A 52,403-nucleotide genomic window follows, 5' to 3' on the forward strand; every position below is an offset into this window, starting at 1 on the left:
CTGACCGCGTGGACGTTCCTGCTGCTGGTGGCGGCCACGTTCTTCTTCGCCTCGGCGGGGGCGAGCTCGGCGTACCTGACGGTCAGTGAGATCTTCCCGATGGAGACCCGGGCACTGGCGATCGCGTTCTTCTACGCCGTGGGTACCGCGGTCGGCGGTATCACCGGCCCGCTGCTGTTCGGCCACCTCATCGACACCGGCCGCACCGGGCCGGTGATGGTCGGCTTCCTCGTCGGCGCGGCGGTGATGGCCGTCGGCGGTGTCGCCGAGCTGCTGTTCGGCGTGGACGCGGCCGGCCGTTCGCTGGAGGACATCGCCGCCCCCCTCACCGCTACTGAGGACGGCGACGAGCCGTATCCCGACGAGCCGACCCGCACGTCCGGCCCAGACCGGTCGGCCGCCGCCGTCGAAGGCGGCTGACGGTCAGGGGCAGCCGCGATCCGGCTGCCCCTGACCAGCTACCCGATGTTCACCCACGGGCTCGCAGGCGCGCCGCCGGCCGGACGGCGCGTGACGGCCCGGTGGCGGATCTAGCGGGCCCGCGGACCCGCGTCGCGCTGGACCGGTACCCGCACGCCGCCGGGCGGCGCCGCCCGGCGGAGCTCGGTGAGCTCCGCCAGCCACAACTGGGCGAGACGCTCGTGGTTCGGCACACTGTCGCTGGCTGCGAACGTGATCCCGATGCGGTCCCCGAGGCCGAACAGCGCGACGGACAGGTGCTGGCGTCCGACGAGCAGCGGCCCGGTGCCGATCAGGTCGGTGACGGCGCGTCCCGCGACGGCCAGCGGCCCGCGGATCGTGCGGGCGTTGGTCGCCACCATGGCCAGCTCCCGGGTGCGCCCCCCGAAGCTCGCCGCGTAGGACAGCATGCGGGGGGTGGCCCGCGCCGCCACGGCGGGAAAGTGGTGATGCTCCACCACGCCCATCCCGCCGTCCTTGAGCCGGCGGGTCACCTTGGCGATGCGGGCCAGCCGCCGGGCCGGGTCCGGTTCGCCACACGGCAGCGGGACCCGCACTCCCGAGGTGTAGTTCGACAGCACGTTCTGGTCGGCGGCGATGCGGATGCTGACGGGCATCAGCGCGTGGACGGGCCGGGAGTCGTCCCGCCACTCCGGAAACGACCACGCCCGCACCGCGCCGGCCAGGGCGGCCAGGTAGACGTCGTTGACCGAGGCGTCGTGGCGGCGGGCGACGTCCCGCATCGGCCCGAGCTCGGTGGTGATCCAGGTATGCCGCGCCGGGCCCACCGGCTGGCCGCCCCAGGCGTCGAGAACGCGCGTCGGCGACAGGCAGCTCAGCCCCCGGCTGACGAAGCGCAGGTAGTCGCCGGCCTGCGGGCGGGGGATCGACGCGGGCAGCCCCAGGTCGGGCTCGTCCTCGCCGCCGAACAGCAGGTGCAGCGACCGGTAGAGGGCCGCGCCGTCCTGGGCGATGTGGCTGGTCCGGTAGACGACCACGGCGCCCGCGCTCCCGCGCTCGCACAGCAGATAGAGCATCCACGGCTGGGCGCTGGTGTCGACGGGGCGCCTGGCGATCCCGTCGATCGCGGCGCGGATGCGCCGGTCACCGATCGCGTCGCCGCCGATCAGACCGGCGACCTCGGCCGCGCTCGGCAGCTCCACGGCGACGACGCGCTCGTCGACCCTCATCTCCGGGTCGCAGACCCAGTGGGTCTCGTGCACCGTGGAGCGGCGGTCGGCCGGGCGGACCGTGACCGTCTCCAGCCGGTCGGTGAGCATCCGCGCCCGCGGCGCACGCAGCCGTTCGGCGACGTGCGCCCGCAGGTCCGCCAGCTCCACCGGTCCGTCGAGGAACAGCACCGCGCCGACGTCCTGGTATTCACCGGGATTGAGCCGGTGGAAGGCGAGATAGGCGCGGTCCCCCGCGGTCAGCGGGCGGGCGAATGCCCGGTTGTAGCCGGTCTTCGAGACCGTGTCGAGGAGGGTCATCAGGCGCGCCCCCAGCCCGTCGCCGGGCATTGGGTGCAGGCCTTGACAACGCGATCAATAATGTTAGCAGATCGACGCACGGATGCGTCGTGGATACCTGTACCCATGTACCTGTTTATCCGCGGGCCGTTCAGCCCATCCAGCCTTGTGTCGTACGTCTCCACACGGATGGGCAGGACGGGCGAGAACGATCCCGCCGGAGGGCACGAGCAGCAAGGGAAATGCAGGTGAGGGCGGGTCCGGCACGCTACCGACGCCCGGCCGGGACATCAACACGAATGGGCTACGGTGCTACCGCGACCGGGGTTACACGAATTCCCTCGATATTCGCGTGATAATTGCCGGAGTGCCGATCGGGGGACACCCGGGGACAAGGGATTTGGCCTTCGTGGAGGTGTGCGGCTCCCCGGCGCGCCCATCGTCGGGGCACGGCCGGCCCGGTCGCTCGCCGTGCGGACCCGGCGTCGACGAGAGGTGCCGGTAACGCGGCGGGGCCGAGGTCTTCGCCCAGATCGGGACGGTCGATCTGGGCCAGGCGGCGCGGGTCCTGCTGCAGGTCCAGACCCACATGCTCCAGGGCATGATCGACGGTCTTGGCGGGTCGTCCCGGCTCTGACCTGCGCGTCACCGACGTTGCGGGGTCCGAGGCGACCGGCGTGGTTGCAGGGCGTCGCCGGGATATGCTTTTATTCACCAAAATTGTTGAGAAAGCCGCGGGCGCGGCTGGAGAGAGGACCCGATGAGGACGATTGTGATCACGGGCGGAACCGACGGCATCGGCCGGGCGCTCGCGGACGTCCACCTCCACCGTGGCGACGCGGTCCTCATCGTGGGCCAGAGCGCCGAGAAGGGGGAACGGTTCCTCGACTCCGCGCGCGAGCTCGGCGCCGGCGATCGGGCCCACTTCGTGCGGGCGGATCTGAGTCTGATCGGCGAGAACATCCGGCTGTTCGAGGAGGTCGCCAGGGTCCTTCCCACGGTCGACGTCCTGGTGCTGGGTGCGCGCTACCACCGGTCGGTGCGCACCGAGACACCCGAGGGTCTGGAGAGCAACTTCGCGCTGTTCTACCTGAGCCGTTTCCTGCTCAGCCACGGGCTGGCACCGTCGCTGGAACGCGCCGCGACACCGATCGTTCTCAACGTGGCGGGGCCGGGGGGAACGAGCCCGATCCAGTGGGACGACCTGCAACTGCGCCGGCACTACGTCGGGACCGGGGCGCTGGGCCACGGCGGTCGGCTCAACGACCTGCTCGGCGCCGGGTTCGCCGCCGTGCACCCGGACAGCCGGATCAGGTACATCCTGTTCCACCCCGGCGTCGTGTCGACCAGCTTCTCCGGGGAGTACGACCAGGCCACCGCCGCGCAGGTCGCCGGGCTGAAGGTGACCGGCAAGACGGTGGCACAGAGCATCGGCCAGATCCTGCCCTGCCTGGACCGGCCGCCGGCCGAGCGCCTGAGCGCCTTCACGGAGGGCAGGCGCATCGACGTGGACACCCCGTACTTCGACCGCGACGAGGCGGCCCGGCTCCACGAGATCACCGAGAAGCTGCTCAGGGTCTGATCCGCCCGGGTCCGCTGAGGGGTGTGACCGAACGCCGGGTGAGGCGGGAATGGGGTGTGTGCCCGGGGTCGTTACGCTGCCCTTGTGAGCGAACATTTCGACGTGGTGGTTCTGGGTGCGGGTCCGGGCGGGTACGTGGCCGCGATCCGTGCCGCCCAGCTCGGTCTGACCACGGCAGTGGTGGAGGAGCGGTACTGGGGCGGGGTCTGCCTGAACGTGGGCTGCATCCCGTCGAAGGCGCTGCTGCGCAACGCCGAGCTCGTGCACACCCTCACCCACGAGGCCAAGACGTTCGGCATCTCCGTCGACGGCTCGATCACGGTCAACTACGGGGCGGCGTTCCAACGCAGCCGGAAGGTCGCGGACGGCCGGGTCAAGGGCGTCCACTTCCTGATGAAGAAGAACAACATCACCGAGTACTCCGGGCGCGGCACGTTCGTCGACGACCACACCCTGTCCGTCGCCGGTGCGGACGGCTCGACCAGCACGGTGACGTTCGACCACTGCATCATCGCCGCCGGTGCCACGCCGCGGCTGCTGCCGGGCACCTCGCTGTCCGAGCGGGTGGTCACCTACGAGCAGCAGATCCTCAGCTCCGAACTGCCGCGCAGCATCGTCATCGCGGGCGCCGGGGCGATCGGCGTCGAGTTCGCCTACGTGCTGCGCAACTACGGCGTCGACGTCACGATCGTCGAGTTCCTCGACCGCATGGTGCCGCTGGAGGACGCCGAGGTCTCCGTCGAGCTCGCCCGCCACTACAAGAAGGCCGGCATCACGGTGCTGACCTCCACCCGCGTCGACACCATCGACGACTCCGGTGACACCGTCAAGGTCACCGTGACGGGCAAGGACGGCGTGTCGCAGGTGCTGGAGGCGGAGAAGGTGCTCCAGGCGATCGGCTTCGGGCCGAACATCACCGGCTACGGGCTGGAGAACACCGGCGTGGCGCTGACCGAGCGCGGCGCCATCGACGTCGACGGCTACTGCCGCACCAACGTCCCGCACATCTTCGCCATCGGCGACGTCACGGCCAAGCTCATGCTCGCCCACGCCGCCGAGGCCATGGGCATCATCGCCGCGGAGACGATCGGCGACGCCGAGACCTACCCGCTGGACTACGTGATGATCCCGCGGGCGACGTACTGCCAGCCGCAGGTCGCCAGCTTCGGCTACACCGAGGCGCAGGCCCGGGAGAAGGGCTTCGACGTGCAGGTCGCGAAGTTCCCGTTCTCGGCGAACGGCAAGGCGCACGGCCTCGGCGAGACCGCCGGCTTCGTGAAGATCCTCAGCGACGCCAAGTACGGCGAGCTGCTCGGCGCGCACCTGATCGGCCCCGACGTCACCGAACTGCTGCCGGAGCTGACCCTCGCGCAGCGCTGGGATCTCTCCGTCGCCGAGCTCGCCCGCAACGTGCACGCCCACCCGACGCTGGGCGAGTCCGTCAAGGAGGCGATCCACGGCCTCGCCGGCCACATGATCAACTTCTGAGCTGTGGTGGCTCGGCGGGTGCGCCGAGCCGCTGCGTTCCGATGACCTTGAGAAGTTGCAGCGCCCGGTGGGTGGGAGTCCCGGGTGCCGCGCTGTACAGGATGATCCACTGGTCTCGCTCGGGATCGTGCAGCGCGTCGCAGTCGAGATCGAGCCAGCCGACGTCGGGATGGTTCAGCCGCTTGCGCGTCGAGCGCCGGACCCGCACCTCGTGTTCGTTCCACAGCCGGCCGAAGTCATCGCTGGCGTCGAGGAGCCGACGCACAAGATCGCGAATGCCCGCGTCGTGGGGATAGCGTGCGGCGGCGGCGCGCAGATCCGCGACGGACTCGCGGGCGAACTGCTCCGCGCTGGTTGCGTCGTGACGTTGCCGGGCACCCGGACGGGTGCGGATGTAGTACTCGACGGACATCCCGGCGAGCTGGGCGACCTCCTGCCGGCGCAGCCCGGGCGTGCGGCGACGGTAGCCGGCTTCCAGGCCGACGTCGTCGGGCTGTAGCCGGGCTCGGCGATGGCGCAGGAACGCGGCCAGCTCGCCGCGGTCCACTTTTTCCATGGAATCAGCGTGTCCTACCGCCGGCATCGGCACCATGGGATGGCCGGTACCACCCTCGACGAGGCTCTCCCGCGGCCCCGCTCCCAGGCGGCACGGTACAGGCATGACCTCGACCACGACCAAGAAGGTCGTTCTGATCACTGGGGCGAACAAGGGCATCGGCTTCGCCTCGGCGACGTCGTTCGCCCGCGACGGGCACACCGTGTTGCTGGGCGCCCGCAACCCGCGCCTCGGTGGACCGGCCGCCGCGGCCCTCGCCCAGCGCGGACTGGACGTCACCTTCGTCCACCTCGACGTCACCGACGAGTCGACGATCGCGCAGGCCGCGGCGTTCATCGACGCTGAGTACGGTCACCTGGACGTCCTGGTCAACAACGCCGGTATCACCCGTGACCGGAGGCGTCCGCCGTCGGAACTTCCCGTCACTGCGTTGCGGGAGATCTACGACACGAACGTCTTCGGCGTCGTCGCCGTCACCAACGCCATGATCCCGCTGCTGCGCAGGTCCCGCAGCGGATTCGTCGGCAACGTCTCCAGCGGGCTCGGCACGGTCGCGTTCCTGGCCAGCCCCGACCCGGCGCTGGAAAGCTACGCCCAGCTGCTCGGCTACAACTCCTCCAAGGCCGCGCTGAACGCGATCACTCTTGTCTACGCGCGGCATCTGCGCGCCGACGGCATCACCGTCAACGCCCTGTCACCAGGCTTCTGCGCCACCGACCTCAACGGCCACACCGGCCACGACACCGCCGAGGAAGGCGGCGCTCGCATCGCGGCACAGGTACTCACCCGCCACGAGGACGGCTCAGGGGTGTTCCTGAGCGAGAACGGCGGCACCTATCCCTGGTGACCGCTATCCCTGGTGACCGCGCAGGACTGGTCGCCGTCAGGCGGGGGCACCCTGGTGCCGCCATGCCTGCGCGGTGTGCCGCGTCAACACGCCGGCCGCGAGGGCGCGCAACTGCTCGACCTCGGCGGCGGCCAACCCGGCGAACAGCTCGGGCTCCGCCTCGTCGAGCAGCGTCTCGGCCTGGTTCAGCAGGCGCTGGCCGGCCTGGGTGATGGTGAGGATCTGGCGGCGCCGGTCGCGCGGGTCGCGGTCGCGGCGGATGAGCTCGGCCGTCTGCAGCCGGTCGAGGAAGGACACCAGGTCGCCGCTGTCGAGGTCGAGACGGGCGGCGACGTCGCGCTGGATGGCCGGGCCGAACTCGTCCAGGCAGCACAGGATCGCGTGCTGGTGCTGGTTGAGGCCGAGGGTCGCCAACCGCTCGGCACAGTGCATCCGGGACAGGGCGGCGAGCCGGGCGAGCACGAAACTCGTGCGGTGACGCAGCGCGGCGGGCAGCAGAGCGTCGGACACCGTCATGATCCCCATCCTAGCCGTCGGCCGCTGGCACCCCTATTCATTGGCGATGCCAGCGATTGGTATAACCAGCAGTATGCCTTGCAAGAGAGATCCCGACGGCCGGCTGCTGCTACCGGTGGTGCTGGCCGCCTACGTCCTGTACGGCTTCGACGCCAACGTGGTGAACGTCGCCATCCCCGACCTGCAACGCCGGCTCGGCGCCGGACCCGCGGCGCTCGAGCTCGTCGTCGGCGGCTACGTGTTCACCTACGCGGCGGGAGTCGTCACCGGCGGGCGGCTCGGTGACCTGTTCGGCCACCGCCGCCTGTTCCTCGCCGGGGTGACCGGCTTCGCCGCGGCCTCACTGCTGTGCGGGCTCGCGCAGGGACCCGTCGAGCTGGTGGCGGCCCGCATGGCGCAGGGCCTGACCGCGGCGGCGATGGTCCCCCAGATCCTGGCCCTGGTGACCGCGTCGTTCACCGACGCCGAGCGCTCCCGCGCGTTGGCCTGGTACGGGGTGGCCGGCGCGGTCAGCGGGATCGGCGGGCAGGTGCTCGGCGGGCTGCTGCTCGACGCCGACGTGTTCGGCCTGGGTTGGCGGGCCGTCTTCCTCGCCACCGCGGCGGTCGGCGTCGCCGTCGCCGCGGTGGCGAGATGGGTGCTGCCCCGCGCCGAGCGGCGGACCGCCGCCGGGCTGGAGCTGGATGTTCCCGGGGCGGTAGGGATCTCCGGCGGGCTCGGGCTCGCGCTGCTGCCGCTGGTGATCGGGCACGAGACCGGCTGGCCGGTGTGGGGCTGGCTGCTGCTGGCCGCCGCCGTCCCCACGATGGCGGCCGCAGTGCGCTGGGAGCGGTCCGTGGCGCGCGGCGGCGGGCAGCCCCTCGTCGATCCCGCCCTGTTCCACACCGCGACGTTCGCCACCGGTCTCGCGGTGAACGCCGCGTTCATGGCGTCGTTCAGCAGCTGCCTGTTCGTGCTGAGCCTGCTGTTGCAGGCGGGACTCGGGCTCGGTCCGCTGGCGGCCGGGCTGGCGTTCGCGCCGATGGGCCTGCTGGCGATCGGCAGCTCGTTCCTGGGGCGCCGCCTGGTCGCCCGCCTCGGCCCGGCGGTGCTGCTGGCGGGCTGCGCCGTGACCGCCCTGAGCTTCCTGACCCTGGCGGTGGCCCTGCACACCCATCCCGGCGGCCTGTCCCCCGCCTGGCTCGTCGCCGGGATCGCCGGGATCGGGGCCGGCAACGGGCTGATCCTGCCCTCGCTCGTCGGCGCGCCGCTGGCCGGCGTCCCCCGCGAGCGGTCCGGGGTCGCCGCCGGGGTCCTGACCACCACCCAGCAGTTCGCCAGCGTCACCGGTGTCGCCGTCCTCGGCGCGGTGTTCTTCTCCCGGCTGGGCATCCATCCCGACCGCGGCGCGCACATCCGCGCCGCCGAGTCCGCGTTCTGGCTCGGCCTTGTCCTGGTCGTGGTGATGACCGCCCTGATGGCCCGCCTCGCCTGGCTCGATCCCGCCCGGCGCCACGGCCGGCCGACGGCTGCTCCCACAGCATGTGAGGAACGCGCACCAACCCCCGTGATCACGACTGCAGACGCGCCCTAGCGGGCCCCGGCGCCCGTCGGTCGGCGCGGGCGGAAGAGGACGCTGGGGGTGTCCGCGCCGGGGCGGACGTGGAACGCCGCCCGGACGGGTTGGCCGATCCTCGCCTCCCCCGGCGCGACCCCGTCGAGCCGGCCGGGCAGCCGGACCCCCTCGTCCAGGCTGACCAGCGCGAGGACGTACGGCGGGCGGCCGGCGAACGCGGGCACGCTGGGATGGCGGATGACGAGGTAGCTCTCGACGACGCCGGTGCCGGCCGACGGTGCGAAGTCCGTCGACCCCGCGCAGTGCCGGCAGCGTTCCGGGCGCGGTGGCAGCCAGCTTCGGCAGTCCAGGCACCGGGACAGCACGAACCGGTCCTCACGCAGCGCGGCCCACAACGGCCCGATGCCGTCGTCGTCCTCGGGTGGTGGCCCGGACGCTGCCGCGGAGTCCACCCCGCCCGCAGTGTCCCCGCCCGCAGTGTCCCCATCCGCCATGTTCTCCGCGCCCGCCGCGAGATCCGCCGCAGCCGGCGCCCGCTCGGTCGCCGCCTCCCCCGCACCGTCCGCCTCCCCCGCACCGTCCGCCTCCCCCGCACCGTCCGCCACCGCCGGTGCCACCGCCACCGCCACCGCGGCTGCCGGTGCCGTCCCGGTCGCCGCATCCCTGGAACTGTCTGCCGCCGCCGGCAGAATCACGGTCTGCGCGTCCTCGCCGAGGTCCGCCCCGGCCGCAGGATCGGCGGTCCCCGCAGCGGCGACGCCCTGCGCACCCGGGGGGTCTGCCGCCACCCGGCGTCCGGTCGGGTCCGCTGCGGGCGGTGATTCCGCGCTCGGTGATTCCGTTCCCGATTCCTCGCGGGTGTCGGAGGTCGTGGGGGACGGGGCGGTTGCAGGGGACGGGGCGGTCGTGGGGGACGGGGCGGTCGTGGGCGTGGCCGAGGGGATCACCCTGACCGACGGGATCCTGGTGGACGGGTGGATGGCGGGCGGGGAGCCGGCCGCCGACGGGTCCGGCGGGCGGGCGACCGGGCGAAGGACGCGCACGTGGGGTTGACCGCTGATCATCTGCTCCGCACCGCCGTTCTCACGATCCCCTCCGACTACCGCCGGCGCCGTCGGGGCCCGTCCCCGCCGGTGACGAGCGTCACCGCCCCTGCCGGCGGCCGGCGCCCGACGACGCCCACCACACCATGGTGGTTCATCCGATGGAGCTACGCCTCAGACACGGACTCCCCGTACGAATCGGTCGGGGAGGGATGCGGGCATACCGCGACGGACCCGCGCCGGTGACGGGCGGGCCGACCCGGTCGAACGCCTATCCTGGATCACAGTTCTTGGATCACGGTGGGTCACCGACGTCGCCGACGTCACCGGGCGCCAGGCACCGGGCGCCAGGCACCGGGCGCCAGGCACCGGGCGCCAGGCACCGACATCGGCCGGGATCGCGCCGGGAGCACGGTCCGGGTCGCGCCGCGAAGGGAGATGCCGGGTGGTGATGGTGGCGATCGTGAGCCCCGGCGCGATGGGCTCGGCGCTGGGGCGCGGCTACGTCGAGGGCGGCGCCCGGGTGGTGGCCTGTGTGGCGGGCCGCTCGGAGCGGACCCGCGCGCTCGCGGATGGCCTGGACCTCGTCGACTCCCTCGACGCGGCGGTCGGGGCGGCGGACATCGTCCTGTCGGTGGTGCCGCCGGGCGAGGCCGTTGCGGTGGCCGGCGCCATCCGTCAGTCGGCCGCCGCGTCGGGAGCGACCCCGCTGGTCGCCGACCTCAACGCGGTCTCCCCCGCCACGCTCGCGCGGGTGGGGCAGGCCCTGGGCGGCCTGGACCTCGTCGACGGGTCGATCTCCGGCCCGCCGCCCCAGGCGGCGTCCGGGCGAGCCCGCACCCGGCTGTACCTGAGCGGGCCGCGAGCCGGTGAGATCGCCGCGCTGGCCCATTCCCGGCTCGAATCGCGCGTCCTGGCGGGTCCGGTGGGCACCGCGAGCGCGCTGAAGATGAGCACGGCGAGTGTCTACAAGGGGCTCGCCGCCCTCTTCCTGCAGGCGACCGCGGCGGCGCAGCAGGCCGGGGTGCTCGACGTGATGCTCGACGACCTGGGGCCGACATTCCCCGCCCAGGTCGACGGGCTCGGATCGTGGCTCGCGTTGTCGGCGAGCAAGGCGGACCGCTACGTCGCCGAGATGCGCGAGATCGCCGCGACCCAGGCCGCCGCGGGCCTGCCGCCGGAGCTGTTCGAGGCGATGGCCGTGGTGTGGGAGCGGGTCGCCCGGTCCCCGCTCGGTGCACTCACCCCGGAACAGGCCGCCGGCGTGGCGGACGCGGCCGCGGTGATCCGCGCCTTCGGCCTGCCCGCCGCCGGGCATCCGCCCGGGGCCTGAGACCGAGACCGGCAGGCCACCCCACCCCCGCCCCGCGCCGCGTCCACGGGGCGGCGGTCAGCCGGTACCGACCACGCGGGCGAGCTCGGCGGCGATCTCGTGCGGGTCGCGGCCCTCGGTGTCCACGACCTGCCCGACGCGGCGGTAGGCGTCGTCGCGGGCGGCGAACATCTCGTTCAGGGTGGTCAGCAGGTCCTCGCCGAGCCAGGGCCGGCCCTGGCCGCGGCCGACCCGCCGGGCCAGGGTCGCCGGGGTCGCCCGCAGGTAGACGACGCGGCCGGCGTCGGCGATGCGGCCGAGGTCGTCGGGGTTGTCGGCGACGCTGGCCGCGATCCCGGCGACATACGGCGCCGGGGTATCGAGCAGAGCGTGAAGCTGCCGCGACTCCTGGTCGTGCAGGGCTGCGCGGCCCAGGTCGGCCAGGGCGGGCGCGTCGAGTCCGGTTCGCTGCTGGAGCAGGGCGTCGTTGTCGAGGTAGGGCCGGCCGAGCCGATCCGCGAGCGCCCGGCCCACCGTCGACTTGCCCGAGCCCATCAGCCCGACGAGGAAGATCCGCCCGGCGCCACCGGTGGCGGCCCGTCCGACAGCCGGCACAGGCCGGGATGTTGACGACATCTGACCCGTGTACCCGCCGCCTGGAGCAGGTGAACACGGCACGAGAGCATCGACCGTGCGTAGCAGCCGAGGCCGGGCGTTACCGGCGAGACGCGGCCAGGAAGACCGTAAAAGGGTGATCGGCGAGTCCTTGTTGTTCGTTCTTCCGCCTTTAAATTCCGTCACAGGCACCCGTCCGGGACGCTTCCGATTGTGGCGTCAGATGCCCGGAGCTGGGCGCAGACATTCTAATTCCACGTCGGTTTGGCGCTGGCCGGACGGGCTGGGGTAGCGTCCCTTCCGCGCCCTCAGCGCGTTCGGATAATGACCGGAAGGGATCATAAAATGGCCCAGCAGGACCAGCAGCAGCAGCGCCAGCAGGTGGAGCAGCAGCTGCGCCAGAACTGGCGGCAGATCCGCTACCGCATCCTTGACCAGTTCGGTCAGGTCAGCACGGCGGACCTCGATGCCGCGACCGACATCGAGGACCTCGTCGCGCGCATTGCGGACAAGACGCACCACAGCGAGCGCTACGTCGAGAACCGCCTGCGTGAGCTGGCGGGCGTCGGTGGCGGCCAGGGCGGGCTCGGCGGCTCCGGCGAGCGTTTCGGCGGCGGCCAGCAGGGCGGCCAGGGGAACCTGGGGAACCAGGGCCAGCAGGGCCAGCAGGGCCAGCCGTTCGGCGCCCAGCAGTAGCCTCGTAGCTCAGGCCGGCCAATCCCGGCGCGCCATTGGTTAGTCGGTGCGTCGCCCAGCTTTCCTTCGCTACTCGGCGCGCGTTCTCAGCGCGCGCCGAGTAGCGATCTGAGCTCCAGCAGGTCGTCGATCAGCTTGACCGTGTCGGCGTTGCGAGGAAGCTGGCGTAGTTCTTCGAGCATCGCGTCGGTTTGCTCCATGCTGGGAATATCGTTGATTGACGCGACTATCGTCACGATTTCGGCCTCGGGAACACCGCCTGTCTGCATACCTCAGAGTCACACACGAGGGTTCACTCAAAATTAACTCAGGCTTCCTCCGCGTTAATTCTGGCGCCGGTCTCGGCACGGAGAGTGAGAGTCCACCCCTCATGTCACCATCCGTGTCGAACGACTGACCCCGCCAGCCGCGCGTGATCGGCGTCGGGAAGCCAGTCGCGGCCGGGTGCGTACTCGAGCCAGCGACGGCGGGCGGCGGTCTCGGCGAAGGCGCGCTGCAGGTCGCGGCCCGCGGCGCACGGTTCGCCCCGCCACAGCAGCGACCACGCGTACAGCGGCGTCGGGTCCACCAGCGGCACCCCTCGCAGGCCGGCGTCGGCGGGCAGCACCATCTCGGCGGGCAGCACGCAGACGTAGCGCGGGTCCGTGCGCGGACGCTCCAGCAACGGTTCCAGGCCGAGGTTGGCCGCGGCCGCCTCGGCCGCAATCCCGAACCTGCCGGCGAAGCGGCGCAGGAAATCCAGCCGGTCGAGGGGCGCCGGGCACCACAGCACGCTGCCGCGCAGGTCCGCGGGACGCACCCGCCCGCCGCCGGCCAGCGGATGGGCGGGGTGGAGGACCACGTCGAGTGGCTCCAGGCGGACGAGCCGGTGCGCGAACGACGGTGCGAGGCCCCCGCCAGCACCCGCGTGCTCGCGGGGGGTGTGATCGGTGAGGGCGTGATCGGTGATCGCGTGCACGCGACCGAAGCCGAGGTCGATCGATCCGCGGGTCAGCGCGTCGACGGCCGTGGGCAGGTCGCGGCTGGCGCCGAGTTCCATGGCGAGCGTCGGGGCGTCGTCGAGGACGGCCCGCAGGGTGCGCATCGGGCCGTAGAGGTGGCCCCACACGTCGACGCGCAGCGGACGGAGTTCCGTTCTGGCCGCGGCGACAGCACGGTCCCCGGCCCGCAGCGCCGCCCGGGCCGGCTCCAGGAACCGCCGTCCCGCGTCGGTCAGCTCCACCGCGTGCCCGGACCGGTGGAACAGCGCGACGCCGAGAGCGTCCTCCAGCCGGGCGATCCGTTTGGACAGCGCCTGCTGGGTGAGGAACAGTCGCCGGGCGGCCCGGCCGAAGTGCAGCTCCTCGGCCGCTGCCACGAAAGCCCGCGCCTGGCCCAGGTCGAGATCCACGGTCACCACCATGGCCGACCACCCTCGGTTGTCAAGGCGGACGGACGGCTGTTGGCCGGCGACGGCGACCGGGCGGCAGGCTGGCTGGCACGTCCGCGACAACGCCGTTCTCACCCGGGAGGAACGTTGACCACGAATCCCGCCAGCCCCGCGACCGGAGGCCCCGCATCCGCCGGACCGGCGAGCGACGACGCGCGGGCGGTGGTGGTCCGCTACGTGGAGGCCGTCCGCGACGGCGACGCCGCGGTGATCCGCGACAGCTTCGCCGCCGACGCCGTCTGGCACTATCCGGGCAGTCTGCCGATCTCGGGTGAGTGGCGGGGACGCGCCCGCATCGTCGACGACTTCCTCGGCGGGATGGGCAGGCGGCTGCAGAGCGGCGCGCCGCTGCTCGTCGAGCTGACCGGCATCCTCGCCGAGGGCCCGCGGGTCGTCGCCACCTGGACCTCCCGGGGCACCGCCGCCAGCGGCGCACCGTACGACAACCAGTGCCTCGGCATCTTCGAGGTCCGCGACGGTCGCATCGTCTCCGTCCGGGAGTACACCGACACCGACCACGTGGCCCGCGTCCTGTTCGCCTGACCGCCGGACGCCGCGACCGTCCCACCCGAGCACGGCCACCCACCCGAGCACGGCCACCCACCCGAGGACGGCCACCCACCCGAGGACGGCCACTCGGCCGGGTCGCGAGGCTCAGCCGAAGGCGCCCTGGGCGCGGTAGTCGTCGACGGTGGCGGCGTCGAGGCCGAGGCCGCGCAGCACCTCGGCGGTGTCGGCGCCGAGTTCGGGAGCGCGGGTGCGGGCGCGGGCGGGTTCGCCGTCGAACTGGTAGGGCGGGACGACCACCCGGAACGGCGTGCCGTTCTCGGCGGTCAGCTCGGAGAGGTACCCGTTCTCCCGGACCTGGACATGATCGTGGACCTCGGCGGGGGTCAGTGCGGGCGCCCACACCCCGGAGAACCCGGCCAGGGTTTCGCGCCACTCGTCGAGGGTGCGCTCGGCGAAGATGCCGTCGAGCACCTCGACGCAGGCACGGTTGTGGGTGAAGCGGGCGGCGGCGTCGAGGAACCGCGGGTCGGCGACGAGCTCGGGACGGTCGAGGACCAGGCACAGTTCGTCCCAGAACCGGTCGGCCTGCAGGCAGACCAGGTTGATCCAGCGGCCGTCCTTGGTCCGGTAGTAGTTGACGATCGGGTTTCCCGGGGCGCGGCGGTCGGCCCGCGGCACCTCGCCGGTGAACGGCGCGGCGGCGATGTCCGCACCCAGCGCCCACATGCCGGTGTTGAGCAGCGAGACGTCGACGACGGCGGTCTCGCCCGTCCGCTCCCGGCGGTAGAGGGCCATCGCGACGGCGCCGGCGATGGTGTTGCTGCCCTGCAGGTCGTAGAAGGCCGCCGGCTGGGCGACCGGCTCGTCGTCGGCGGCGCCGGTGAGCTTGTGCAGGGTCCCCGAGCTCGACCAGGCCGCCGCCGAGTCGTACCCGCCGGTGTTGACCATCGGGCCGCGGCTACCCCAGCCACTGCCGCGCACGTAGACCAGGCGGGGGTTCACCGCCCGCAGGTCGTCGACGTCGATGCCGAGGCGGGNGCGTAACGCCGGCAGGTAGCTGGTGAGGAACACGTCGGCGTCGGCGACGAGGCGCAGCAGCAGCTCACGGCCGGCCGAGGTGGTCAGGTCGAGGGTGACGCTGCGCTTGCCGTGGTTGGGGATCTCCAGGAACGGGTTGGGACCGCTGTCGTCCTGGTTGAGCAGGTTGCGCAGCAGGCGCTGCGGGTCGCCGGTGGGCGGCTCGACCTTGACGACGTCGGCGCCGAGGTCGGCGAGGATCGCGCCCGCGGCGGGCACGAACGTCCAACCGGCGATCTCGACGACGCTCACGCCCTCGAACGGTCTGCTCATCGTCCGCTCCTCCTCGCTGCACACCCGCTGCCTGAACCCCCAGGCCGTGAACCTAGTATGAACAGTAATCCATGTCAGCCAGATCACTCTTCTGACGGCGCGCAAACACCCGGCCACGAGTGCTGCTGGTGGTGGTGTCGCGAGGTGTTCGACTTCAAGATCAAGATCTTGGCGTACTGCACCGTCAACAGTGTTGATTATCTTGTACCAGCACCAGCCCCGAGTCCGACGCCTGGTGTTCCGCGGAACCGCACCATGCCGCCCGGGCACGGCGCCCTACTCGGCGACGAGGCGTTCGATGTCCGCCGGCTGCCACGCCCCGACGGCACCGGGCCGGGTGGCGAGATACCCGGCGATCCGGCCGGGCGGCCAGCCGTGCGCCTCGCGCAGGCCGGCGGCGAGCATGGCCAGGTAGCCGGCCGACGGCACGGTGGGACGCACGTCGGCCAGCGACCACGGCGCGGTGAACGTCAGAACGGGGACGCCGGCGCGGTGGCCGACGAGCACCAGCGTCTCGTAGCGGCCTGGACCCACCCGGGCCCGGCCGGTGCGCAGCACGGCGGCCAGGTCGAGGTCGACGTCGGGGGCGCGGTGCATCTCCTGGGCGGCGACGTCGGCGAACTGGCCGGCGGTGAGCAGGTAGGCCCGGCCGGCGACCTCCCCGGGGGCCGCCGGGTCGTAGAAGGCGATGCCGCCCGTCCAGATCCGCGACTCCAGCGCGAAGTACAGGGTGCCGGGCAGCATGACCGGAACCGCCAACCGCGGCGGGCGGGGATCACGGCAGCCGGGATGGCGGTGGTCGCTGCCCGGCGGGCGACCGCCGGCGAGGTAGTACGTCAGCCGGGCCCTGCGCATGTTCGAGCCGTAGCTTGCATACCAGACCAGCTCGGGCCCGGCCGATCGAGCCTGATCCGCTCGCCCGGCGGGCGCCGGTCCGCTCACCGGGCCGTCTTGCGCCCCGCCCGGGCACCGACCGCGGCGCCGTCGCCAGCGGTCCACCTCCCGCGGGCGTCCCCCCGCCGGGGCCGGCCGCGCGCACCCGGTACGCGACAACGCTTTCGCACCGTCACAGTATGCGGATCCTGTAGGTAGAAATCAGCCGGTTATGACAATTGTCAGGCACGGACGGCGACCGCACCCACGGTGGTAGGTCGGCCGGCGGAACGGACTGGCGGCCGGCCCCCCGCTCGCCCGACGCGAGGTCGACCAGGGCGTCGGCGCGTCGACGGCGGGCAGCGCCGCGCCTCAGCGCCGGCCGGGTGACGACAGGGGTGTGACCGGTCCGTTCACGACGATTCCGGCCACCGGTACCGGGTACGCCCAACGGGTGCCGCGATCCGCGTCGCTCGACGGAGGGAGGACCGCCGGACCCGCCCTGGACGTGACCGACTGTCTGTTGGAACGTCTCGACATCGGCCTGTTGGCCACCACGGCGTCCGACGGCGTGATCAGCGACGTCAACGACACCGCGAGCCGGATCCTCGGCCGCGACCGGGCCGCGCTGATCGGCTCCCGGCTGGGGGACCACCTGCTGCCCGGCGACGCCGCCCGGCTGCGGGACTACCACCACCGGCAGCTCGCCCACCTCCCACCGGACCCGGCCCACTCTGCGGTGCGCGGCCGGGCCGCGGGCGAGGCGCCGGAGCCGCCGCTGGCGGTGCGCCTGGTCCGCCCGGGCGGCTCGCTGGTGCCGGTGCTGATCGTCGCCACGGCGGTGCCCGGGGACGACGGGCCGCAGGTCGTCAGCCGGGTGCAGGACGTCACCGAGCAGGAGCAGGCGAACCGGTATCTGCGGCTCGTGCTGGACCACAGCCCGGTGTCGATGCTGCTGATCGACCAGTCGGGTCGCTCGGTGTTCGGGTTGGGCGCGCACACGGCCGAGGAGGCCGCGGGCCTCGCCGCCGCCGAGTCGGCGTCGGTGTTCGACGTGTTCGCCGATCATCCGCAGCCGATGGCCCTGCTGCGCCGGGGTCTCGCCGGTGAGCCCGGCGCGCGGATCGTCGGCGCGTTCGGCCGCTACCTCGATCTGCACGTGATGCCGATCCGCGACCCCATGGGCCAGGTCAGCCTGGTCGCGGCCATCACGATCGACATCACCGAGCGGGAAAGCGCCCGCGCCGCGCAGGCCCACCTCGCCGACCTCGCCCGCGAGGCCCTGGTCACCCTCGAGCCGGCCGTGCTGTGGCGCCGGGCGACGGCGGTGCTCGCCGAACATCTGGGGGCGACGGCGACCCTGCACGAGGTCGACGGGGATACCGGCGCGCTGGGCCTGGTGGCCACCGACGGTCCGTCGGTGTCGCGGACCGTGGCCGCCGCGATCGCCCAGCAGGCCCTGCGCGGACCCGCGGGGTCACGGTCGGCGACCGCCGGCGGCGAGGTGGACCCGCGCCAGGACGGCTGGTTCGTCCTCGCCGAGCCGATAGGTCTGCGCGGCGAACCTTCGGCGGTCCTCGCCGTCCAGCGGCCCCCGGGCGCCGCCGGGCCCCCGTACACCTCCCCCGGGACCGTCCTGCCGGCGGGGGTCGGGGCCTTCAACGACTCCGAACGCAGCTTCGTGGCGGCGGTGGCCGGCGTGCTCGGTGCGGCCGCGGCCCGCTTCGCCGCCGAGCGGGAGATCCGCTACCGCTCGCAGCACGATCTGCTCACCGGCCTGCCCAACCGGGCATCGCTGCTGGAGCGGCTGCGCAGCAGCCTGGCGGAGGACCACCGGGCGGGGGACGGCGAGGGCCGGGCGGGCGCGGGGCGCACCGGCATCGTGTTCGTCGACCTGGACAGCTTCAAGGCGGTCAACGACACCTACGGGCATCTGGCCGGCGACGCGCTCCTGCGCACGGTCGCCCGCCGGCTGCGTGCCGCGGTGCGACCGTGCGACGTCGTCGCCCGCCTCGCCGGCGACGAGTTCGCCGTGCTCTGCACGCGGATCGAGTCGGCCGACACCGTGGAGCGGGTCGCCGCGCGGGTCCTGGCCTCCCTCGCCGAGCCGGTGGCGATCGACGGCAGCACCAGCACCAGCACCATCACCATCACCGCCAGCGCCGGCGTGGCGGTCTCCGGGCCCGGCCTCACCGACCCCGACCGCCTGCTCAACGCCTCGGACATCGCGATGTACGCCGCCAAGCGCGCCGGCGCCGGGCGCTGCGTCGTCCACCAGGACTGGATGCGCCTGAGCGCGGGTCCGGCGCCCCCGTCCCTCGCACCTCCCGGGCCGCCCCCAGGGTAGGACGACGCCAGGACGGACCACGCGAGGACGGACCACGCCGGGACGGACGACGCCGGGACGGGTCAGGAAGGACGTGCGCCGATGTGCCGACTGTTCGGGCTGACCGGGGCCCCGCGACGGACCCGGGCCACGTTCTGGCTGCTCGACGCCCCGGACAGCCTCGACGAGCAGAGCCACCGCAACCCGGACGGCACGGGTCTGGGCTACTTCGACGCCGACGGCCGGGCGGAGCTGTTCCGCCAGCCGATCGCCGCCTGGGAGGACCGCCAGTTCGCCGCGCGGGCGCGCCAGGCACAGTCGACGACGTTCGTCGCCCACGTCCGGCACGCCTCCACCGGCGGGCTCGCGCCGCGCAACACCCACCCGTTCCGCCAGGACGGCCGGCTGTTCGCGCACAACGGGGTGATCGAGGGCCTCGACGTGCTGCAGGAGCATCTCGGTGCCGCCATGGCGCAGGTCGCCGGTGACACCGACTCCGAACGGCTCTTCGCCCTGATCACCCGGGAGATCCAGATCGCCGGCGGTGACGTCGCCGGCGGGATCACCGCCGCGGTGCGTTGGGTGGCCGCCACCCTGCCGGTCTACAGCATCAATCTGATCCTGATCGCGCCCGGGGACCTGTGGGCGCTGCGCTACCCGGACACCAACCGCCTGTACCTGCTGCGGCGACCCGGCGGCGGCCAGCCGCTGGACCACAGCGACGCCACAGGGGCGACGCGGGTCCACGCGGCGGAGCTGGCCAACGCGCCCGCCGTCGTCGTCGCCAGCGAGCCCATGGACGATCATCCCGGCTGGCGCTCGCTGCGCTCGGGTGAGCTCGTCCACGTCGACGCCGGCGGGCAGGTGCACTCCGTCACCATCCTGCCCGATCCCCCGGCGCACCCGCTCACCCTCGCCGACCTTCGCCCCGAGGCGGCGACCTCGCAGCAGCCCCACTGACCCGCCGCCCGGCCCGCACGCCCGATGAGATAGTGCTCTTCGATGACCTAGTGCACTATGATGCCCGTCACGGATGCCGGGTTCATCGTGGACGAGGGAGAACGGCGTGACACAGACCACCTCCGACGGCGGACAGGCCGGGCCGGCCGACCAGGGACCCCTGGCGGGGCTGCGCGTCGTCGACCTGTCGGGCAGCCTGCCCGGGGCGCTGGCGACGCTGTTCCTCGCCGACGCCGGGGCCGACGTCGTGCTGGTCGAGCCGCCCGGCGGCAGCGCGCTGCGCCGGCGGGTCGACTGGCCGGTCCTCGGCCGCGGCCGACGCAGCGTCGTGGTGGACCTGCGCGCCGACGGCGGCCGCGACGAGCTCGACGCCCTGCTCGCCGACGCCGACGTCCTGGTCACCACGTACCGGCCGGAGACGCTCGCGGCGCTGCGGCTGACCGCCGCCGACCTCGCGGCGGCCCACCCGCGGCTGGTCAGCGCGTCGATCACCGGCTTCGGGCCGGCCGGGCCGTGGCGCGACCTGCCCGGCTACGAGGGCCTGGTGCTGGCGAAGCTCGGCGTCTTCCACGTCAAGGAGGCGATCACGGCGCGGCGCGGGCCGGCGTACGTGTCGGTGCCGTTCGCCTCCTGGGGCGCGGCGCACACCGCCGTGCACGGCATCCTCGCCGCGCTGCTCGAACGCGACGCCAGCGGGCTGGGCCAGCAGGTCGCCGCCGACCTCGCCCGCGGTGTCGGCGCCCTGGACACCTGGAACTTCTACACCGAGATCGTCGGCATCCGCTGGCCCGAGGCGTTCACCGTCGTCAACGCGTTCAACGCCGCCGGGGAGGTCCAGGGGCCGCTGGTGTACCCGCTGCTGACCGCGCCGACGAAGGACGGCACCTGGCTGCAGTTCGCGCAGGTCGAGCCGCGGCTGTTCGTCGCGCTGATGCGGGAGTTAGGCCTGGGGGACGTGTTCACCGACCCGAAGTGGGCCGGCATCCCCGCCCTGCCGACGCAGGAACTGCGCACCGAGCTGTGGGAGCTGATGATCGAACGGGTCGGGCAGCGGACCCTCGCCGAATGGGAGGAGGTGTTCGCCGCCAACGGCGACATCTCCGCCGAACCGTTCCGCCGCGGCGCCGACGCGCTGGCCCACCCGCAGCTCGTCCACGAGGGCCGCCGCGTCACCGTCACCGACCCCGAGCTCGGCCCGGTCGTGCAGCCCTCCACCCTCGTCCAGGCCGACGGCCGCCCGCTGCGCGAGCTCGCGCCCGCACCCCGCCTCGGCCAGTCGGCCGCCCCGACCGCGCCCGCCGCCCCGACCGCGCCGCCGGCGGGCGGCGCGGCCGGGCACCCGCTCGCCGGGATCATCGTGCTGGACTTCGGGCTGATGTTCGCCGGGCCGTTCGCCGCGACCCTGCTCGCCGACCTCGGCGCCCGCGTCATCAAGATCGAGACACTGGACGGCGACACCATCCGCCAGGTCGCCGGCTTCCCCGAGTCCGGCGGCGCCAAGGTCATGCAGGGCAAGGAGAGCCTGTGCGTCGACCTGGCCACCGACGAGGGCCGCGCGATCGTCCACGACCTCGCGAGGCGGGCCGACGTGGTGCTGCAGGCGTTCCGGGCGGGCGCCGCCGAACGCGCCGGCGTCGACGCCGCGACGCTGCGCGCCCTCAACCCCGACCTCGTCTACGTCAACGCCCCCGGCTACGGCACCGACGGCCCCTACGGCCGCCGCCCGGCCTATGCCCCGGCGATCGGCGCGGCCAGCGGGCTGGCGCTGACCGACGCCCCCGGCGTGCAGAGCGCGGTGACCACGGTGGCGCAGAAGAAGATCGGCGCGGTGCGCTGCTTCGCCGCCACGGCCGCCGTGCCGGTGCAGGCCGACGGCATCGCCGCCCTCGGCGCCGCCTCGGCGATCCTGCTGGGCCTCGTCGCCCGCAGCCGGGGCCGAGCCACGGGCACGCTGACGACGACGATGCTCGCGACCGCGACGCACGCCATCCTCGACCAGGTCGTGGACTACCCCGGCAGGCCGGCGCCGCGGGAGGTCGACGACGATGCCTGGGGGCTGTCCGCCCTCTACCGGATCTACCCGGCCGCGCACGGCTGGGTGTTCCTCGCCGCCCCCGCGGACAAGGAGTGGCCGTGCCTGGCCGCGGCGCTCGCCGCCCACACCGACCTCGACGCCGACCCGAGGTTCGCGACCGCGCCGGGCCGGGCCGAGCACGACGCCGCCCTCGCCGACGTGCTGGCCAAGACGTTCGGCACCCGGCCGGCCGCCGACTGGGAACGCGACCTCACCGCCGCCGGTGTCGGCTGCGTCGAGGTCGCCGGACGCTCCCAGCAGACGATCATCCAGGTGGAGCCAGCCGCGGCGGACGAGTACTGCGTGACGGTGCACAGCGACGTGTTCGACGAGCACCTGCGCCCCGGTCCCGCCACCCGCTTCTCCCGCTCCACCACGAGCCCGAAGGGCTTCACGTACGCCGGTGCGCACACCGACGCCCTCCTCACCGAACTCGGCTACGGCGCGGCCGCCATCGCCGACCTGCGCGAGCGCGGCATCGTCGGCGGCTGACCGGCACGGCCGCACCCACCGGACGGCCGCACCCACCGGACGGTCGCACCCACCGGACGGTCGCGCCGCCGGACGGTCGCGCCACCGGACGGGCCGGCCGCGCTAGCGGGGCAGGGGCGTCGGGTCGGAGCCGGCGGCCGGCACGTCGCGGCGCCCCGGGCCGGCGGCGGGTGGCGGGACCGTGACGAGGGCGGGGACCGCCTCCGGGCGTCCCTGCCCGGCCTCGGCGCCGCGGCGGGCGCGGATCCGCCCGCGCAGCCGACGCAGCGCGCGGGTCAGGGCCCGACCGACCACCTCGGCGAGCACCAGCAGCACGACCGCGACGATGCCGTCGGCCCAGAAGTGGTTCGCGGTGACGACGACGACGAGGGTCGTCACGATCGGATGCAGGACGATCAGCCACCGCCACCGGCTCGGGCTGATCCGGATGACCTCGTAGGCGATGAGGAACGCCCAGCCCACGTGCACCGAGGGCAGCGCCGAGAGCTGCGCGGCGACGCCGCTGCCGAACTCGCCGTACACCGACTGGCCGAGCAGCACCGCCTCGTCGACGAAGCCGACGGAGGTCAGCATCCGCGGCGGCGCCACCGGCAGGAACATGTGGAACAGCAGCGACGAGCCGGTGAACAGCACGATCGTCGTGCGCACCGGCGGGTAGGCGCGGCGGTGGCGGGCGAACAGCCACACCAGGAACAGGTTCATCGCCGGGAAGTGCACCCAGGAGTAGAAGTCGTTCGCCGCCCGCAGCAGGGTCTCGTGGCGCAGCATGAACCGTTCGAGCGTGACCTCGCTCGGCAGGTGCAGCCACTGCTCGGCCCGCCAGATCCATTCGGCGTGTTCGATCCCGCCGGCGACCCTGGTCACCCCGAGGATGCGGGCGATCTGCCAGAGCGTGAACAGGCCGAGGATGATGCCGGCCTCCCGGGACGCGGCGGCGATCAGCTCGATGCCGCGCCGCGGCCACCACCGGTGCACCACCCGGGCCACCACGGCCAGCGCCAGCAGCGCCCCGGCCCCGACCGCGGCCTGCTGCCACAGCGGCATCGCGCGCTCCCGTCTCCATCCCCGACATCGTGGTGTGCGGCGTACGCCGCAGATGGTGTGCGCCGTGCGCCGCGGCCAGGCCGGTCGGCGATGCGGACGCCCCGGCCGTCACGTTACGACCCGTTCGCGCCGGATGCCGTCACCGGCCCGCCGGCACCCGTAAAACCCACCGGCGCCGACGGCGGGCGCCCGCCACCCCTTGTGACGCAAACGTCAGATCATCTAGGGTCGTCTCACGTTGACCGGGATGGACTGATACGGGAGGTCTGGGATGGCGGACGTCGGCATCGTGCTCGTGCACGGCGGTCAGCACGCCGGGGACTGCTGGGAACCCACCGTCGCCGAGATCGGCTTACAGGCGCCGGGTACGCCGGTCCTCGCCGTCGACCTGCCCGGCCGGCGCTCGGCGCCCGCCGACCTGGCCACGGTCACCGTCGACGACTGGGTGACGAGCACGATCGCGCAGATCGACGCCGCCGGCATCGGCGAGTTCATCATCGTCGGCCATTCGATGGCCGGCCTGACCGTGCCCGGCGTCGTCGCGCGGCTGGGTCCCACGCGCGTGCGCCGGATGATCCTGCTGGGCGCGGCCGTGCCGCCACAGGGCCGCTCGATCGTCGACACGGTACCCGGCATCCTGGGCTGGGTCGCCCGCCGCAAGGCCGCGACCGGCCGTCCCGCCGCGCCGATGCCGCGGCTGCTGGCGCGCTACTCGTTCTGCAACGGCATGACCCGCGAGCAGCGGGCGTTCAACCTGTCCCGGCTCTACGGCGAGTCCACTGGGGTGACGATCGAGCCCACCGACCGCACCGACCTCGACCGCTCCGTCCCCCGCACCTGGCTGCTGACCCTGCGCGACCGCGCCCAGACGCCTGCCACCCAGCGCCGCTCCATCGAGGCGTTGGGCGGCGTCGACGAGATCGTCGACCTCGACACCGGCCACAACGCCATGATCAGCCACCCCGCCGAACTGGCCCGCCTCCTGCTCGACCGCGCCGGCCACGCCCTCCCCCACCCCACCGCCTGACCAGCCTCGCGCCCGGGGAGCGCTATCTCGTCGCCTCCGGCTGACAACGCGGTCAGGGCAGAAGGCGCCGCCCCACGGCGCCTCCCACCGCCGAGCAGCGGGGCCGGCCACGGCTCCGGACCTACTCCGTCGATCCAGGTGCCGCGGAACCGCGTCACGCTGCCAGCGTTTGGCCTTCAGCTCAGGGATCATGGTGATTCCGCGAAGACCCCTGCCGCTCCGGACTCGGCTGTTGCCCGATATCCGCCTCGTTGATCAAGGTGTTCCGCGGAACCGTGTCGCGGTCCCCGCGCCTACGCGGCTGGTGGTCTCTCTCCCACGCATCCACCCCGAACACCGACCCGTCGCCGCCACGCTCCGCGATCGCCGCCACCGCCACGAGCACGTGACACGGTCATTCAGATTCCGCGGAACCGGGTCCCGAGGTACGCGGCCGGCCAGGCCGGCCATCGGGCCGGACTGCGCCGTCGACATCGACAGCGCAGAAAACGGGTCGCCCCGGCGCCGGTGGGACGTTAGCTTCCTCGGCATGATCGACGACGATCCCACGGACCTCGTGCATCGCAGCTATGACGCGATCTCCTATCACTACCGGCGAGAGGCCGACGTCAGCCTTCCCGGGGAGCCCGACGGTCGACCAGGGCGGCGAGCCACGCGGGGGTGACATGGGCGAGGCTCGGCACGACAGCGTCGGCGGGGACGTCGGGGGGCTGCGGCGTCGAGGGGACGAGCACGGTCACGCAACCGGCGGCCAGGCCCGCCGTCGCGCCCGAGGCGCTGTCCTCCAGCACGACGCAGCGCGCTGGCGGCACGGCGAGCAGGCGGCTGGCCCGCAGGTACGGCTCGGGATCCGGCTTGCCGCGCACCACCTCGTCTCCGGCGACCGACACCTGGAAGCGGGCGGCGCCGACCGCGCCGAGCACGTGGTCCATGAGCACCCGGGCCGACGACGACACCAGCGCCAGTGGCACCCGGTGCACCGCGAGCGCGCCGAGCAGCTCGACGGCGCCGGGCCGCGCCACGATCGCCCCCGGCGCGGCGAACAGCTCGACGATGCGGCCCATGACGAACCGCGCCGCCTCGGCGAAGCGCGATCCGTCCACCCCGAGCAGCGACAGCATGAGGTGCAGCGCCGTGTCCGGGCCGCGGCCCATGAGCGCCGCCTTGATCTCGGGGGTGAACACGCCGCCGAGGTGGGCGGCGAGGTCCTCCTGCGCCCGCGTCCACAGCCGCTCGGTGTCGACGAGCAGGCCGTCCATGTCGAACAGCACCGCCGCCGGCGCCCTCCCCTCACGTAGCCCCGCTACGGCAGACGTCATCGGTCGAGCCTGGCACATCCGCGACCCCCGCAGGCCTCGATCACGCCCCCGGCGTGGCCGGCGGAGGTCCCGGCGGGCGCGGCCGGCGCACGGCCCGCCGGGGGTGCGGTCTCAGCGCGGGCCGCCGGGGGTCAGCAACCAGCGGACGACGGCCGCCGTGCCGGCGCGGTTGGAGCCAAGGTGGTCGACGCCCGCGCCGAGGTCGACGATCGGGGCGTCGACGCCGTGCCCGCGCAGCGCCGCGCGGCAGTGCTCGCTGTTCGCCCGGGGCACCTGGGTGTCCGCGCCGCCGACGTAGAGCCGCACCGGCGCGGGCAGCGACCGGGGCAGCGACCGGGGGCCCGGTGGCGTGGAGCAGGTCGCGTCGGCCACCGCCAGCGCCGCCGCGAGCCGGCCCCGCGGATGGTGGACCAGCTCGGCGCCGCGCGGGGTGAGCAGGGCGTCGATGCTCGCCGGCAGGCCGGCGACGAACTGCTGGCCGGAGTGCTCGCCATCGAACAGCGCCTCGACCGACGGGTCGCGGAAGACTTCGGCGGGCGTGTCGTAGAGGTGGTGCAGCCGGTTGAACGCGACGAGCAGGTAGGCGGTGTAGCCGACGCCGTAGGGCCATTCGACCCGACCGTCCAGCAACGCCGGCAGCTCCACCGAGCGAAAGTCGTAGGCGCCGCTGACCGGCGCGAGCGCGCCGAGGCGCAGCGACGGGTCGGCGCCGGCCTGCAGCGCCGCGCCGAGGCCGGTCGCCGCCGAGGCGCCCTGCGAGAACCCCGTCACCAGGACCCGCGGGTCGACCGTGCGCCCCTGGGTGGCGACGAACGTCCGGGTGGCGCGCAGCAGGTCGAGCGACGCCGACACCTCGGACGGCACGTCCATCCACGGGTGCGGGCCCGGCCCGACGCCGAGGCCGAGGTAGTCGGGGGCGGCCGCGGCGAAGCCGGCCGCCGCGTAGGTGAGCGCCGGGGCCTGCCCCCAACCGTCGGCGGCCAGGTCCGTCGCCGTCGACGGGGCGTCGGCGCGGGCGATCTCGGTGCCGTGGGTGTAGGAGACGACGCGCAGCCGGCGGTCGCCGGTGGCGGGCAGGGCCAGCAGGCCGCTGGCGGTGGTCGCCCGCCCGCGCGGGTCGATCGTGCGGTAGACCAGCCGGTAGGTGACCACGCCCGCGCGCACGACCGCCGGGTCCGCGTCGAAGCCGCTCGCGGTCAGCACCGCCCGCACCTGCGCCGCGGACAGGACCCGCAACCGCTCGGACGAGATCACCCCGCCGCGGTCCACATGTCCCGCGGTCGAGAGCGGCGATGTCGCGACGACGGTAGAGGCGACGACAGCGGCAGACGCGATGGACCCGGCAGGCACGGTGGCGGGAGCTGCGGTGGCGGGAGCTGCGGTGGCGGGAGCTGCGGCGCTGCCGAGGGCGCCGGCGGCCGTCAGCGCGAGGACGGCGAGCGCGGCGGCCGCCCGCCGCCTCGGGAAGCGGCCTGGCGGGATGGTCGTTTCGTCGCGGAAACGTCTGTCATGAGGACGTACGGTCATGTCGATCACGCTAGAGAGCCCGGCGCCCCGCCCCCATCCGGCCAGCGGCCGAACCCGTCGGGGGACTGCCCCCGTCCGTTTCCTGGGGATGTCCTCACGTCTCGTCGGGGTCCGGTTGGCCGTCGCCGTGCCACTGCCCGGCGGCCGGCCGCCGGCGAGGTCGGTTCTGCGGTGCGTTGCGCACGGTCTGGGCCGGTGAAACGTACGCACCGCACCGCAATGCGGTCGGCGTGCGCGGTCGGCACGGCGGAACTGTCCGGCGGGGGGCGGCGGCGCCCCCCGCCGGACCGAGGCGGCCCGCGCGACGGCCGGGGCCGGGCCGTCGCGCGGAGCCGTCAGAGGGTCGGGCCGAGCGCCTTGCCGCACAGGTTGTCCTGCGCGACGGTGAAGGCGCTGCCCGACGGGTTGACCTGCATCAGCGCGAAGCAGGTCGGCTGGCGACCTCGGGTCGCGCCGACGTTGGTCGGTTGGATGAGGCCGCTGGCGTCGTAGTGGGTCAGGGTGCGCATCCCGGCGAGGAAGGACTGCCGGGTGGGGCAGGGTCCCGCGGCCTGCAACCCGCGCAGGAGCAGGTCGGTGTCGATGTAGCCGATCAGGCCGAACTCCTGCTCGGGGTCGTCGGTCTGCGGCGAGTAGCGCGCCATCACGTCGAGGTAGTGCGCGATCGGGGCGCCCCCGGCCTCGAACGGCCGGTAGAACACCGGGACCAGCACCCCGGCCAGGTCGGGGCCGTGGTGGCGCAGCAGGCTGTGGTCGTAGCCGGTCATCGACAGCACCACCTTCGGGCTCCCCCCGGCCTCGCGGATCGCGCGCAGCACCGGCGGCAGGGCCGGGGGGGTGAGCATGGTGACGATGGTGTCCGCGCCGGAGTCGACGATCTGGCGGGCGACGTCGGTCACGCTGTCCGCGTCGGGGGTGTAGGCGTGGCTGCCGACGACCTGCACGCCGAGGGCCTGCAGGCTCTGCCCGACCCGCAGGGTCGCGCCGGAGACCCCCGCGGACATCGCGCTGTACAGCAGGAAGGCGGACGTGCCGCCGCGGTCGTGGACGAAGCGGCCGTAGGTGTCGATCGGCGCGCCGAGGGTGTTGGAGAACGAGAACATGTTCCCGTATCGCGTCCAGACGTCCTCGGCGGCGAGGCCCACCGTGGGGATCCCCCGATCAGCGAGGTACTTCGCGCTGCCGGTGGCGGCGACGGTGAACTCCAGCAGGCCGAACACGCCGCGCTGGTCGATCAGCTCCCGGGCGCCGTTGCTGTTCCCCTCGACGGTGCCGGCGTCGTCGCGCCATTCGTAGACGACTTTCCGTCCCTGTATCCCGCCGGCGGCGTTGACCTCGCCGAGGCGGGCGTCGACGCCGGCCCGCAGCGCCGGAAACGCGCCGGCGAGCAGGCCCGAGTCGGGGTAGAGCAGGCCGACTCGAACCTCGTCGGGCGTCACCCCCGGCGCCGCCCTGCCCCCGGTGCAGGACGCCGCCGAGGAGGTTGCCCCGGAGCATCCGGTCCCGACGACCAGACCCAGCAGGATCGTCGACATTCCCAGCTTCGCCGGCAGGCTCAGCTTCGCCGGCAGGCTCAGTTTCGCCGGCAGGATCAGTTTCACGGCACAGCGGCGCATTCGAAGGTGACCCCCATGCTGACGCGGCGCACCGCCACCACAAACGGCTCCGCAAAACGGTTCGGAATCATTCAGCCAGAATGGTCGCTGCGGTCGGGCGGCATTGGCGCGGCATCATCGGCAGTGCGCTCCGCCGCCGGGGGGCCGTCCGATCCGGACCGGAGAAGACGCCCACCGAACGCGTTGACCTGTCCAGACTGCCCGGCACGTCTCGGTCGGGCCGCCACCGGCCGGAACCGAATGCGGTTTCCGGTCGGTGAAACGACAGTACTAAGCCATCCAGCACCAGGGGTCACATTGCGATGACGACACGGCATGGCACGATGGTGCACGGTACCGGGCCCCCAAAGCAATATGCAAGAGAAACGCGGTTCGGGGTGCAACAAGAAGTTGCACCCCGAACCGCGTCACCGGTAATCAGTTTCCAGTTTGTATCCGGAGGGTTTCTCTACCCGTCCGGTCGACCGTGGACGGTCAGACTTTCTGGTCGATCGCGAAGCCGGCCGGGATGAGGATGTCCTCGGGCGACAGTTCGTGAACCGACGCATGGCCGAGCCCCAGCAGCGTCTCGCTCACGCCCTGCCGGAGGATCTCCAGCACGTTCGTCACCCCGCGCTCGCCGCCGGCGGCCATGCCGAACAGGGCGGCCCGGCCGATCAGCACCGCGCGGGCGCCGAGCGCGAGCGCCTTGACGACGTCGCTGCCACGGCGGATCCCACCGTCGAGCAGCACCTCCACCTGGTCACCCACCGCGTCGACGACGCCGGGCAGGCAGCGGATCGACGCCGGGGTGGAGTCGAGGTTGTTGCCGCCGTGGTTGGACACCGAGATCGCGCTCGCGCCGACGTCCACCGCGTGGCGGGCGTCGTCCGGCCGGGTGATCCCCTTGATCATGAAGGGGCCGCCCCACTGCTCGCGCAGCCAGGCCAGGTCCGACCAGGTCGGCGGGGGCGTGCCGATCCACTGGCCGTAGGCGCCGAAGAAGGTCGGCGGCGTCGCCTCCCGCGGACCGAGGTTCGGCACGCCGAGGTCGGGCAGCGACCGGCTGCGCAGCCAGCGGGCGAGGTACCCCGGGCGCACGGCGACCTGCGGGGCGTAGCGCGCCATCGCCTTGAGGTCCAGCTTCTCCGGGATGAACGGGCTGCCCCAGTCCCGCCGCGAGTCGAACACCCAGTCCAGCGTCACGATCAGGCCCTTGGCGCCCGCCGCCCGGGCCCGCTCGGCGCGGGCGAGGATCTCCTCGCGCGCCCCCACCCAGTAGGTCTGGAACAGCAGCTTGTCGTTGACCGCGCCGACCTCCTCCACCGGCTTGGAGGCGAACGAGGACAGGCTCATCGCCGTGCCCGCGCCGGCGGCGGCCCGGGCGACGGCGACCTCGCCGTCGGGATGCACCGCCTGCACCCCGGTCGGCGAGATGAGCACCGGGAAGCTGATCTGCTGCCCCATCACCGTCGTCGACAGGTCGCGGGTCGCCGGCAGGTCGGCGACCCGGGGCCGGATCTTCAGCTCACCGAACGCGTCGACGTTGTCGTTCATCGTCACGCCGGCCTCGGTCCCGGCGACGAGCGCCTGGTACACCCCCCGCGGCAGCCGCTTACGCGCCCTGCGCTGGGCCTCGGCGACCGTTTCGAACCATGTTCTTGTGCTGGCCATCGCACTCCCACCTCGTCGTGTCCGCCCGCCACCGACCGACGATCGACGGGCCCGGATGCCTCGCCCGGCCGGGCACCGGCCGCACGTGACAGAACATCGGCCGGCAGGGTCGGGCACGATTTGGCACCGAGTGCCACTATAGCGATGCCGGTGACGGTACGCACCGGTCGCCGGGGCGGATAATCCGAGGTGTGCGCCGGCCGTTCGCCCACGAGTTCGTCCTGGTCCTGGCGCCCGGCGGCGACGAGCGCGCGCCCGGCGCGGCGATCACGGCGGCACTGTGCGGGCGCTGGGAGCATCCGCCGCCCTGCCCGCAGGCCACCTGCCCGGCGAGCCCGCCGCCGCTGCGATACCGCGCACGCGGTGGCGGCTCGTGACAAGCCGGCCCTGCGAGGTCCGCCCGGACGAGGCCGAGCGTGCCCGCCGCCTCACCGCCGGCTGACCGCCGCGGACCCGGCGGCCGAGGGCGCCCGGTTCCGCGGAACACCATGATCATCGAGAGTCGCACTCGGGCCGAGCGTTCCCGCGTCCAACCGATCACGCACAGATGTGAAGATCGGTCCGCGGCAGTCCGGCCGCGTGGCGGTCAGCAGATGCTGGAGGTTGATCCCCGTTCGCCCGGCCCAAACCGTCATCACCCTCCGCGCCCTGAGCGACCGCGCCCTGAGCGACCGAGACCTGAGCGACCGAGACCTGAGCGACCGAGACCTGAGTGGTCCGTCGCCGGGGTCCGATCGGGCGACGGGGCGGGGTCACCTCGGCGCTCGATGTGCCACGGGCCACCAGATCCTTCGCATCTGAAGACAGGGACAGCGGACGGACACCTGGCGTCACGAGAGCGATGCGGAACCACTCGCCTGGAGGCGTCTGGAGGGCCCCGTATCAGTGTGGCGAGCACGAGACCGCGCCACGCGCCCGAGCCCCGACGCGACTCGACGATCAAGGTGTTCCGCGGAACCGTGTGGACGGCGAGCCGCGAGGGCGGTCAGGCGGAGGCGTGGCGGCGGGCCTGGCGGAACAGGTCGACGACGGCGTCGACGGATCCGACCTCGGTCCAGGTGCGGGCGGCGCCGAACGAGGCGTTCCAGAAGCCGGCGGGCAGGTTCGGCGGCGGCAGCGGCGGGCCGACGTAGGCGTAGGGCGCCGCGACCGCCTCGTCCCCCGGCGACACCCCGTAGTTGATCTTCCCGGCGCGGATCGCGACGTCGAAATGCTCCGGCCACAGCGTGGGCGGGCTCGGCGCGTCGGCGGGGATCTCGGCCGACCAGCGGCGCAGCGCCGCGTCGCCCAGGGCGTACCAGTCGGCGAGGCGGCGGGCGGCGGAGGGGTCGATGTCCAGCGGCTCGTCGGGGTGGCAGGGGGTGCTCAGCCGGTAGACCGCCGCCGGGCCGCCCGGGTCGATGCCGGCCAGGCGCGCCGCCTCGCGCAGCGTCGTCAGCGGACCCCGCGCCGTCTCGGTGTCCCCGTCGCGCACGACCAGGTCGGTGCCGACCACGGCCACGGTGCGCCCGCCGGGGCCGAACGGGGGCGTGGCGAACCCGCCGGGGGTGACGGCCAGACCGAGGTGGCCGCTCGCCCGGTGGCGCGCCGCCGCGAGGACGTGCTCGGCGACGGCGTGCAGCGCGCGGCGGGTCCGGGCGAGGCCGTCGACGCCGGCGCCGGGATCGGGCGACGGCGGGGGCCCTGGTTCGGTGCTCATGCCGCCGACCCTCTCGCGCGTCGGCGTCGGGCGCCAGGCCGGTCCTGGCCCGGCCCCCCGGTGACTTGCATTTCGTTAGCCACTATCGTTTCGTACGCCCACCGTTGCAGCCGCAACGGTGTCCCGGCCTGACCGCCCCTGGAGGTCCCGTGACCGCCCCCTCGTCCGAGCTCGCACCGCTGCCGCTCGTCCCCGGAACCTGGACGCTCGACACGGCGCACTCCGCCATCAGCTTCCAGATCCGCCACCTCGGCGTCACCAACGTCCGCGGCCGCTTCGACACGTTCTCGGCGACCCTCGCCGTCGGCGAGACGCTCCAGTCGGTCGCCGTCGAGGCCTCGATCGACCTGGCCTCGATCAACACCAACCAGGCCGACCGGGACGCGCACCTGCGTTCCACCGACTTCTTCGACCTGGCCGCGCACCCGGCGATGACCTTCGTGTCGAGCTCCATCTCCGGCAGCGGCGAGGAGTACGAGCTGACCGGCGACCTGAGCATCAACGGCGTGACCAAGCCGGTGACGTTCGCGGTGGAGTTCTACGGCGTCGACACCCACCCGGCCGACGGCCGCGTCCGCTCCGGGTTCTCGGCGACCGGCGAGATCAAGCGCAGCGACTACGGCATCAACTTCAACATGCCGCTCGGCGCCGGCAAGCTCGCCCTGGCCGACAAGGTGAAGATCGAGCTCGACCTGCAGTTCATCGCCCCCTGACCCTCCGCACAACCTCACCGCATACACGCTCTGGCGCCGGGGAGGCCGGGACGTCCCGGCTCGCCCCGGCGTTCGCGCGCCGGTGTCGCGCCGTCCCCCGTCACACCGTCCCCGTCACACCGTCTGCCGCGCGCAGGCATTCCGCGACCAGGCGTCGTGGCGTTCAGTCGCAGCCGGAGGCCGCCGCCCGCGGGTCGGCGGGGACGAGATGCTCCTGCGCCCACAGCTCCAGGGCGTGCAGCGCCGGGCGCAGCGCCTCGCCGCAGGAGGTCAGCCGGTAGCGGGTGGCCAGCGGCGGCCCGCCGAGGACCTCCCGCTCGACCAGCCCGGCCTGGGACAGCTCGGCCAGGCGCCCGGACAGCATCCGCTCGCTCACCCCGGGCACCAGCTTCGCGATCTCGGAAAAGCGGGCCGGGCCGGCCAGCAGCGTGCCGATAATCAATCCGCTCCACCGCTTGCCCAGCAGGGCGAAGACGGGGGTGAGCGCCTGGCAGCTCACCCCGTCCGGCGGCATCGGGACCATGCGGTCATGCTAACGAGCCCGGCCCCGACGACCACCCGTTCGGTTGATCCCCGTCAACGCGCGACCCCGGCAGCCGGCGCGACCGCGGTAGCCGGGTCGAAGCCGGCGAGCGGGTCCTCCTGGCAGGCGCTGACCGGGGGCAGGGCCGGGGACAGCACGCTCGGTGCGCGGCCGATCGTCACCGGCACCGGACCGCTGCCGCGGCGCTTTGATGCCGTGGCGATCGAGCGGGAGTGGTCGACCGACGGCTTCGGCGGGGCGGTGTCGCCGCGGGCGAGCAGCGCGTCGACGCCGTGGCCGACCACGCACTCCGGGTCGGGGCCGTCGAGCGGCAGGCCGGTGAAGAACTTCGCCGCCATGCAACCGCCCTGGCAGGCGTCGAAGTGCCCGCAGGACGCGCACGCCCCGGCGGACTGCGGCTCGCGCAGCGCCGCGAACAGCTCCGAGGTCCGCCACACCCCGGTGAAGCCGCCGGTGTCGCGCACGTTGCCGGCGAGGAACTCGTCGTGGATGGCGAACGGGCAGGCGTAGACGTCGCCGACCGGGTCGATCAGGCAGACCACCCGGCCGGCACCGCACAGGTTCAGCCCCGGCAGCGCCTGGCCGTAGGCGGACAGGTGGAAGAAGGAGTCGCCGGTCAGCACGTTCTCGCCGGCGGCGACGAGCCAGTCGTAGAGCTCGCGCTGCTGGGCGGCGGTCGGGTGCAGCTCGTCCCACACGTCGGCGCCGCGCCCGGACGGACGCAGCCGGGTCAGCCGGAGCTGGGCGCCGTAGCGGTCCGCCAGCGCGGCGAAGGCGTCGAGCTGGCCGACGTTCTGGCGGGTGACGACGACGGACAGCTTGAACCCGCGGAAACCCGCCTCGGCCAGGTTCGCCATCGCGCGCACCGCGGTGTCGTACGAGCCGGGGCCGCGCACCGCGTCGTTGACCTCGGCGGTCGCGCCGTCGAGGGAGATCTGCACGTCGACGTAGTCGCTGGCGGCGAGCCGGGTGGCGACCTCGGGAGTGATCCGCACACCGTTGGTGGAGAACTTCACGCCGACGTGGTGGGCGGTGGCGTAGTCGACCAGCTCCCAGAAGTCGGCGCGCACGGTCGGTTCACCGCCGCCGATGTTGACGTAGAAGACCTGCATGCGCTCCAGCTCGTCGATGACCGCGCGGCACNCGGCGGTCGTCAGCTCGCGGGGGTCGCGCCGTCCGGAGCTGGACAGGCAGTGCCGGCAGGCCAGGTTGCAGGCGTAGGTGAGCTCCCACGTCAGACAGATGGGGGCGGCAAGTCCGCGGGCGAAGTGGTCGACGAGACGCGCCGGGGCGGCGGTGGTCACGGGGTGCTCCCCTCGACGATCATGGAGGACGCGGCGAGGGTCGCCAGCGCCCGCTGGTAGCGGCCGAGATCCGCGGTGGGCAGCCCGACGGCGGCCGCCGCGGCCCGCGCGCTGGTATGCGCCGGCAGGGCCTCCACCAGCGCGAGCAGCCCCGGCTCCTTGAGGAACGACAGCTTGCGGGTGCCGAAGTGGTAGAGCAGCGCCCCGAACGACTCCGGCCGCACGGACACCTGGGGATGCAGGCGCCAGGCCCGGTCCAGGTCGAACGCGGCGGCGGCCGGCGAGAGGCCGGCCGCGCCGCGCTCATCCGTCACGTCGGCGCTCAGTAGACGCCGCACATGCCGTCGATGGAGACCTCCTCGACGAGCAGGTCCGCCACGACCGGCTCCGCGGGCGCCTCGACGGCCTGGTCGACCTGCACTGACTCCTCCATGAGCACTCCTCATCGTGAGAGCTGACCGGGTCCGGAACCGGTGTCGCATGGTCCCGCCGCGGAGACGACTGTAATGGCACCGAGTGCCAAAGGGAAGATGTCGGAGCGGAACGGGCAGGTCAGGCAGGTCAGGTAGGTCGGGTAGGTCAGGTAGGTCAGGTAGGTCGGGTAGGTCAGGTGGGTCGGGTAGCTGGGGCCGGTCGGGCAGGTGGGGGGCCGGTCAGGGCAACGGGACCGTCAGGCCGGCGGGGGCGACGCGGGGCGCCGGCCGAGGGCCGGGGCGACGGTGTGCGCCACGTCGCGCAGAATCTGCTCTTGACTTCCTCCCCCTCGTACACGAGGGGGATTCCCGGTGGCGGTCATGCCACCTTCCCGGGTGGTTGACGCTTCACCGTCCCCGGCAACCCGGAGATCTCCACGTCCATGGACGACAGTCCAGCCGCCCTGATGTTCGGACTTGCGTTGGTGGTATCCGCGTTCCCCGACCAGCCACACGACGTGCACAGGAATGTTTCCTGGTCGGGGCGGGACACCCGGTCGACGACCCCACAGACGTGACAGCGCTGCGACGTGTACGGCGCCGGGACCTGAACGCGGCGGACGGGCCAACCCCGCATAGCAGCGTTTCCACGCGGTCTGATGCCGCTTCAACACCTGCTGGCCTGCCTGCACGGGCAGCGCGGAAAGCCACGCGAAGCCTTCCGGTGGATTCCTCCGCGCTTCCCTCATCTGCCGATCGACCTCGGCCATGGCGAGCATGGGACGGCGATGCTCCCGGCACGTCGTGTGCCATGCGTGCAGTAGATTCCACCACCCCCGCGCCGCATGACCCTGCCCGTCCAGTTTCCCTGCCCGTCCAGTTTCCCTGCCTGACCCGAATCCGGGTACAGACGGGCGACATGAACCGACCGGGGCACGGCTGTAATTCCACCCGAATACACGGCGATTCACCTCCCGGCTGAAGGCGGAAGCCCTCTCACCGCGAAGCCTGGCAGAGACAGCCACGGGCCCCGGAGGCCTGTCAACGGCTCGAACGTCGCACAGTCCGCCGCCGCGGGCCGCGGCCCGTCCTGGCCTGCGGCGCGGCTTGTTACCGTCGCTGCCTACCAGGCAGCGTCGCCGCGCATCGGGCGAGGACGACCCCGAACTACGACGACCCCGAACTACGACGACGACGATGAGGTGGGCGGATGAGCCGGCAACACACCAGCGCCGATGCGCGGATGCCGGCCCGAACGGCCCGTGAGGTGGTCGAGGCGAAGGAACAGGCGATGCTGGCCGCCTCCCGGGCCATCGTCGAGCTCTTCATCGAGCGCGGCACGAACGCCTTCACCATCCGCGAGCTCGCCTCGCACGCGGGCGTCTCGGAGCGTTCCTTCTACCGTTACTTCCCGCGCAAGGAGGACGTCGTGCGGCCCTTCCTGGCAGCGGGAGCCGAGCGGATCGCCGCCGAGCTGGCCGGGCGGCCGCCCGACGAACCGCTACCGACCTCGCTGGTGCGCGTCTGGGCCGGTTCCTGGGCGGCCACCCACGTGGAACAGCTTCGGAAGCTGTACCGGATTCTGCGGGAGTCGGAGGGCTTCCGGGCCCAGTGGTTTCAGATCATGGCCGACAGCGAGCGGTTGTGGGCGGGTGCCATCGCGGCGCGGCTGGGCATCGACCCGCGCTCCCACCAGGCCGCGCTGGCCGGTGCGGTGGTCTCGGCCGCCGCGCGGCTGTCGACGGTGGAGTACGGCGAGGCGGGCGATGGCGAGGCGGGCGATGGCGAGGCGGGCGGCGGCGAGGCGGGCGGCGGCGAGGCGGGCGGCGGCGAGGCGCCCGCCGAGTTGTTCGCCGCCGCCCTGGCGATGCTGGGGCCCACCCTGTTCACCGCCCCCGACCCGCGACCGCGCTGAGAGCACTGGGCGGCCGGGCGGTCAGGCCGCCACGGCCCGCTCGCCCCGCAGGACGGCCTTCGCCGCGGCGCCGGTCGCCACGGGACGACCGACGTCGGCGGCGAGCGCGGTCGCGGCCTCGACAGTCTCGCGGTTGGTCATGGCGTTGAGGGCGGCCATGTCCTCGATGCCGACCCGGAGATGACCGCCGCGTTCCAGGGCGTAGCGGGCCAGCTCGGAGTCGAGCAGCACGCCGCCCTGGATGCTGACGACCCACGGCAGTGCGCATCCGTCCATCATCGACAGGTACATGTCGAGGGACTGCCGGGTGGGGGGCAGTCCGAACCCGGCGGTGGGCGCGCCGTTGATCAGGTACCGGCCGCCGAAGTACAGCTTGATGACGGAGCCGGCCGGGAACATGCCCCTGGCCGCGTAGGCGAGGGTCCAGCGCAGGTTGCTCGGGTCGTAGATGCCGATGCTCAGCGCGGCGCCGGTGCGGCGGGCGAACGCGACGACCTCGTGCGCGGACGCGTAGTCGGCCCCGGCCTGCCGGTGGCGCGACGGCAGGCCGTCGTCGTCGAGCACGGCGAACTGCGTCAGCCCCGGGTCCAGCGCCGCCATGGTGAGCAGGCCGGCGTCGGCCAGCGGCTGGAGATGGGCGTTCTTCTCCGCCATGACCTTCTCGCCGCGCAGGTAGTCGTTGTAGAGGAAGGCGTCCGGGTAGGTGTCGAGCACCTCGCGCTGAATGCGCAGGACCTGGGCGACGGCCTCGTCGCGGGCCAGGCGGAAGTTGTGGTGATGGTGGATGATGCCGGCCCCGGCGGCCAGGGACTCCCGAGCCTGGGCGATGAGTTCCTCGGTGGTCTGAAGCTGTCGCCCGTCGCGCAGCGGGGAGATTGCCGCCTCGATGACGACCGGATCCGGACGGGGTACAGGACTCATGGCTGCACTCCTTCGGTTCGCGAAGGATGGTGACGCTAGCAGCGTCTGGCAGTTTCTGCCATACCCGGCTCGCCGCGGCCGACCGCCGGCACGGCCGGTCGGCTCAGGCGCCGTGCCGGCGCCCGCGGGCGGCGAAGCTGCGCAGGGCGCGCAGGAAGTCGATCTCGCGGAACGCGGGCCAGTAGGCCTCGCAGAAGTACAGCTCCGAGTAGGCGCTCTGCCAGAGCAGGAAGTTCGACATCCGCTGCTCGCCGGAGGTCCGGATCACCAGGTCCGGGTCGGGCTGCCCGGCGGTGTAGAGGTGGCGGGCGATGTCGTCCATGGTCAGCGAGGCGGCGGCGTCGGCGAGGGAGTCACCGGCCTCGGCGCGTTCGTACAGGTGCTCACGCAGCGCCTCGATGACCTCCTGCCGCCCGCCGTAGCCGACGGCGAGGGTGACGTGGAAGCCGGTCGTGCAGGCACGGGTCGTCTCGACCGCGTCCTTGAGCACTCGCGCGGTGCTGTCGGGCAGCGCGTCGAGCATGCCCGCGAGGTGGACCTGCCAGCGGGCGTCGGGCCGGGCGAGCCGGTCACTGACCACCTGCTCGATGACCTGCATGAGGAAGGCGACCTCGGCGTCGCCGCGGCGCTGCAGGTTCTCGGTCGAGCAGACGAACACGGTGACGTGGCGGATGCCGACGGCCTCGCACCAGGACAGCACGTCCTCGGCATGCTCGGCGCCGTAGCGGTGGCCCAGGCTGGGGTTGGCCAGGCCCATCTCGCGGGCCCAGCGGCGGTTGCCGTCCATGACCAGCCCGACGTGGGCCGGCAGCGGGCCGGCCATGACCTGCCGGCGCAGCCGCCGGGTGTAGAGCGCGTAGAGAAGAGGACCCGGTGTCATCGTTACCTTCCCCTACAGCCGACGCCCGCGCTCGGCACGGGTCGACTCCCGGCTGGTACCGACCGGGATGGTGACGATACCCGTCCAAGGTGACCATCGTTTGGGGCGGGCCCGTGACCTGGGGGTGATCAGCCCTGCGTGCCGGTCAGCCCCGCGTCCCGGGCGCCGCCGGGAGGAACCTGCGTACGACGTCGTCCACCACCGCGGCGAAGGGCCGGTCCAGCCGCCCGCGCGCCCGCATCTCCAGGTAGCGCACGACGACGGCGTGGATCGCGAGGGCGTCCCACTCCGGCTCCGCGGCGGGCAGGCTGCCGTCGGTGCGCCCGGCGGCGAGGACCTCCGCGAGGATGCCCCGGTGCTCGGCGTAGATGTCCTCCAGGGCCTCGGCGATGCCGACGACGAGACCGACCTCCGGGGTCATGAACGTCCGCCCGTCCCGGCTGGCGCGTTCGTCCCAGCCGATCGCGAGCAGCTCCTCGATCCATGCCACGACGGCGGCCCGGGCGTCGCCGGCCTGGCGCACCACCGCGCGCAGGCTGTCGCGCACCCCGGCGGCGGCCTCCCGCTGCATGGTCAGGATCAGCGCGTCCTTGGACGGGAAGTGCCGGTAGAAGGTGCGCCTGTTCACCCCGGCGCCGCGCAGGATGTCCTCCAGCGGCGTCGTCGCGCGCCCCTCCCGGCCGATCAGCCGGTGCGCGGCGCGGATGATCGCCCGACGCTCCCGCTCGGCGCGGTCCGGGTCGTCGGCGGCAAGCCGCAGCGACGTCTCAGCCACTGGGGCCCATCCCGCCGACACACCCCTTCGCGCTCGTCCCGACCGGGTGCCCGCGTCGGCCAACGCACGACGGCACCGACGGTTCGGCGGCGCTGCGGCGCTCCGGGTGGATGATACGGGAGCACCGGACTCGCTGATCGCCGGCCAGGCGCGCCCGAGCGCGTGCCTTACCAGCCCGCGTGTGGGGGCGACCCGCGTGTGGGGGCGACCCGCGTGTGTGAGCAACCCGCGTGTGGGGGCGACCCGCGTGTGTGAGCAACCTCTGACGCGTCCGTCACAGTTGCGCGGCCGGCACTCCATACACTGGATCGACCATGGGCGACTCAACCTCCGCGGAGATCGTCGACGAGGGCACGGCCCCCGACGGCGATCCCCGGATCCCGCAGGTCGAGCCGGCCGGCGTCGAGACCGCGGCCGGCCGGTTGGGCTGGCGCGCGGCGCGCACCCGCAACGCGATCCTCGACGCCTCCAAGAAGCTCTTCCTGGAACGCGGGTACGCCGGCACCCGCATCAACAACATCACCGACGCCTGCGGCATCTCCCGCGCCGGCTTCTACACCTACTTCCGCGACAAGCGGGAAATCTTCGACACCCTGGGCCAGGCCACCTTTCAGGAACTCCTCCAGGTCATCGCCGAGTGGGAGACCATCCCGCGGCCCTGCACCCAGGCCGACGTCGTGGCCTGGGTGTGGAAGTACTTCGCGTTCATGGACCAGCACGGCGCGTTCATTCTCTCGGCGCAGTCCGGCCCGGCCGACGAGAGCGTCGGCGCGGCGAGCAACAAGATGCAGATGCGGGTGGCCTGGCTGCTCGGGGTGCACCTGCGGGGTCGCCAGCGCACCCCCACCGACGCACCCGAGGCGCTGGGCCTGGCGGTGCAGTCGATGATGGACCGCACCTGGTACCACTGCCACGCCCAGCACCTGCCGGTCGACGACGCCGACGTCGTCACCACCATCGGCGGGTTCATCACCGCGGTGCTCGAGGCCTGAGCCCCGCGGGCGCCGTCACACCCCTGGCTGCACCACCGGCGGCCCGGCGGGCACCGACGGGACGGTGGCGACGAGATCGCCGTACTTCTCCCGGGCCGCGGCGAGGCGACGGCCGAGGAACTCCTCGGGCCACGCCGGGTCGTCGGCCTCGTAGTGCCGCAGGAGCTGGCGGGCGAGGTTGACCTTGTGCGCCTCGGTGGGCCCGTCGGCGAGGCCGAGGGCGAGTCCCGTGGTGAACATGTCGACGAGGGGAAGCTGCTCGGTGATGCCGAGCCCGCCGTGGACCTGGATCGCCCGCAGCACGATGGACTGGATGACCTTCGGGGTGAGCACCTTCAGGGCCGCGATGTCGGTACGGGCGGCGTGCTCCCCCTGGGTGTCGATGAGCCAGGCGGCGTGCAGCACGGCGAGCCGGAACGGCATCAGCTCGGTGTAGGAGTCGGCGATGAACCCCTGCACGAACTGCTTGTCGGCCAGCGAGCTGCCCTGGGTGAACCGGCTGCGGGCCCGCTGTCCCATCATGTCGATGGCCCGCTGGGCGACGCCGATGGCGCGCATGGCGTGGTGCAGCCGGCCGCCGGCCAGCCGGGACTGGGCCACCTCGAAGCCGCGCCCCTCGTGGCCGAGCAGCGCGTCCGCCGGCACCCGCACCCCCTCGTAGCGGACGAGGGAGTGGCCCGGCTCGTGGTGGTGCGCGCCGAACACGTGGTGGCTGTCCTCGATCACCACGCCCGGGGTGTCGCGCGGGACGAGGAACGTCGACGCACCGTGGTGCACGGGGACGTCGGGATTGGTGATCGCGACGATGATGAGGAACGAGGCCACCGCGGCGTTGGACGACCAGTACTTGCGGCCGTCGATCACCCACTCGTCGCCCTCGCGTCGCGCCCGGGTGGTGAACACCCGCGGGTCGGCGCCCCCCTGCGGCTCCGTCATGGAGAAACAGGAGAAGATCTCACCGGCCAGCAGGGGCGCCAGGTAGCGCTCCTTCTGCTCCGGGGTGCCGAACCGGGCGATGATCTCGGCGTTGCCGGTGTCGGGCGCCTGGGTGCCGAAGACGATCGGCCCCCAGTCCGTGCGGCCAAGGATCTCGTTGAGCAGGGTCAGCTTCACCGCGCCGAAACCCTGCCCGCCGAGCTCCGGGCCCAGATGCGGGGCCCACAAGCCCTCGTCGCGCACCCGCTGCTTGAGCGGGTCGACGATCGCGCGTCGCTCGTCGTCGAGGGGCAGGTACTCGCAGCCCGGGAACAGCACGTCGAGCGGTGCCACTTCCTCGCGCACGAACGCCCGGACCCAGTCGAGCTTGGCCTCGAACTCGGCATCGGTCGAGAAGTCCCATGCCATGGCTTTTCCTCCCAGCACTCGGGCCGGTGTCGGCTCAGGATCGGTGTCGACTCAGGGGATGGTGTCGGCTCAGGGGATGCCGCCGTCGACCCGCAGGGTCGCGGCGGAGGTGTAGCTGGACGCATCCGAGATCAGGTACAGCGCGGAACCGACGATCTCGCGCGGGTCACCGGCGCGCTGCAGCGCGTGTGACCTGGCCGCCTCGGCGACGGCGTCGAGGTCCCAGTGCTTGCTGACGTCGGTGTAGAACGGGCCGGACATGAGAGTGTTGACGCGCACGTGCGGGCCGAGGCCGAGCGCGAGGCCCTCGGTGAGCGCGTTGAGGCCGGCCTTGGCCGCGGCGTACGGCAGGATCGCCGGCGTCGGGCGGATGGAGCCGGTGGAGCTGACGTTGACGATGGAACCGCGGCCCGCGGCCACCATCCGTTCGCCGACGAGCACCGACAGTCGGAAGGGACCCTTGAGGTTCAGGTTGACGACCGCGTCGAACAGCTTCTCGTTGACGTCACCGAGGGTGTCGTACAACGGCGACATCCCGGCGTTGTTGATCAGTGCGTCGACCTTGCCGAACCGCTCGTAGGCGGCGTCGACGAGGCCGGGCAGCTCGTCCCAGCGTCCGACGTGCACCGCGTACGGCAGGGCCGTGCGGCCGGTCTCGGCCTCGATCTCGGCGGCGGTGGCCGTGCAGGAGTCGAGGTCGCGGCTGGCGATGACAACGTCGGCGCCGCAGCGCGCCGCGCCGAAGGCCATCTCCCGGCCGAGCCCGCGGCTGCCGCCGGTGATGAGCACGACGCGGTCGGTCAGGTCGAACAGGGTGTCCGCGTATCCCATGGTCAGCCTCTCCGGGCCGGCAGCGAGCGGGCGAGGTCGGCGGCGGTGGCCAGCAGCTGCAGCACCAGCGGCCCGAACGTCTCGACCTTGGGGTCGACCGTCCCGCCGCTGCTGAAGGCCGCGTAGCTCTTCTCCAGCACCACGCCGAGCTTCCAGTTGGCCAGCACCAGGTAGTAGTCGATGTCCGCGGTCGAGCGTCCGCTCACCCGCTCGTAGTGTTCCAGCAGTTCGGCCCGGCGCGGCATGCCGGAGACGTCGAGGTAGAAGCCCTCGGTGCGCGGTTGCTCCCCGTCCCAGCCGAGCAGCGCCCAGCCGAGGTCGAGCAGCGGGTCGCCGACCGTCGTCATCTCCCAGTCGATGATGGCGGCGAGCCGGGCCGGGGCGCCGTGCTGGAACATCACGTTGGCGAACTGGTAGTCGCCGTGCATGATCCCGGGTTCGAAGGTGGCCGGCCGGTTCGCCCGCAGCCAGTCCGCCGCGGAGTCGAGGCCGGGCAGCTCGCGGAAGCGGTAGGCGCCGAGGAACGTCAGCCAGCGGTCGACCTGGCGTTCGTGGAAGTTCTCCGGGCGGCCGANCCCCTCCAGCCCGCGGGCCCGCCAGTCGACCCGGGACAGCTTCGCGATGCCGTCGACGAGCTCGAACGCCAGCCCGCGACGGGCGGCCGGGTCGGTGTCGAACGGGGCCGGCCAGGTCGCGGTCGGGCTCCAGCCGTCGATGGCGCGCATGACGTAGAACGGCATTCCCAGCACCTCGCCGGTGGGGTCACCGGCGACGAGCTCGGCGTGGGGCACGTCGGTTCCGCGCAGCGCGCGCAGCAGTCGCAGCTCCCTGCGCAGCCCGTCGACGCGGGACGCGCTCGCGGCCGCCGGGGGCATCCGCAGCACCGTGCGCTCGCCGCCGCGGGTCAGCGAGTACAGCTCGTTCTGCGAACCACCGGTGAGCCGCTCGACGACGGGCAGCTCGCCCGCCCCGGGCACCTGCTCGGCGTCGAGCCAGCGGGCCAGCCGGGCGACATCGAGCGCCACGCCCTGTGCCGCCGCACCCGCGCTCACCGCGGGCACCGGCTCAGTGCGGCAGGCTGGCGCGGGTTGGCGGGCTGGATCGGGTTCCCCATCCGGACCTCCTCGTCGACGGGAGCGGGACGTTGGGCAGAATAGCATTCTGTCCATCTCAGAACCAGATTCTGCGACATGGCCGGATCCGGCCCCGCTTCGCCCGCCACGCACGGCACACTGGCATCCATGGAGTCGACCCGACTGGAGTGGGACGCAGCGCCCGCGTCCGTACGCGCCGCAGTCGATCGAGCACTGCGCCGCCACCAGCGCGACGCCCTCGACGAGCTCGAGCAGATCCTCGACGCCGCCCTGCGGGTGGCGGTCCGGGTCGCCCCGGCGGAGCCGCGGGTGAGCGACATCGTCGCCGAAGCCGGCACCTCCAACCAGACCTTCTACCGCTACTTCGCGGGCAAGAGCGAACTGCTGCACGCCGTGATGGAGCGCGGCGTCCTGCGGGTCCGTTCCTACCTGGGCCACCAGATGGCCAAGGAGACCAGCCCCGCCGATCAGGTCGCCGCCTGGGTCCAGGGGCTGCTCAGTCAGCTCACCAGCCCCGAGGTCGCCACGCAGAGCATCGCGATCAGCCGGCTCACGCTGGGCTCGGGCGGCCCCGAACCGGGGCGGTCGACCCTCGACAACCAGCTCGGCGACCTGCTGGTCACGCCCCTGGCCGCGGCCGGACGCCCTCACCCGGAGCTGGACGCACGGGCCATCCTGGACGTGGTCCTCGGCGCGCTCGAGCGCCACGTCGCCACCGGCACGGGGCCCGACGCCGTGGAACGCGACCATCTCGTCACGTTCTGCACGGCCGTCGCCGGGCCGGCCTGACCCCGCCCACTCAGCGGGGCGGGCCGCCGGCGGACAGGGGTGTGCGAGCGCCGAGCAGACCACCGACGAGCAGGAGCGCGAGCGAGCGATGGACGTCGTCGCGGTCGAGGACCGGATGGCGCTGCCAGGCGTGGTAGGGAAACTCCCCCAGCAGGACCCACAGCACGATGGCGGCCGCCGACGGGTCCAGCGATCGTCCCGGCGCCCACCGCGCCAGCAGCCGCGCGGTGACCGCGTCGAGGTGGGTCCGAAGCTGACGGCTCAGCCGCTGCAGCGGGGCGGTCGGCAGCACCTCGGTCGTCCACACGTGCAGGGTGGGGCCGCGCCGTCGCAGCACGTCCAACCAGCGGTCGATCCAGGCCAGGATGTCGCTCTCGTCCTCGGCGCGCAGCAGGTCGTCGAGGTGGGTGCAGATGTCGACCGCCGCCTGGTGGGCCAGCGTCGCGAAGATCGCGTACCGGTCCTCCCAGTACTGGTAGAACGTGCCGTGGGCGACGCCGGCCTCGGCGGTGATGTCGTCGACGCTCGTACCGGCCAGCCCGCCTCGCTCGAACGCCTGATTGGCGGCGGCGAGAATGCGCCGGATCGTCGGTTCGGCCCGCCGGGTGACCCGCCGACGAAGGCCGAGCGGGGCCGTCTCGCGCCAGGCGCCGAGCGGGTCCGCGCGATCCGTGCTGCTGTCCAGGAGAAGGTCCGGCCAGGGCGGCGGGTCGCCGTCGGCGCCCACGGCGCCCACGGCGCCGGCCTCCCGCGGGAACAGCGAGGAGTGGATGATCGTCGCAAGCGTGGCGTGCACGGACGATTCGGGCGGCAGGACGCCGGGGCGGCGTGGATCGAGCACGACGTGCGTCCACTGCATGAGACTGATGATCGCGATCGCGAGGACGCGGGTGTCCACCGGACCGGTGCCGGCGAGCGCCAGCCGAGGCCGCATCTCCTCCGCGAGCACGTGCAGGTACTGCTCGGAGGGATCTTCTGGCATCAGGGCGTCGTCCGCGACCAGCGGCCAGGCGGCGAAGACGGGCGAGTGCCGGCGCAGGACGTCGTCGAGGCCCTCGAGCCAGGCGCGGAACTCCGTCAGCCCGGCCGGTCCGGGCTCGATGACCCGCTGGCCGCGGAAGTGGCGGACGAGGTCCCGGCCGAGCTGCTCGTAGAAGAGGGCGAACAACTCGATCTTGCTCTGGAAGTACTGGTAGAAGGCGGTGTCCGAGCGGCCCGTGGCCTCTGTGATCGCCAGGATGCTGGTGCCGTGGTAGCCGCGCCGGGCGAACAGTCCGCGGGCCGCCGCCACGATCTCCGCACAGGCCCGCTCGCCTTCCGGACCGATCACGGGACTGACCGGATACGGATCCCGCCGCCGCGATGGCAGGAGCGGCTCACGCTCGGGTTCGACCACCACCCGGCGCCCCCTCACGCATTCCCACTCCTCCACCGGCCCCGACAGGGCATTCCCGCAGGCAAGTGTAGGACGCCGCTCAGACGCGGGCCTCGATACCGCCCTCCCGCCAACCGTTCAGGCCGGATTCGTGACGGTATCGGGGCGGCGTCGTCGCCTCCGGCCAGCCTGCGGCGCCGGCTGCCGGGCCTGCGTTGCCCGCCGGAGGAGTCCCGCACTAGTGTCTAACCAATTAGCCTTTGGTTTCGGCAATGCGTCAATGCGGCAGGGCGGCGGGCGTCCGTCGCGTGGGAGGCGACATGACAGCGCGGGTGGTCCGATGACGCTGCGGGTGGGCATCGTGGGGGTCGGCTGGGGGGCGATCGTTCAGGCTCCGGCCTACCGGGCGGCTCAGGGGTACGAGCCGGTGGCGCTGTGCGCGCGGACGCCGGAGCGGCTCGGGAAGGTCGCCGCCCGGCTGGGCATCGACGACACCTCGACCGACTGGCGCTCGTTCGTACGCCGCGACGACCTTGATCTGATCTCGGTCGCGACCCCGACCGCGCTGCACCACGAGATCACCCTCGCCGCGCTGGATGCGGGCAAGGCCGTGCTGTGCGAGAAGCCCCTGGCCGCCGATCCGGCGCAGGCCAGGGAGATGGTCGCCGCGGCGCAGGCGTCGGGCCGGCCGACCGGCTGCTGCTTCGAGAACCGCTGGAACCCGGAGTGGCTGGCGATCACCGACAAGGTGCGGGCCGGGCTGCTCGGCACCCCGCACGTGGCCCGGGTCAGCCGCAGCGCCTCCTACTGGCATCCGAGCCGGCCCCTGCAGGCCGCCTGGATGTACGACCGCGCCCAGGGCGGCGGCTACCTCGCCGGCATGCTCGTCCACGACCTGGACTTCGTCTGCTCGCTGTTGGGGCCGCCGGTGGCGGTGTGTGCCGACGTGCGCAGCTCGGTGCCGACGCGGGCGCTGCCCGACGGCGGGGAACTGGCCGTGACCGCGGACGACACCTCCGCGGTGCTGCTGCGGCTCGCCTCCGGCGCGATCGCGATCCTGAGCGTCTCCACGATCGGCGCGAACGTCGACCACTTCCGCCTCGAGCTGCTGGGCGGGGAGGGCACCATCGTCGCCGACGGCAGCCTGCGCCACACCACCTACCAGGCGGGTCCGGCGAGCGAGAAGGGGCTGGCGCCACTGGCCCCGATCGAGCGCGAGCCCGCCGCCCCGCAGCACCTGCCCGAGGGCCTGGCCGGGCACGGCAGCCGGGCGATGGCGCTGATGCTCGAGGACTGGCTGCCCGCCTTCGACGGCCAGCCCACCCCGGTCCCCACGTTCACCGACGGGCTGCTGAGCCTGGAGATCATCGACGCGGCGCACCGGTCGTCCGAGGGCGCCGGCTGGGTTCCCATCGAACTCTGACGATCGACGGGCGTGCCGATCGACGGACGTGAGGTGGAGCTCCGCCGACACGTGGGATTGCCGACGCGGGGGGTCACAGCCCCCTGCGAGGACCGCAGAAAGGACGGTGTACGCATGACCGACGCAGGGACCAACCCCGCCGCCGTCCCGCAACGCGAGGACGAGGACGACCAGGATCTGCTCACCTACAGCGAGGTGGCGGTACGCCTCGCCGAGGAGATCGAAGCGCAGAACACCCTGGTCACCGAGTTGGAGGGCGCCGAGCCGGTGGACGCCGAGCGTGTCGGGCGCGAGCGTGCCCGGCTCGCGGCGTTGCGCGACGCCCTGGAGCGCAACTCGCGGCGGCCGATCAACGACGAGAACTTCGAACGTTTCTTCGGCTACCGCGGCACACCCCGCTACGAGAGCTGAGTCCGCGCCACCGCCGCCCGCCACCGCCGCTCGGCGGGCCGCTGGCCGGCGGGTGAGCGCGGCACCAGGCGTGGGCGGTCGGCGGCCGGCGTGCCCGACCGCCGGGCCGGCGGCCCGCGCCTGATCGTTCCCGCCGTCCCGAGTACCACCCCGAACCCCGGCGTCCCACGGCGCCGGGGCATGTCCTTTTCCTTCACCGTTCCCCGGCTGCCTGCACCGTTGTCCAGCCACCTCCATGGTACACCAATTGTCCATTTTGCCCCTTTCCCTCTTGTCCCCTCCCTTCCCTGACCGCTTCCACGGGGGTTCACGATGCGTCGCCGTTCCTTATCGTTATCCAGCGCTGCCGCCGTGCTGGCGTTAGTCGCCGCGGGGGCGAGCGCGTGCTCGTCCCCGACCGCGTCGTCGGCGGGACCCTGTGACAGCCCGGGCGTGACCTCATCGGAGGTCAGGCTCGGGCTTCTTTATCCCGACTCCGGGCCGACGGCGGCCTCGATGGCCGCCACCCGCGCCGGGGTCGACGCCCGCATCGGCCAGGCGAACGCCGCCGGCGGCATCCACGGACGCAAGATCGTCTACGACTGGCGGGACGACCAGGGCGACCCCTCGGCCAACGGCGTCGCCGCCCGGGACCTGGTCGAGCAACGAGGAGTCTTCGGCATCCTGGAGTACTCCCTGGCCACCGACGGCAGCGCCCAGTACCTGGCCGAGCACGGCGTCCCGGTCGGCGGGCTGGCCACCGGCGACGTCTGGGCGAAGTACCGCACCATGTTCTCGTTCTCCTCCACCACCGGCGCCGCGACCGACACCTACGGCACGTTCCTGCGCTCGCAGGGCGGGACGAAGGCGATCCTGCTGCGGACCGCGCTGTCGGCCGGGGTCGGCAACACCAGCGCCAAGATGACCCAGAGCGCCCAGGCCGCCGGCATCCCGGTCGTCGGCGAGATCGCCTACACCGCGAACGCGGACAGCCCGGCGTCCGTCGCCCGGCGCATCGCCGACAGCGGCGCCGACACCCTGCTCACCGTCATCAACGCCCCCGACCTGCCCGCGGTCCTGACCGCCGTGCGCGCCGCCGGGGTGAACCTGCGCGTGATCCTGTCGGTCAGCGGCTACGACACCCAGCTCCTGCACGACTCCGGCGGCGCGCTGGCCGGCGTGACCATCCCGGTGTTCTACCGCCCCTTCGAGGCCGGCGGCCCGGCAATCGCGAACTACCGCACGGCGATGTCGCGCTACGCCCCGCAGGTCCCCAACCCGCAGCAGGAACTGGCGATGATCGCCTACATCGACACCGACCTGTTCCTGCGCGGGCTGACCGAGGCCGGTCCCTGCCCGACCCGCGAGGGTTTCGTCAACGCCCTGAACGCGGTGCACAACTACGACGCCGGCGGGCTGATCCAGCCGATGGACCTGGCCCACGACCGGGGCAAGCAGACCACCTGCTGGTCGTTCGTGCAGGCGAACCGCACCGGTGACGCCTTCAGCGTCGTCCGCGAGAACCTCTGCGGCCACGAGCTGCCCGCCACCACCGGCTCCTGACCGACCCACCCCGCTCGCGCCCGCCCGTCCGCCCGCGCCCTCGCCCGGACACTCCGGGCGAGGGCCCGCTACGGCGACAGGCTGCCGGCGGCAGCGGCGTCGTGGCGGGCGCGCAGGGCGGGGCGGGTGAGCTTGCCGGCGGCGTTGAGCGGCAGCGCGTCCACGACGTACCAGTAGGCGGGCACCTTGAACCCGGCCAGCCGGTCGCGGACGAACTGGCGCAGCTCGTCGGCGGGCGGCGGGCGGTCGGGGTCGGCGGGGACGACGAACGCGGCCAGCGTCTCCCCCAGCCGGGCGTCGGGCACCCCGACGATCCCGACGTCGGCGACCCCGGGATGTTCGACGAGCGTGTGCTCGATCTCCAGCGGGTACACGTTCTCCCCGCCGCGCACGATCATGTCGTTGCGCCGACCGACGAGGTGCAGGTAGCCGTCGTCGTCGAGGAAGCCGAGGTCGCCGCTGTGCAGCCAGCCGTCGGCGGCGTGCACGCTCAGGTGCGCCGCGGCGGCGAGCACCTCGCCGACCCCGGCGTCGTCCGGGTCGTCGATGCGCAGCCGCAGCCCGGGGACGGGCCGCCCGACGGTGGCGAGCAGGTCGGGGGCGCCGGCCGCGGCCCGGTCGTGGTCGGCCGGGGTCAGGCAGGTCAGCGGGCTGCCCTCGGTCTGGCCGAACAGGTTGACCAGACGCACCCCGGGCAGCACGGTCTGCACCCGGCGCAGGGTCTCCGGGCTGATCGGCGACGCACCGTAGATCAGGGTGCGCAGCCCCACCGCGTCGAGCGTCCCCTCGGCCAGCAGCATCTCGATCATCGTCGGGACGAGCTGGCAGTGCGTGGCGCCCTGCTCCCGCAGGCCGGCCCACCACTCGTGGCTGAAGCGCGCCGTCGGCAGCACGGTCGCGCCGACGGTCACCGCGACGAGGGTGTTGCCGAGCCCGCCGATGTGGTGCAGCGGCGAGCCGGTGGCGTAGCGACTGTCCGGGCCGAGGTCGAGCAGGCCGGACAGCAGCTCGGTGCGCGCGGCGAGCACCTCCTGGGTGACCGGCACCCGCTTGGCCGCCCCGGTGGTGCCCGAGGTGTGCAGGTACAGCGCGACCGGTCCGCGCGGCACCGGCGGGGCCGCGCCGGACGCCCGCATCGCCGGCACGGGTATCACCCGCGCCCCGGCCAGCGCCGCGGCCTCGGCCGCGACGGCGGCCCAGGCCGGTTCGGTGAGCAGGACGCCGGCGCCGCTGGCGCGCACCGGGCCGGCGAGTTCGGTGGCGGTCAGCCGGGGCCCGAGCGGGGCCACCGGCCGGTCGGCCGCCGCCCCGCCGAGCAGCAGCGCCAGCGCGTCGGGATTGCTGGTGAGCAGCGCCGGCACCGGCGTGTCCGCCGCGACACCGAGCCCGATGAGGAACTCGGCGGCGTAGGTCGCCCGCCCGACGAGCTCGGCGCCGCTGACCGGACCGCCGGCGTCGAGCACCGCCGGGCGGGCACTGCCCGCGTGCACCGCGAAGACGCGCTCCAGCCAGCCCCCGCCGACCCCGACCTCGACCCCGACGGCCACGCTGGCACCGGCGGCGCCGCCCACGCCCGCCCCGGCGCCGATGCCGGCGTCCGGGTCAGGCACCGACGTAGCCGACGGTCTTGGCCTCGGTGTAGGAGGCGAAGCCCTCCAGGCCGCCCTGCCGGCCCAGGCCGCTCTGCTTGAAGCCCCCGTAGGGGCCGTCGGAGCCGTAGAACATCCCGCCGTTGACGTTGATGCTGCCGGTGCGGATGCGCCGGGCGACGCCCAGCCCCCGCTCGACCGACGCCGAGTACACCCCGCCGGACAGGCCGTACGGGCTGTCGTTGGCGATGCGGACCGCGTCGTCCTCGCCGTCGAACGGGATCGCGCACACCACCGGCCCGAAGATCTCCTCCCGGGCGACGGTCATCGTGTTGTCCACGTCGGCGAGCAGCGTCGGCTGCACGTAGTACCCGCGCGGGAGGTGCTCGGGCCGCCCGCCGCCGACGACGACCCGGGCCCCCTGCGCCCGGCCGGCCTCGATGTAGCCGAGGACCCGTTCGCGCTGGCGGGCGTTGATGAGCGGGCCGGCGAGGTTCGCGGGATCGGTCGGGTCGCCGTAGGGCAGGGCGCCGATCACCCCGGCGAGGATCTCCACGCCCTCGGCGTAGCGCTCGCGCGGCAGCAGCACCCGGGTGAGCAGCGCGCAGCCCTGCCCGGAGTGCAGGCAGGCGCCGAACCCGGCCAGCGGCAGCACCGCGGCGAGGTCGGCGTCGTCGAGAACGATCATCGCCGACTTGCCGCCGAGTTCGAGCAGGGTGCGCTTCATCGTCGCCGCGGACTTCTCCACGACGAGGCGGCCCACCCCCGTCGACCCGGTGAACGACACCATGTCGACCCGCGGGTCGACGAGGAGCTGGCCGGCGACGGCGTTGTCCGAGCAGGGCACCACGTTGACCACACCCGGCGGGATGTCGGTCTGCTCGGCGATGAGCCGGCCGATGCGGGTGGCGTTCCACGGCGTGTCCGGTGCGGGCTTGAGCACGACCGTGTTCCCGGTCGCCAGTGCCGGGCCCAGCTTGTTGATCGTGACCTCGAACGGGAAGTTCCACGGCACGATCGCCGCGACCACGCCGACCGGCTCCTGCCAGACGGCCCGGTGGCTGGTGCCCATGAGGTGGGTGTCGGGCAGGGACCGCTCCCAGGGGAAGCTGTCCATCAGCTCCAGCGGGGCGCGCAGCCCGTCGGCCAGCGGCCAGTCGAGCTGGGCGATGCCGGTGACGGCGACGGGCGCGCCGGCCTCGGCGACGAGCTCGGCACGCAGCGCCTCGCGCTCGCCCTCCAGCGCCTGCTGGAGCTGCTGCAGGCAGCGGCGGCGCAGGTCCCGGTCGGTCGACCACGCCGACTCGTCGAAGGCGCGCCGCGCCGCGGCGATCGCGGCGTCCAGATCGACGGCCGCGGCGTCGCTGGTCTGGCCCAGCACCTGCTCGGTGGCCGGGTTGATGTTGTCGTAGACGGCGCCGCCGGTGGCCTCGACCAGCCTGCCGTCGATGAGCATCCGGGCCTCGCCGGCCACGGTCGCACCGGCCGCGGCGGGGGTGGTGGGGGTGGTG

The 52,403-nt window shown here is 73.3% G+C and carries 50 protein-coding genes and 3 pseudogenes (1 of these 53 only partly in view); 21 read left to right on the forward strand and 32 right to left on the reverse strand.

All coding sequences use genetic code 11. The features are described 5' to 3' along the window. Positions 1 to 420 carry the 3' end of an MFS transporter gene (locus tag FF36_RS02295; protein ID WP_044883222.1) on the forward strand. It extends 1,110 nt beyond the left edge of the window, so 420 of the gene's 1,530 nt are visible here — the last part of the coding sequence; its start codon lies off the left edge, out of view; it ends in the stop codon at positions 418 to 420. 110 nt (positions 421 to 530) lie between these two features. Here FF36_RS02295 and FF36_RS02300 read toward each other — a convergent pair whose 3' ends face one another. Further along, positions 531 to 1,979 (reverse strand): WS/DGAT domain-containing protein, encoded by a 1,449-nt coding sequence (locus tag FF36_RS02300; RefSeq protein ID WP_044883223.1) that lies wholly within the window; start codon positions 1,977 to 1,979, stop codon positions 531 to 533. 709 nt (positions 1,980 to 2,688) lie between these two features. On the opposite strand from FF36_RS02300, the gene FF36_RS02305 reads away from it, so the two are divergent. Further along, the gene (locus FF36_RS02305) at positions 2,689 to 3,510 is read left to right on the forward strand and encodes an SDR family NAD(P)-dependent oxidoreductase (RefSeq protein ID WP_044883224.1); all 822 of its coding nucleotides are present in this window, start codon (positions 2,689 to 2,691) and stop codon (positions 3,508 to 3,510) included. A gap of 84 nt (positions 3,511 to 3,594) precedes the next feature. Continuing rightward, positions 3,595 to 4,998, forward strand: coding sequence for a dihydrolipoyl dehydrogenase (gene lpdA, locus FF36_RS02310; RefSeq protein WP_044883225.1), 1,404 nt, complete (start codon positions 3,595 to 3,597; stop codon positions 4,996 to 4,998). Here lpdA and FF36_RS02315 read toward each other — a convergent pair. Continuing rightward, complete coding sequence (locus FF36_RS02315) at positions 4,988 to 5,554, reverse strand: MmyB family transcriptional regulator (protein WP_044883226.1); 567 nt, start codon at positions 5,552 to 5,554, stop codon at positions 4,988 to 4,990. The two genes, lpdA and FF36_RS02315, sit on opposite strands and share 11 nt — an antisense overlap. A 103-nt stretch (positions 5,555 to 5,657) precedes the next feature. Here FF36_RS02315 and FF36_RS02320 point away from each other — a divergent pair, with 103 nt between their 5' ends. Beyond that, positions 5,658 to 6,401 (forward strand): SDR family NAD(P)-dependent oxidoreductase, encoded by a 744-nt coding sequence (locus FF36_RS02320; RefSeq protein ID WP_044883227.1) that lies wholly within the window; start codon positions 5,658 to 5,660, stop codon positions 6,399 to 6,401. Positions 6,402 to 6,437: 36 nt separating this feature from the next. On the opposite strand, the gene FF36_RS02325 is transcribed toward FF36_RS02320, so the two are convergent. Next, entirely contained in the window at positions 6,438 to 6,917 is a 480-nt protein-coding gene (locus FF36_RS02325; RefSeq protein ID WP_044883321.1) for a MarR family winged helix-turn-helix transcriptional regulator, read from the reverse strand. Positions 6,918 to 6,990: 73 nt separating this feature from the next. On the opposite strand from FF36_RS02325, the gene FF36_RS02330 reads away from it, so the two are divergent. Next, positions 6,991 to 8,490, forward strand: a complete 1,500-nt coding sequence (locus FF36_RS02330; RefSeq protein WP_236706034.1) for an MFS transporter — start codon at positions 6,991 to 6,993, stop codon at positions 8,488 to 8,490. On the opposite strand, the gene FF36_RS32265 is transcribed toward FF36_RS02330, so the two are convergent. After that, positions 8,487 to 9,260: a Zn-ribbon domain-containing OB-fold protein gene (locus FF36_RS32265; RefSeq protein WP_236706033.1), complete on the reverse strand. Its 774-nt coding sequence runs from the start codon at positions 9,258 to 9,260 to the stop codon at positions 8,487 to 8,489. The two genes, FF36_RS02330 and FF36_RS32265, sit on opposite strands and share 4 nt — an antisense overlap. A 70-nt stretch (positions 9,261 to 9,330) precedes the next feature. Here FF36_RS32265 and FF36_RS36835 point away from each other — a divergent pair, with 70 nt between their 5' ends. Both FF36_RS36835 and FF36_RS02345 read left to right on the forward strand, forming a co-directional pair. Then, a complete protein-coding gene (locus tag FF36_RS36835; protein ID WP_044883228.1) occupies positions 9,331 to 9,525 on the forward strand; it encodes a hypothetical protein in 195 nt (64 codons plus the stop codon). 441 nt (positions 9,526 to 9,966) lie between these two features. Further along, positions 9,967 to 10,848, forward strand: a complete 882-nt coding sequence (locus FF36_RS02345; RefSeq protein WP_242417973.1) for an NAD(P)-dependent oxidoreductase — start codon at positions 9,967 to 9,969, stop codon at positions 10,846 to 10,848. Between the two features lie 57 nt (positions 10,849 to 10,905). Here FF36_RS02345 and FF36_RS02350 read toward each other — a convergent pair whose 3' ends face one another. Continuing rightward, on the reverse strand, positions 10,906 to 11,442 hold the full coding sequence (locus tag FF36_RS02350) for a shikimate kinase (protein WP_236706031.1): 537 nt from the start codon (positions 11,440 to 11,442) through the stop codon (positions 10,906 to 10,908). Between the two features lie 345 nt (positions 11,443 to 11,787). Here FF36_RS02350 and FF36_RS02355 point away from each other — a divergent pair, with 345 nt between their 5' ends. Beyond that, positions 11,788 to 12,138 carry a hypothetical protein gene (locus FF36_RS02355; protein WP_044883230.1) on the forward strand — a complete coding sequence of 117 codons (351 nt, stop codon included), beginning with the start codon at positions 11,788 to 11,790 and terminating at the stop codon, positions 12,136 to 12,138. Between the two features lie 86 nt (positions 12,139 to 12,224). Here FF36_RS02355 and FF36_RS02360 read toward each other — a convergent pair whose 3' ends face one another. Next, the gene (locus FF36_RS02360) at positions 12,225 to 12,407 is read right to left on the reverse strand and encodes a hypothetical protein (RefSeq protein ID WP_044883231.1); all 183 of its coding nucleotides are present in this window, start codon (positions 12,405 to 12,407) and stop codon (positions 12,225 to 12,227) included. Positions 12,408 to 12,511: 104 nt separating this feature from the next. Next, positions 12,512 to 13,540 carry a LysR family transcriptional regulator gene (locus tag FF36_RS02365; RefSeq protein WP_052680907.1) on the reverse strand — a complete coding sequence of 343 codons (1,029 nt, stop codon included), beginning with the start codon at positions 13,538 to 13,540 and terminating at the stop codon, positions 12,512 to 12,514. A gap of 114 nt (positions 13,541 to 13,654) precedes the next feature. Between FF36_RS02365 and FF36_RS02370 the strand changes: the two genes are divergently transcribed. Beyond that, on the forward strand, positions 13,655 to 14,110 hold the full coding sequence (locus tag FF36_RS02370) for a nuclear transport factor 2 family protein (RefSeq protein WP_082121606.1): 456 nt from the start codon (positions 13,655 to 13,657) through the stop codon (positions 14,108 to 14,110). Positions 14,111 to 14,221: 111 nt separating this feature from the next. Here the strand turns inward: FF36_RS02370 and FF36_RS02375 are convergent. The 3 genes and pseudogenes from FF36_RS02375 to FF36_RS02380 all read right to left on the reverse strand — a co-directional run. Then, on the reverse strand, positions 14,222 to 15,114 hold an 893-nt coding region (locus FF36_RS02375; protein ID WP_242422242.1), incomplete at its 5' end, for a CaiB/BaiF CoA transferase family protein. A 1-nt stretch (position 15,115) separates the two neighbouring features. Further along, positions 15,116 to 15,427 (reverse strand): annotated as a pseudogene (locus FF36_RS36840) (CoA transferase); the annotation flags it as partial. A gap of 276 nt (positions 15,428 to 15,703) precedes the next feature. Continuing rightward, entirely contained in the window at positions 15,704 to 16,369 is a 666-nt protein-coding gene (locus FF36_RS02380; RefSeq protein WP_044883233.1) for a hypothetical protein, read from the reverse strand. Positions 16,370 to 16,700: 331 nt separating this feature from the next. Between FF36_RS02380 and FF36_RS02385 the strand changes: the two genes are divergently transcribed. The 3 genes from FF36_RS02385 (at position 16,701) to FF36_RS02395 (ending at position 22,152) form a co-directional block, all read left to right on the forward strand. After that, positions 16,701 to 18,647, forward strand: a complete 1,947-nt coding sequence (locus FF36_RS02385) for a sensor domain-containing protein (RefSeq protein WP_242417918.1) — start codon at positions 16,701 to 16,703, stop codon at positions 18,645 to 18,647. 81 nt (positions 18,648 to 18,728) lie between these two features. After that, positions 18,729 to 19,586, forward strand: a complete 858-nt coding sequence (locus tag FF36_RS02390) for a class II glutamine amidotransferase (RefSeq protein ID WP_044883234.1) — start codon at positions 18,729 to 18,731, stop codon at positions 19,584 to 19,586. A 106-nt stretch (positions 19,587 to 19,692) separates the two neighbouring features. Continuing rightward, the gene (locus tag FF36_RS02395; protein ID WP_199865309.1) at positions 19,693 to 22,152 is read left to right on the forward strand and encodes a CaiB/BaiF CoA transferase family protein; all 2,460 of its coding nucleotides are present in this window, start codon (positions 19,693 to 19,695) and stop codon (positions 22,150 to 22,152) included. A gap of 102 nt (positions 22,153 to 22,254) precedes the next feature. Here the strand turns inward: FF36_RS02395 and FF36_RS02400 are convergent, their stop codons facing one another. Next, complete coding sequence (locus FF36_RS02400) at positions 22,255 to 23,196, reverse strand: phosphatase PAP2 family protein (RefSeq protein ID WP_044883236.1); 942 nt, start codon at positions 23,194 to 23,196, stop codon at positions 22,255 to 22,257. A 271-nt stretch (positions 23,197 to 23,467) separates the two neighbouring features. Here FF36_RS02400 and FF36_RS02405 point away from each other — a divergent pair, with 271 nt between their 5' ends. Then, complete coding sequence (locus tag FF36_RS02405; RefSeq protein ID WP_044883237.1) at positions 23,468 to 24,223, forward strand: alpha/beta fold hydrolase; 756 nt, start codon at positions 23,468 to 23,470, stop codon at positions 24,221 to 24,223. 608 nt (positions 24,224 to 24,831) lie between these two features. Here the strand turns inward: FF36_RS02405 and FF36_RS02415 are convergent. From FF36_RS02415 to mftD, 4 genes are all read right to left on the reverse strand, one after another. Continuing rightward, a complete protein-coding gene (locus FF36_RS02415) occupies positions 24,832 to 25,542 on the reverse strand; it encodes an HAD family hydrolase (RefSeq protein ID WP_044883328.1) in 711 nt (236 codons plus the stop codon). A gap of 111 nt (positions 25,543 to 25,653) precedes the next feature. Next, complete coding sequence (locus FF36_RS02420; RefSeq protein WP_242417916.1) at positions 25,654 to 27,069, reverse strand: lipase; 1,416 nt, start codon at positions 27,067 to 27,069, stop codon at positions 25,654 to 25,656. A 335-nt stretch (positions 27,070 to 27,404) separates the two neighbouring features. After that, positions 27,405 to 28,508 (reverse strand): ABC transporter substrate-binding protein, encoded by a 1,104-nt coding sequence (locus FF36_RS02425; RefSeq protein ID WP_052680916.1) that lies wholly within the window; start codon positions 28,506 to 28,508, stop codon positions 27,405 to 27,407. A gap of 651 nt (positions 28,509 to 29,159) precedes the next feature. Further along, positions 29,160 to 30,338, reverse strand: coding sequence for a pre-mycofactocin synthase MftD (mftD, locus tag FF36_RS02430; protein ID WP_044883239.1), 1,179 nt, complete (start codon positions 30,336 to 30,338; stop codon positions 29,160 to 29,162). A gap of 191 nt (positions 30,339 to 30,529) precedes the next feature. On the opposite strand from mftD, the gene FF36_RS36845 reads away from it, so the two are divergent. Beyond that, positions 30,530 to 30,715, forward strand: a complete 186-nt coding sequence (locus FF36_RS36845; RefSeq protein ID WP_044883240.1) for a hypothetical protein — start codon at positions 30,530 to 30,532, stop codon at positions 30,713 to 30,715. Between the two features lie 608 nt (positions 30,716 to 31,323). Here FF36_RS36845 and FF36_RS02440 read toward each other — a convergent pair. After that, positions 31,324 to 32,037 carry a hypothetical protein gene (locus tag FF36_RS02440; RefSeq protein WP_052680908.1) on the reverse strand — a complete coding sequence of 238 codons (714 nt, stop codon included), beginning with the start codon at positions 32,035 to 32,037 and terminating at the stop codon, positions 31,324 to 31,326. Positions 32,038 to 32,186: 149 nt separating this feature from the next. On the opposite strand from FF36_RS02440, the gene FF36_RS02445 reads away from it, so the two are divergent. Next, positions 32,187 to 32,750: a YceI family protein gene (locus FF36_RS02445; protein ID WP_082121607.1), complete on the forward strand. Its 564-nt coding sequence runs from the start codon at positions 32,187 to 32,189 to the stop codon at positions 32,748 to 32,750. A 163-nt stretch (positions 32,751 to 32,913) separates the two neighbouring features. Here FF36_RS02445 and FF36_RS02450 read toward each other — a convergent pair whose 3' ends face one another. The 6 genes and pseudogenes from FF36_RS02450 to FF36_RS40600 form a co-directional block, all read right to left on the reverse strand. Then, positions 32,914 to 33,273: a winged helix-turn-helix transcriptional regulator gene (locus FF36_RS02450; RefSeq protein ID WP_044883241.1), complete on the reverse strand. Its 360-nt coding sequence runs from the start codon at positions 33,271 to 33,273 to the stop codon at positions 32,914 to 32,916. A 53-nt stretch (positions 33,274 to 33,326) separates the two neighbouring features. Next, the coding region (mftC, locus tag FF36_RS02455) for a mycofactocin radical SAM maturase (RefSeq protein ID WP_242422243.1) at positions 33,327 to 34,437 on the reverse strand (1,111 nt) is incomplete at its 5' end. Between the two features lies 1 nt (position 34,438). Continuing rightward, positions 34,439 to 34,598 (reverse strand): annotated as a pseudogene (locus FF36_RS36850) (mycofactocin radical SAM maturase); the annotation flags it as partial. Beyond that, positions 34,595 to 34,912 carry a mycofactocin biosynthesis chaperone MftB gene (gene mftB / locus FF36_RS02460; RefSeq protein WP_044883243.1) on the reverse strand — a complete coding sequence of 106 codons (318 nt, stop codon included), beginning with the start codon at positions 34,910 to 34,912 and terminating at the stop codon, positions 34,595 to 34,597. The pseudogene FF36_RS36850 and the gene mftB, both read right to left, overlap by 4 nt. An 8-nt stretch (positions 34,913 to 34,920) precedes the next feature. Beyond that, the gene (gene mftA, locus FF36_RS02465) at positions 34,921 to 35,031 is read right to left on the reverse strand and encodes a mycofactocin precursor MftA (RefSeq protein WP_044883333.1); all 111 of its coding nucleotides are present in this window, start codon (positions 35,029 to 35,031) and stop codon (positions 34,921 to 34,923) included. Between the two features lie 359 nt (positions 35,032 to 35,390). Next, positions 35,391 to 35,648: a zinc ribbon domain-containing protein gene (locus FF36_RS40600; protein WP_082121608.1), complete on the reverse strand. Its 258-nt coding sequence runs from the start codon at positions 35,646 to 35,648 to the stop codon at positions 35,391 to 35,393. Positions 35,649 to 36,221: 573 nt separating this feature from the next. On the opposite strand from FF36_RS40600, the gene FF36_RS31350 reads away from it, so the two are divergent. Then, entirely contained in the window at positions 36,222 to 36,926 is a 705-nt protein-coding gene (locus tag FF36_RS31350) for a TetR/AcrR family transcriptional regulator (protein ID WP_052680909.1), read from the forward strand. Between the two features lie 21 nt (positions 36,927 to 36,947). Here FF36_RS31350 and FF36_RS02475 read toward each other — a convergent pair whose 3' ends face one another. The 3 genes from FF36_RS02475 to FF36_RS02485 form a co-directional block, all read right to left on the reverse strand. After that, complete coding sequence (locus tag FF36_RS02475; RefSeq protein WP_044883244.1) at positions 36,948 to 37,847, reverse strand: 3-keto-5-aminohexanoate cleavage protein; 900 nt, start codon at positions 37,845 to 37,847, stop codon at positions 36,948 to 36,950. Between the two features lie 103 nt (positions 37,848 to 37,950). Continuing rightward, positions 37,951 to 38,727, reverse strand: coding sequence for a polyprenyl diphosphate synthase (uppS, locus tag FF36_RS02480; RefSeq protein WP_044883245.1), 777 nt, complete (start codon positions 38,725 to 38,727; stop codon positions 37,951 to 37,953). Positions 38,728 to 38,872: 145 nt separating this feature from the next. Continuing rightward, on the reverse strand, positions 38,873 to 39,502 hold the full coding sequence (locus FF36_RS02485) for a TetR/AcrR family transcriptional regulator (protein ID WP_044883246.1): 630 nt from the start codon (positions 39,500 to 39,502) through the stop codon (positions 38,873 to 38,875). A 314-nt stretch (positions 39,503 to 39,816) separates the two neighbouring features. Between FF36_RS02485 and FF36_RS02490 the strand changes: the two genes are divergently transcribed. Continuing rightward, on the forward strand, positions 39,817 to 40,494 hold the full coding sequence (locus FF36_RS02490) for a TetR/AcrR family transcriptional regulator (RefSeq protein ID WP_082121609.1): 678 nt from the start codon (positions 39,817 to 39,819) through the stop codon (positions 40,492 to 40,494). Positions 40,495 to 40,509: 15 nt separating this feature from the next. Here the strand turns inward: FF36_RS02490 and FF36_RS02495 are convergent, their stop codons facing one another. From FF36_RS02495 to FF36_RS36860, 4 genes and pseudogenes are all read right to left on the reverse strand, one after another. After that, positions 40,510 to 41,838: an acyl-CoA dehydrogenase family protein gene (locus FF36_RS02495; protein WP_044883247.1), complete on the reverse strand. Its 1,329-nt coding sequence runs from the start codon at positions 41,836 to 41,838 to the stop codon at positions 40,510 to 40,512. Positions 41,839 to 41,907: 69 nt separating this feature from the next. Beyond that, positions 41,908 to 42,669 (reverse strand): SDR family NAD(P)-dependent oxidoreductase, encoded by a 762-nt coding sequence (locus tag FF36_RS02500; RefSeq protein ID WP_044883248.1) that lies wholly within the window; start codon positions 42,667 to 42,669, stop codon positions 41,908 to 41,910. A gap of 2 nt (positions 42,670 to 42,671) precedes the next feature. Next, the coding region (locus FF36_RS36855; RefSeq protein WP_242422244.1) for a phosphotransferase family protein at positions 42,672 to 43,243 on the reverse strand (572 nt) is incomplete at its 5' end. A 1-nt stretch (position 43,244) separates the two neighbouring features. Next, a pseudogene (locus FF36_RS36860) lies at positions 43,245 to 43,838 on the reverse strand (phosphotransferase family protein); the annotation flags it as partial. Positions 43,839 to 43,910: 72 nt separating this feature from the next. Here FF36_RS36860 and FF36_RS02510 point away from each other — a divergent pair. After that, the gene (locus FF36_RS02510) at positions 43,911 to 44,552 is read left to right on the forward strand and encodes a TetR/AcrR family transcriptional regulator (RefSeq protein ID WP_044883337.1); all 642 of its coding nucleotides are present in this window, start codon (positions 43,911 to 43,913) and stop codon (positions 44,550 to 44,552) included. Between the two features lie 10 nt (positions 44,553 to 44,562). Here FF36_RS02510 and FF36_RS02515 read toward each other — a convergent pair whose 3' ends face one another. Further along, positions 44,563 to 45,882, reverse strand: a complete 1,320-nt coding sequence (locus FF36_RS02515) for a TetR/AcrR family transcriptional regulator (protein ID WP_236706026.1) — start codon at positions 45,880 to 45,882, stop codon at positions 44,563 to 44,565. A gap of 385 nt (positions 45,883 to 46,267) precedes the next feature. Here FF36_RS02515 and FF36_RS02520 point away from each other — a divergent pair, with 385 nt between their 5' ends. The 3 genes from FF36_RS02520 to FF36_RS02530 all read left to right on the forward strand — a co-directional run bounded on the left by FF36_RS02520 (position 46,268) and on the right by FF36_RS02530 (position 49,303). Continuing rightward, the gene (locus FF36_RS02520) at positions 46,268 to 47,350 is read left to right on the forward strand and encodes a Gfo/Idh/MocA family protein (RefSeq protein WP_044883250.1); all 1,083 of its coding nucleotides are present in this window, start codon (positions 46,268 to 46,270) and stop codon (positions 47,348 to 47,350) included. 114 nt (positions 47,351 to 47,464) lie between these two features. Then, positions 47,465 to 47,761, forward strand: a complete 297-nt coding sequence (locus tag FF36_RS02525) for a hypothetical protein (protein ID WP_044883251.1) — start codon at positions 47,465 to 47,467, stop codon at positions 47,759 to 47,761. A gap of 312 nt (positions 47,762 to 48,073) precedes the next feature. Next, positions 48,074 to 49,303: an ABC transporter substrate-binding protein gene (locus FF36_RS02530; RefSeq protein ID WP_044883252.1), complete on the forward strand. Its 1,230-nt coding sequence runs from the start codon at positions 48,074 to 48,076 to the stop codon at positions 49,301 to 49,303. 68 nt (positions 49,304 to 49,371) lie between these two features. On the opposite strand, the gene FF36_RS02535 is transcribed toward FF36_RS02530, so the two are convergent. Then, positions 49,372 to 50,913 (reverse strand): class I adenylate-forming enzyme family protein, encoded by a 1,542-nt coding sequence (locus FF36_RS02535; RefSeq protein WP_236706025.1) that lies wholly within the window; start codon positions 50,911 to 50,913, stop codon positions 49,372 to 49,374. Next, complete coding sequence (locus tag FF36_RS02540; protein WP_044883339.1) at positions 50,906 to 52,348, reverse strand: aldehyde dehydrogenase family protein; 1,443 nt, start codon at positions 52,346 to 52,348, stop codon at positions 50,906 to 50,908. Before FF36_RS02540 ends, FF36_RS02535 begins: the two co-directional genes overlap by 8 nt. Between the last annotated feature and the right edge of the window lie 55 nt (positions 52,349 to 52,403).

It is taken from the genome of Frankia torreyi (assembly GCF_000948395.1).
Classification (GTDB): Bacteria; Actinomycetota; Actinomycetes; order Frankiales; family Frankiaceae; genus Frankia; species Frankia torreyi.

What these genes read in the sequence shown, in the direction of transcription:
- FF36_RS02305 (WP_044883224.1), top strand. Translation starts at nt 2,689, where the DNA reads ATGAGGACGATTGTGATCACGGGCGGAACCGACGGCATCGGCCGGGCG.
- FF36_RS02510 (WP_044883337.1), top strand. Translation starts at nt 43,911, where the DNA reads ATGGAGTCGACCCGACTGGAGTGGGACGCAGCGCCCGCGTCCGTACGC.
- FF36_RS02520 (WP_044883250.1), top strand. Translation starts at nt 46,268, where the DNA reads ATGACGCTGCGGGTGGGCATCGTGGGGGTCGGCTGGGGGGCGATCGTT.
- FF36_RS02355 (WP_044883230.1), top strand. Translation starts at nt 11,788, where the DNA reads ATGGCCCAGCAGGACCAGCAGCAGCAGCGCCAGCAGGTGGAGCAGCAG.
- FF36_RS02415 (WP_044883328.1), bottom strand. Translation starts at nt 25,542, where the DNA reads ATGACGTCTGCCGTAGCGGGGCTACGTGAGGGGAGGGCGCCGGCGGCG.
- FF36_RS40600 (WP_082121608.1), bottom strand. Translation starts at nt 35,648, where the DNA reads ATGCGGGGTTGGCCCGTCCGCCGCGTTCAGGTCCCGGCGCCGTACACG.
- FF36_RS02330 (WP_236706034.1), top strand. Translation starts at nt 6,991, where the DNA reads ATGCCTTGCAAGAGAGATCCCGACGGCCGGCTGCTGCTACCGGTGGTG.
- FF36_RS02390 (WP_044883234.1), top strand. Translation starts at nt 18,729, where the DNA reads ATGTGCCGACTGTTCGGGCTGACCGGGGCCCCGCGACGGACCCGGGCC.
- mftA (WP_044883333.1), bottom strand. Translation starts at nt 35,031, where the DNA reads ATGGAGGAGTCAGTGCAGGTCGACCAGGCCGTCGAGGCGCCCGCGGAG.
- FF36_RS02360 (WP_044883231.1), bottom strand. Translation starts at nt 12,407, where the DNA reads ATGCAGACAGGCGGTGTTCCCGAGGCCGAAATCGTGACGATAGTCGCG.
- mftD (WP_044883239.1), bottom strand. Translation starts at nt 30,338, where the DNA reads ATGGCCAGCACAAGAACATGGTTCGAAACGGTCGCCGAGGCCCAGCGC.
- uppS (WP_044883245.1), bottom strand. Translation starts at nt 38,727, where the DNA reads ATGACACCGGGTCCTCTTCTCTACGCGCTCTACACCCGGCGGCTGCGC.
- FF36_RS02490 (WP_082121609.1), top strand. Translation starts at nt 39,817, where the DNA reads ATGGGCGACTCAACCTCCGCGGAGATCGTCGACGAGGGCACGGCCCCC.
- FF36_RS02450 (WP_044883241.1), bottom strand. Translation starts at nt 33,273, where the DNA reads ATGGTCCCGATGCCGCCGGACGGGGTGAGCTGCCAGGCGCTCACCCCC.
- FF36_RS02495 (WP_044883247.1), bottom strand. Translation starts at nt 41,838, where the DNA reads ATGGCATGGGACTTCTCGACCGATGCCGAGTTCGAGGCCAAGCTCGAC.
- FF36_RS02530 (WP_044883252.1), top strand. Translation starts at nt 48,074, where the DNA reads ATGCGTCGCCGTTCCTTATCGTTATCCAGCGCTGCCGCCGTGCTGGCG.
- FF36_RS02475 (WP_044883244.1), bottom strand. Translation starts at nt 37,847, where the DNA reads ATGAGTCCTGTACCCCGTCCGGATCCGGTCGTCATCGAGGCGGCAATC.
- FF36_RS02420 (WP_242417916.1), bottom strand. Translation starts at nt 27,069, where the DNA reads ATGACCGTACGTCCTCATGACAGACGTTTCCGCGACGAAACGACCATC.
- FF36_RS02300 (WP_044883223.1), bottom strand. Translation starts at nt 1,979, where the DNA reads ATGCCCGGCGACGGGCTGGGGGCGCGCCTGATGACCCTCCTCGACACG.
- FF36_RS02540 (WP_044883339.1), bottom strand. Translation starts at nt 52,348, where the DNA reads ATGCTCATCGACGGCAGGCTGGTCGAGGCCACCGGCGGCGCCGTCTAC.
- FF36_RS02320 (WP_044883227.1), top strand. Translation starts at nt 5,658, where the DNA reads ATGACCTCGACCACGACCAAGAAGGTCGTTCTGATCACTGGGGCGAAC.
- FF36_RS02365 (WP_052680907.1), bottom strand. Translation starts at nt 13,540, where the DNA reads ATGGTGGTGACCGTGGATCTCGACCTGGGCCAGGCGCGGGCTTTCGTG.
- FF36_RS02315 (WP_044883226.1), bottom strand. Translation starts at nt 5,554, where the DNA reads ATGGAAAAAGTGGACCGCGGCGAGCTGGCCGCGTTCCTGCGCCATCGC.
- FF36_RS31350 (WP_052680909.1), top strand. Translation starts at nt 36,222, where the DNA reads ATGAGCCGGCAACACACCAGCGCCGATGCGCGGATGCCGGCCCGAACG.
- FF36_RS02500 (WP_044883248.1), bottom strand. Translation starts at nt 42,669, where the DNA reads ATGGGATACGCGGACACCCTGTTCGACCTGACCGACCGCGTCGTGCTC.
- FF36_RS02405 (WP_044883237.1), top strand. Translation starts at nt 23,468, where the DNA reads ATGGCGGACGTCGGCATCGTGCTCGTGCACGGCGGTCAGCACGCCGGG.
- FF36_RS02440 (WP_052680908.1), bottom strand. Translation starts at nt 32,037, where the DNA reads ATGAGCACCGAACCAGGGCCCCCGCCGTCGCCCGATCCCGGCGCCGGC.
- FF36_RS02325 (WP_044883321.1), bottom strand. Translation starts at nt 6,917, where the DNA reads ATGACGGTGTCCGACGCTCTGCTGCCCGCCGCGCTGCGTCACCGCACG.
- FF36_RS02345 (WP_242417973.1), top strand. Translation starts at nt 9,967, where the DNA reads ATGGTGGCGATCGTGAGCCCCGGCGCGATGGGCTCGGCGCTGGGGCGC.
- FF36_RS02400 (WP_044883236.1), bottom strand. Translation starts at nt 23,196, where the DNA reads ATGCCGCTGTGGCAGCAGGCCGCGGTCGGGGCCGGGGCGCTGCTGGCG.
- FF36_RS02525 (WP_044883251.1), top strand. Translation starts at nt 47,465, where the DNA reads ATGACCGACGCAGGGACCAACCCCGCCGCCGTCCCGCAACGCGAGGAC.